The organism is Paracidovorax sp. MALMAid1276, assembly GCF_049198005.1.
Taxonomy (GTDB): domain Bacteria; phylum Pseudomonadota; class Gammaproteobacteria; order Burkholderiales; family Burkholderiaceae_C; genus Acidovorax.
In genome coordinates, this window is record NZ_JBMIRS010000184.1 from 1 (window position 1) to 55,957 (window position 55,957).

The 55,957-nt window shown below is 67.4% G+C and carries 50 protein-coding genes and 1 tRNA gene; 27 read left to right on the forward strand and 24 right to left on the reverse strand.

Annotation, left to right across the window (positions count from 1 at the left end):
• Positions 1 to 1,163, reverse strand: a 1,163-nt coding sequence (locus ACOQFS_RS12900; RefSeq protein ID WP_421563263.1) for an MCP four helix bundle domain-containing protein, incomplete at its 3' end; no start/stop codon positions are given.
• Here ACOQFS_RS12900 and ACOQFS_RS12905 point away from each other — a divergent pair.
• Positions 1,162 to 1,419: a hypothetical protein gene (locus ACOQFS_RS12905; protein ID WP_421563264.1), complete on the forward strand. Its 258-nt coding sequence runs from the start codon at positions 1,162 to 1,164 to the stop codon at positions 1,417 to 1,419. The two genes, ACOQFS_RS12900 and ACOQFS_RS12905, sit on opposite strands and share 2 nt — an antisense overlap.
• 32 nt (positions 1,420 to 1,451) lie before the next feature.
• Here the strand turns inward: ACOQFS_RS12905 and ppa are convergent, their stop codons facing one another.
• Entirely contained in the window at positions 1,452 to 1,988 is a 537-nt protein-coding gene (ppa, locus tag ACOQFS_RS12910; protein ID WP_421563265.1) for an inorganic diphosphatase, read from the reverse strand.
• Positions 1,989 to 2,261: 273 nt separating this feature from the next.
• Between ppa and ACOQFS_RS12915 the strand changes: the two genes are divergently transcribed.
• Both ACOQFS_RS12915 and ACOQFS_RS12920 read left to right on the forward strand, forming a co-directional pair.
• Positions 2,262 to 4,343, forward strand: coding sequence for a sodium-translocating pyrophosphatase (locus ACOQFS_RS12915; protein ID WP_421563266.1), 2,082 nt, complete (start codon positions 2,262 to 2,264; stop codon positions 4,341 to 4,343).
• A 128-nt stretch (positions 4,344 to 4,471) separates the two neighbouring features.
• Positions 4,472 to 6,913 carry a DUF1631 family protein gene (locus ACOQFS_RS12920; protein ID WP_421563267.1) on the forward strand — a complete coding sequence of 814 codons (2,442 nt, stop codon included), beginning with the start codon at positions 4,472 to 4,474 and terminating at the stop codon, positions 6,911 to 6,913.
• Positions 6,914 to 6,991: 78 nt separating this feature from the next.
• Here the strand turns inward: ACOQFS_RS12920 and ACOQFS_RS12925 are convergent, their stop codons facing one another.
• Positions 6,992 to 7,621 (reverse strand): TetR/AcrR family transcriptional regulator, encoded by a 630-nt coding sequence (locus ACOQFS_RS12925; protein WP_421563268.1) that lies wholly within the window; start codon positions 7,619 to 7,621, stop codon positions 6,992 to 6,994.
• A 139-nt stretch (positions 7,622 to 7,760) separates the two neighbouring features.
• Here ACOQFS_RS12925 and ACOQFS_RS12930 point away from each other — a divergent pair, with 139 nt between their 5' ends.
• On the forward strand, positions 7,761 to 8,582 hold the full coding sequence (locus ACOQFS_RS12930; protein WP_421563269.1) for a metal-dependent hydrolase: 822 nt from the start codon (positions 7,761 to 7,763) through the stop codon (positions 8,580 to 8,582).
• A 77-nt stretch (positions 8,583 to 8,659) separates the two neighbouring features.
• Here the strand turns inward: ACOQFS_RS12930 and leuD are convergent, their stop codons facing one another.
• From leuD to ACOQFS_RS12950, 4 genes are read right to left on the reverse strand one after another with little or no spacing between them, the layout of a single operon-like run.
• A complete protein-coding gene (gene leuD / locus ACOQFS_RS12935; protein WP_421563270.1) occupies positions 8,660 to 9,310 on the reverse strand; it encodes a 3-isopropylmalate dehydratase small subunit in 651 nt (216 codons plus the stop codon).
• Positions 9,307 to 10,761: a 3-isopropylmalate dehydratase large subunit gene (gene leuC, locus ACOQFS_RS12940; protein ID WP_421563271.1), complete on the reverse strand. Its 1,455-nt coding sequence runs from the start codon at positions 10,759 to 10,761 to the stop codon at positions 9,307 to 9,309. The genes leuD and leuC overlap by 4 nt, the downstream gene beginning before the upstream one ends.
• Entirely contained in the window at positions 10,758 to 11,666 is a 909-nt protein-coding gene (locus tag ACOQFS_RS12945) for an alpha/beta fold hydrolase (RefSeq protein ID WP_421563272.1), read from the reverse strand. The genes leuC and ACOQFS_RS12945 overlap by 4 nt, the downstream gene beginning before the upstream one ends.
• 16 nt (positions 11,667 to 11,682) lie before the next feature.
• Positions 11,683 to 12,678, reverse strand: coding sequence for a tripartite tricarboxylate transporter substrate binding protein (locus tag ACOQFS_RS12950; protein WP_421563273.1), 996 nt, complete (start codon positions 12,676 to 12,678; stop codon positions 11,683 to 11,685).
• A gap of 116 nt (positions 12,679 to 12,794) precedes the next feature.
• Here ACOQFS_RS12950 and ACOQFS_RS12955 point away from each other — a divergent pair, with 116 nt between their 5' ends.
• The 3 genes from ACOQFS_RS12955 to ACOQFS_RS12965 all read left to right on the forward strand — a co-directional run bounded on the left by ACOQFS_RS12955 (position 12,795) and on the right by ACOQFS_RS12965 (position 15,867).
• Positions 12,795 to 13,688 (forward strand): LysR family transcriptional regulator, encoded by an 894-nt coding sequence (locus ACOQFS_RS12955; RefSeq protein WP_421563274.1) that lies wholly within the window; start codon positions 12,795 to 12,797, stop codon positions 13,686 to 13,688.
• Between the two features lie 436 nt (positions 13,689 to 14,124).
• Positions 14,125 to 14,712, forward strand: a complete 588-nt coding sequence (locus tag ACOQFS_RS12960; RefSeq protein WP_421563275.1) for a hypothetical protein — start codon at positions 14,125 to 14,127, stop codon at positions 14,710 to 14,712.
• A gap of 612 nt (positions 14,713 to 15,324) precedes the next feature.
• Complete coding sequence (locus tag ACOQFS_RS12965; protein WP_421563309.1) at positions 15,325 to 15,867, forward strand: lipocalin family protein; 543 nt, start codon at positions 15,325 to 15,327, stop codon at positions 15,865 to 15,867.
• Between the two features lie 410 nt (positions 15,868 to 16,277).
• Here ACOQFS_RS12965 and ACOQFS_RS12970 read toward each other — a convergent pair whose 3' ends face one another.
• The 6 genes from ACOQFS_RS12970 to ACOQFS_RS12995 form a co-directional block, all read right to left on the reverse strand.
• Positions 16,278 to 17,900: an ABC transporter ATP-binding protein gene (locus tag ACOQFS_RS12970; protein ID WP_421563276.1), complete on the reverse strand. Its 1,623-nt coding sequence runs from the start codon at positions 17,898 to 17,900 to the stop codon at positions 16,278 to 16,280.
• Between the two features lie 20 nt (positions 17,901 to 17,920).
• A complete protein-coding gene (locus tag ACOQFS_RS12975) occupies positions 17,921 to 18,940 on the reverse strand; it encodes an ABC transporter permease (RefSeq protein ID WP_421563310.1) in 1,020 nt (339 codons plus the stop codon).
• Between the two features lie 87 nt (positions 18,941 to 19,027).
• The gene (hepT, locus tag ACOQFS_RS12980) at positions 19,028 to 19,441 is read right to left on the reverse strand and encodes a type VII toxin-antitoxin system HepT family RNase toxin (RefSeq protein ID WP_421563277.1); all 414 of its coding nucleotides are present in this window, start codon (positions 19,439 to 19,441) and stop codon (positions 19,028 to 19,030) included.
• The gene (mntA, locus tag ACOQFS_RS12985) at positions 19,431 to 19,820 is read right to left on the reverse strand and encodes a type VII toxin-antitoxin system MntA family adenylyltransferase antitoxin (protein ID WP_421563311.1); all 390 of its coding nucleotides are present in this window, start codon (positions 19,818 to 19,820) and stop codon (positions 19,431 to 19,433) included. Before mntA ends, hepT begins: the two co-directional genes overlap by 11 nt.
• A 46-nt stretch (positions 19,821 to 19,866) precedes the next feature.
• Complete coding sequence (locus tag ACOQFS_RS12990; RefSeq protein ID WP_421563278.1) at positions 19,867 to 20,898, reverse strand: microcin C ABC transporter permease YejB; 1,032 nt, start codon at positions 20,896 to 20,898, stop codon at positions 19,867 to 19,869.
• Between the two features lie 42 nt (positions 20,899 to 20,940).
• Positions 20,941 to 22,767, reverse strand: coding sequence for an extracellular solute-binding protein (locus ACOQFS_RS12995; protein ID WP_421563279.1), 1,827 nt, complete (start codon positions 22,765 to 22,767; stop codon positions 20,941 to 20,943).
• A gap of 116 nt (positions 22,768 to 22,883) precedes the next feature.
• Here ACOQFS_RS12995 and fabI point away from each other — a divergent pair, with 116 nt between their 5' ends.
• Positions 22,884 to 23,684 (forward strand): enoyl-ACP reductase FabI, encoded by an 801-nt coding sequence (fabI, locus tag ACOQFS_RS13000; protein ID WP_421563280.1) that lies wholly within the window; start codon positions 22,884 to 22,886, stop codon positions 23,682 to 23,684.
• Between the two features lie 20 nt (positions 23,685 to 23,704).
• Positions 23,705 to 24,631 (forward strand): DNA ligase, encoded by a 927-nt coding sequence (locus tag ACOQFS_RS13005; RefSeq protein ID WP_421563281.1) that lies wholly within the window; start codon positions 23,705 to 23,707, stop codon positions 24,629 to 24,631.
• Positions 24,632 to 24,744: 113 nt separating this feature from the next.
• On the opposite strand, the gene ACOQFS_RS13010 is transcribed toward ACOQFS_RS13005, so the two are convergent.
• Entirely contained in the window at positions 24,745 to 27,114 is a 2,370-nt protein-coding gene (locus tag ACOQFS_RS13010; protein WP_421563282.1) for an Orn/Lys/Arg decarboxylase N-terminal domain-containing protein, read from the reverse strand.
• Between the two features lie 155 nt (positions 27,115 to 27,269).
• On the opposite strand from ACOQFS_RS13010, the gene ACOQFS_RS13015 reads away from it, so the two are divergent.
• The 5 genes from ACOQFS_RS13015 (at position 27,270) to ACOQFS_RS13035 (ending at position 29,805) form a co-directional block, all read left to right on the forward strand.
• On the forward strand, positions 27,270 to 27,695 hold the full coding sequence (locus ACOQFS_RS13015; RefSeq protein WP_421563283.1) for an NfeD family protein: 426 nt from the start codon (positions 27,270 to 27,272) through the stop codon (positions 27,693 to 27,695).
• A gap of 45 nt (positions 27,696 to 27,740) precedes the next feature.
• Positions 27,741 to 28,658, forward strand: coding sequence for an SPFH domain-containing protein (locus ACOQFS_RS13020; RefSeq protein ID WP_421563312.1), 918 nt, complete (start codon positions 27,741 to 27,743; stop codon positions 28,656 to 28,658).
• Positions 28,659 to 28,763: 105 nt separating this feature from the next.
• A tRNA-Ser gene (locus tag ACOQFS_RS13025) sits at positions 28,764 to 28,853 on the forward strand.
• A gap of 256 nt (positions 28,854 to 29,109) precedes the next feature.
• A complete protein-coding gene (locus ACOQFS_RS13030) occupies positions 29,110 to 29,292 on the forward strand; it encodes a hypothetical protein (protein ID WP_421563284.1) in 183 nt (60 codons plus the stop codon).
• Positions 29,293 to 29,424: 132 nt separating this feature from the next.
• A complete protein-coding gene (locus ACOQFS_RS13035) occupies positions 29,425 to 29,805 on the forward strand; it encodes a hypothetical protein (RefSeq protein ID WP_421563285.1) in 381 nt (126 codons plus the stop codon).
• 66 nt (positions 29,806 to 29,871) lie between these two features.
• Here ACOQFS_RS13035 and ACOQFS_RS13040 read toward each other — a convergent pair whose 3' ends face one another.
• The 4 genes from ACOQFS_RS13040 to ACOQFS_RS13055 all read right to left on the reverse strand — a co-directional run bounded on the left by ACOQFS_RS13040 (position 29,872) and on the right by ACOQFS_RS13055 (position 33,129).
• Entirely contained in the window at positions 29,872 to 30,495 is a 624-nt protein-coding gene (locus ACOQFS_RS13040) for a hypothetical protein (RefSeq protein ID WP_421563313.1), read from the reverse strand.
• 98 nt (positions 30,496 to 30,593) lie between these two features.
• Positions 30,594 to 31,634, reverse strand: a complete 1,041-nt coding sequence (locus ACOQFS_RS13045) for an MlaD family protein (protein ID WP_421563286.1) — start codon at positions 31,632 to 31,634, stop codon at positions 30,594 to 30,596.
• Positions 31,635 to 31,685: 51 nt separating this feature from the next.
• The gene (locus tag ACOQFS_RS13050; RefSeq protein WP_421563287.1) at positions 31,686 to 32,486 is read right to left on the reverse strand and encodes an MlaE family ABC transporter permease; all 801 of its coding nucleotides are present in this window, start codon (positions 32,484 to 32,486) and stop codon (positions 31,686 to 31,688) included.
• A gap of 175 nt (positions 32,487 to 32,661) precedes the next feature.
• On the reverse strand, positions 32,662 to 33,129 hold the full coding sequence (locus ACOQFS_RS13055) for a Cd(II)/Pb(II)-responsive transcriptional regulator (protein ID WP_421563288.1): 468 nt from the start codon (positions 33,127 to 33,129) through the stop codon (positions 32,662 to 32,664).
• A gap of 84 nt (positions 33,130 to 33,213) precedes the next feature.
• Between ACOQFS_RS13055 and ACOQFS_RS13060 the strand changes: the two genes are divergently transcribed.
• Together ACOQFS_RS13060 and ACOQFS_RS13065 are read left to right on the forward strand one after the other, a co-directional pair.
• On the forward strand, positions 33,214 to 33,888 hold the full coding sequence (locus tag ACOQFS_RS13060; protein ID WP_421563289.1) for a cation transporter: 675 nt from the start codon (positions 33,214 to 33,216) through the stop codon (positions 33,886 to 33,888).
• Between the two features lie 3 nt (positions 33,889 to 33,891).
• Positions 33,892 to 34,290, forward strand: a complete 399-nt coding sequence (locus ACOQFS_RS13065; protein WP_421563290.1) for a DUF3703 domain-containing protein — start codon at positions 33,892 to 33,894, stop codon at positions 34,288 to 34,290.
• Between the two features lie 39 nt (positions 34,291 to 34,329).
• Here the strand turns inward: ACOQFS_RS13065 and ACOQFS_RS13070 are convergent, their stop codons facing one another.
• From ACOQFS_RS13070 to ACOQFS_RS13085, 4 genes are read right to left on the reverse strand one after another with little or no spacing between them, the layout of a single operon-like run.
• A complete protein-coding gene (locus tag ACOQFS_RS13070; RefSeq protein ID WP_421563291.1) occupies positions 34,330 to 34,932 on the reverse strand; it encodes a DUF2894 domain-containing protein in 603 nt (200 codons plus the stop codon).
• On the reverse strand, positions 34,925 to 35,632 hold the full coding sequence (locus ACOQFS_RS13075) for an OmpA family protein (protein WP_421563292.1): 708 nt from the start codon (positions 35,630 to 35,632) through the stop codon (positions 34,925 to 34,927). The genes ACOQFS_RS13070 and ACOQFS_RS13075 overlap by 8 nt, the downstream gene beginning before the upstream one ends.
• Entirely contained in the window at positions 35,629 to 38,091 is a 2,463-nt protein-coding gene (locus tag ACOQFS_RS13080) for a DUF802 domain-containing protein (RefSeq protein ID WP_421563293.1), read from the reverse strand. Before ACOQFS_RS13080 ends, ACOQFS_RS13075 begins: the two co-directional genes overlap by 4 nt.
• Positions 38,088 to 38,939 (reverse strand): DUF3348 family protein, encoded by an 852-nt coding sequence (locus ACOQFS_RS13085; protein WP_421563294.1) that lies wholly within the window; start codon positions 38,937 to 38,939, stop codon positions 38,088 to 38,090. Before ACOQFS_RS13085 ends, ACOQFS_RS13080 begins: the two co-directional genes overlap by 4 nt.
• 232 nt (positions 38,940 to 39,171) lie before the next feature.
• On the opposite strand from ACOQFS_RS13085, the gene ACOQFS_RS13090 reads away from it, so the two are divergent.
• From ACOQFS_RS13090 to ACOQFS_RS13130, 9 genes are all read left to right on the forward strand, one after another.
• The gene (locus tag ACOQFS_RS13090; protein ID WP_421563295.1) at positions 39,172 to 39,675 is read left to right on the forward strand and encodes a hypothetical protein; all 504 of its coding nucleotides are present in this window, start codon (positions 39,172 to 39,174) and stop codon (positions 39,673 to 39,675) included.
• A 99-nt stretch (positions 39,676 to 39,774) separates the two neighbouring features.
• Positions 39,775 to 40,263 carry a hypothetical protein gene (locus ACOQFS_RS13095; protein WP_421563296.1) on the forward strand — a complete coding sequence of 163 codons (489 nt, stop codon included), beginning with the start codon at positions 39,775 to 39,777 and terminating at the stop codon, positions 40,261 to 40,263.
• Positions 40,260 to 41,687, forward strand: a complete 1,428-nt coding sequence (locus ACOQFS_RS13100; protein ID WP_421563297.1) for a TolC family protein — start codon at positions 40,260 to 40,262, stop codon at positions 41,685 to 41,687. The genes ACOQFS_RS13095 and ACOQFS_RS13100 overlap by 4 nt, the downstream gene beginning before the upstream one ends.
• A 2-nt stretch (positions 41,688 to 41,689) precedes the next feature.
• Complete coding sequence (locus ACOQFS_RS13105; RefSeq protein WP_421563298.1) at positions 41,690 to 43,072, forward strand: multicopper oxidase family protein; 1,383 nt, start codon at positions 41,690 to 41,692, stop codon at positions 43,070 to 43,072.
• Between the two features lie 21 nt (positions 43,073 to 43,093).
• On the forward strand, positions 43,094 to 43,591 hold the full coding sequence (locus ACOQFS_RS13110; protein WP_421563299.1) for a cupredoxin domain-containing protein: 498 nt from the start codon (positions 43,094 to 43,096) through the stop codon (positions 43,589 to 43,591).
• Between the two features lie 37 nt (positions 43,592 to 43,628).
• The gene (locus ACOQFS_RS13115; protein ID WP_421563300.1) at positions 43,629 to 44,186 is read left to right on the forward strand and encodes a DUF411 domain-containing protein; all 558 of its coding nucleotides are present in this window, start codon (positions 43,629 to 43,631) and stop codon (positions 44,184 to 44,186) included.
• Positions 44,183 to 44,569: a copper-binding protein gene (locus ACOQFS_RS13120; protein WP_421563301.1), complete on the forward strand. Its 387-nt coding sequence runs from the start codon at positions 44,183 to 44,185 to the stop codon at positions 44,567 to 44,569. The genes ACOQFS_RS13115 and ACOQFS_RS13120 overlap by 4 nt, the downstream gene beginning before the upstream one ends.
• 68 nt (positions 44,570 to 44,637) lie before the next feature.
• Positions 44,638 to 45,645 (forward strand): P1 family peptidase, encoded by a 1,008-nt coding sequence (locus ACOQFS_RS13125; RefSeq protein ID WP_421563302.1) that lies wholly within the window; start codon positions 44,638 to 44,640, stop codon positions 45,643 to 45,645.
• Positions 45,646 to 45,701: 56 nt separating this feature from the next.
• Positions 45,702 to 47,060: a TAXI family TRAP transporter solute-binding subunit gene (locus ACOQFS_RS13130; protein ID WP_421563303.1), complete on the forward strand. Its 1,359-nt coding sequence runs from the start codon at positions 45,702 to 45,704 to the stop codon at positions 47,058 to 47,060.
• 46 nt (positions 47,061 to 47,106) lie between these two features.
• Here the strand turns inward: ACOQFS_RS13130 and ACOQFS_RS13135 are convergent, their stop codons facing one another.
• Both ACOQFS_RS13135 and ettA read right to left on the reverse strand, forming a co-directional pair.
• Positions 47,107 to 49,761: a DUF1631 family protein gene (locus tag ACOQFS_RS13135; protein WP_421563304.1), complete on the reverse strand. Its 2,655-nt coding sequence runs from the start codon at positions 49,759 to 49,761 to the stop codon at positions 47,107 to 47,109.
• 55 nt (positions 49,762 to 49,816) lie between these two features.
• Positions 49,817 to 51,478, reverse strand: a complete 1,662-nt coding sequence (gene ettA, locus ACOQFS_RS13140) for an energy-dependent translational throttle protein EttA (RefSeq protein ID WP_421563305.1) — start codon at positions 51,476 to 51,478, stop codon at positions 49,817 to 49,819.
• A 246-nt stretch (positions 51,479 to 51,724) separates the two neighbouring features.
• Here ettA and ACOQFS_RS13145 point away from each other — a divergent pair, with 246 nt between their 5' ends.
• Together ACOQFS_RS13145 and ACOQFS_RS13150 are read left to right on the forward strand one after the other, a co-directional pair.
• On the forward strand, positions 51,725 to 53,506 hold the full coding sequence (locus tag ACOQFS_RS13145) for a DEAD/DEAH box helicase (protein ID WP_421563306.1): 1,782 nt from the start codon (positions 51,725 to 51,727) through the stop codon (positions 53,504 to 53,506).
• Positions 53,507 to 53,855: 349 nt separating this feature from the next.
• Positions 53,856 to 55,757, forward strand: coding sequence for a M14 family metallopeptidase (locus ACOQFS_RS13150; protein WP_421563307.1), 1,902 nt, complete (start codon positions 53,856 to 53,858; stop codon positions 55,755 to 55,757).
• Positions 55,758 to 55,957: the final 200 nt, after the last annotated feature.

Here is a 55,957-nt window from a genome sequence, read left to right on the forward strand (position 1 = left end):
GCATTCAGCGCGAGGATGTTGGTCTGGAACGCAATGCCGTCGATCACGCTGATGATGTCTGCGATCTTGCTGCTGCTGGCGTTGATGCCTTTCATGGTCTCCACCACTTCGGCCACCACATCGCCGCCTTGCACGGCTACCGTACTGGCGTTCACGGCCAGCTGGTTGGCGGTGCGGGCGTTGTCGGCGTTCTGGCGCACGGTGGAGCCCAGCTCTTCCATCGAGGCCGCGGTTTCTTCCAGTGCGCTGGCCTGCTGTTCGGTGCGCGCGCTCAGGTCGTTGTTGCCCGAGGCTATCTCCGAACTCGCCGAGGCTACGCCTTCCGCGTTGCTGCGCACGCCCTGCACCACGCGGGCCAGGTTGTCGCGCATCTCGGCCAGGGCGGTGAGCAGCTGGCCCATTTCGTCCTTGCCGCCGGGAGGCACGTCGGTGGTGAGATCGCCCTCGGCGATGGCGCGGGCTGCACGCACCGCGTGGTGCGCCGGGCGGGTAACGGCGCGGGTGATGCCCACACCCAGCAGCGCCGCCAGCACCACGCACACGGCCAAAGTGACCAGCAGCGAGACGCGGGCCATATTGAACACCTGGCGGGCTTCTTCGCTGGCCTTTTTGGCGTTTTCGGCGTTCAGGTCCTGCATCTGGCCCAGCGTTTCGGCCACGGCCACAAAGGCGCCTTCGGATTCCCCCGCATACACCATCGAAAGCGCGTCACCCGTCAGCTCCAGCGTTTCGGCGGTGGTGAAGTCCACACCGTTGGCAATCTCAACCAGCTTGGCCTGCAGCACAGCGTATTCGGCCTTGCGCTTTTTGTAGATGTCGTAGACCTCTTGCTCCTTGGGGCTGCTGATCAGCGGCTCGTAGGCCTTTTCCGCCCTTTCGATGTCCTTGCCGCGCAGGGCCACCTGTTCAGAGAAGGCCTTCACCTCCACCAGGCTGCGCGCGGTCACCATGCCCGCCTCAGAGCGCCGCATGCGGTTGTAGAGCACGCGCAGGTCGCCGGTCTGCTCCACGCTGGGCAGCAGGTTGGTGGCGATCTCCTCGGCATTGCTGTTGATGCGCGACATCTGCACCAGCGCAATCACGCCCAGCACCGTGGTCAGCAGCACTACGGCCAGAAAAGCCGCACCCAGTTTGACGCCGATGCGCAGATCGGAAACTTTCATGAATCGCCCTTCCAAGAAACCAGCCACCAGCCGTGCCTGCGCAGAAACCAGCCGTAACAATTTGATGCAGCAGTCTATCAGCGCGTTCGCCCCTCAGGGCTCGGGCATGACCCGCATAGGGGCTGGGTCCAGGCGGGCCTGCGCGGCGGCGGCCGGGCTCGCCGGCCAAGAAAAAAGCATGCAGGCCGCAAGACCTGCATGCTTTCATTTTGATAGCTGCCAGCGCTTGCTGGATAAGCGCCAGATGCGTATTTGACTCAAAACTACAGTCAATCGCCCGGCGGCCACTCAGGCCTGGGACTTCTTGAACGCCTCGATACCGTCGACCACTTCCTTCTTGGCGGCGTCGATGCCTTCCCAGCCCAACACCTTCACCCACTTGCCCTTTTCCAGGTCCTTGTAGTGTTCGAAAAAGTGGGCGATGGCGTTGCGGCGCATGGCGTTCACGTCTTCGATGTTCTGCCAGTGGTCGTACATGGGCAGGATCTTGGACGTGGGCACGGCGATGACCTTGCCGTCCACGCCCGCTTCGTCTTCCATCATCAGGATGCCGAGAGGCCGGCAGGGCACCACCACGCCGGGGTGCAGCGGGTACGGAGTGATCACCAGCACGTCCACCGGGTCGCCATCGCCCGACAGGGTCTGGGGCACATAGCCGTAGTTGGTGGGGTAGTGCATGGCCGTGGTCATGAAACGGTCCACGAAGATGGCGCCCGATTCCTTGTCCACCTCGTACTTGATGGGGTCGGAGTTCATCGGGATCTCGATCACGACGTTGAAGGTTTCAGGGGCGTTCTTGCCTGGGGGGACGTTGTTGAGAGACATGTCTTTGAATAGTGGTTTGAAAACGGCAACCCGCGAGGCAAGGGACCGGGTCAGATGTCTGACACAGCACAACGAAGCGTCGGGATTAACCCTGATTTTAGGCGCACGCCCCTTTCTGCCCGCTTGCAAACCGGCGTTTGCCTGTAAATTGGGTCCGTTGGCCAATCGACTCCAGCCGCCCGCGCGGCGCGCAGGGAGCACGAGGAAGCAACGCAGCGGGGATGCCACCGATGCGTTGGACCCCCTCCGTGCAACACACCCTAGGAGTATTGAATGGCTGCCAGTTCAGCGCTGACCTCCCCCCTCATCCTCGCCCTCGTCTGTGGGCTCATCGCCGTGGCCTATGGCATCTGGGCCCGTGGCTGGATTCTTTCCAGAGACCCGGGCAACGCCCGCATGCAAGAGATCGCCGCCGCCATCCAGGCCGGCGCGGCGGCCTACCTGGCCCGGCAGTACAAGACCATCGCCATCGTGGGCGTGGTGCTGGCCATCCTCATCGGCATCTTTCTGGACGCCACCACGGCCATCGGCTTCGTGGTGGGCGCGGTGCTCTCGGGCGCCTGCGGCTTCATCGGCATGAACGTGTCGGTGCGCGCCAATGTGCGCACGGCGCAGGCGGCCACGCAGGGCATCGGCCCGGCGCTCGATGTGGCGTTTCGTGGCGGGGCCATCACCGGCATGCTGGTGGTGGGGCTGGGGCTTCTGGGCGTCACGGCGTTCTACTGGTTCCTGGCGGGCAACGGCAACCTCACGCCCACGGCCAAGCTGGCCACGCTGCTCAACCCGCTGATCGGCTTTGCGTTTGGCTCGTCGCTCATTTCCATCTTTGCGCGCCTGGGCGGCGGCATCTTCACCAAGGGCGCCGACGTGGGCGCCGACCTGGTGGGCAAGGTGGAGGCCGGCATCCCTGAAGACGACCCGCGCAACCCCGCCGTGATCGCCGACAACGTAGGCGACAACGTGGGCGACTGCGCCGGCATGGCGGCCGACCTGTTCGAAACCTACGCGGTGACGCTGATCGCCACCATGGTGCTGGGCGCCCTGCTGGTGCTGACGGCGCCCGTGAACGCCGTGGTCTACCCGCTGGCGCTGGGCGCCGTGTCCATCATCGCGTCCATCATCGGCTGCTTCTTCGTGAAGGCATCGCCGGGCATGAAGAACGTGATGCCTGCGCTGTACAAGGGCCTGGCGATTGCGGGCTTGCTCTCGCTGGTGGCGTTCTACTTCGTCACGCTGTGGATCATCCCGGACAACGCCATCACCCCCACGGGCACGCAGCTGCGCCTGTTCGGCGCCTGCGCCACGGGCCTGGTGCTGACGGCCGTGCTGGTGTGGATCACCGAGTTCTACACCGGCACGCAGTATTCGCCCGTGCAGCACATCGCCCAGGCCTCCACCACCGGCCACGGCACCAACATCATTGCGGGCCTGGGGGTGTCGATGCGCTCCACGGCCTGGCCCGTGGTGTTTGTGTGCACGGCCATCATCGTGGCCTACGGCCTGGCGGGCCTGTATGGCATTGCGGTGGCGGCCACGGCCATGCTGAGCATGGCGGGCATCGTGGTGGCACTCGATGCCTACGGCCCCATCACCGACAACGCCGGTGGCATTGCCGAGATGAGCGAGCTGCCCAGCAGCGTACGCGACATCACCGACCCGCTGGACGCCGTGGGCAACACCACCAAGGCCGTGACCAAGGGCTACGCCATCGGCTCGGCCGGGCTGGCATCGCTGGTGCTGTTTGCCGACTACACGCACAAGCTCGAAACCTACGGCCGGTCGATCAGCTTTGATCTGTCGGACCCGCTGGTCATCGTGGGCCTGTTCATTGGCGGGCTCATCCCCTACCTGTTCGGCGCCATGGCGATGGAGGCCGTGGGCCGCGCGGCCGGGGCCGTGGTGGTGGAGGTGCGCCGCCAGTTTCAAACCATCAAGGGCATCATGGACGGCACCGGCAAGCCCGAATACGGCAAGGCCGTGGACATGCTGACCACCGCCGCCATCAAGGAGATGGTGGTCCCCAGCCTGTTGCCCGTGATTGCACCGCTGGTGGTGGGCCTGCTGCTGGGCCCCAAGGCGCTGGGCGGGCTGCTGATGGGCACCATCATCACCGGCCTGTTCGTGGCCATCAGCATGTGCACCGGCGGCGGCGCGTGGGACAACGCCAAGAAGTACATCGAGGACGGCCACCACGGCGGCAAGGGCAGCGAGGCCCACAAGGCGGCCGTGACGGGCGACACCGTGGGCGACCCCTACAAGGACACCGCAGGCCCGGCCATCAACCCGCTGATCAAGATCATCAACATCGTGGCACTGCTCATCGTGCCGCTGGTGGTGAAGTTCCACGGCGGATAGACGCCGTGCCACGGCCTCCCCGCCCCGCTGCGGGCCGGAGGCCTGGCATGCACACCAACAGATCCAGAGGGCCTCGGCCCTCTTTTGCCGCGTACCATTGCCGACACGGCACTCCCCCCCCCCCCCCGATGGCCCTGCACTCCACCCCTGCTTCTGCCCCTGAGCCTGCCCGCGCTTCGGCAGCGGCCATGCACGGGCGCAACACGCATGACCCGCTCACGCATGACCACCTCACGCAGGACGCGCTGGCCCAGGCCGGCCCCCTGCTGGAGCGGGTGGCCGACGCGGCCCGCACCAGCCTGCAGCTGCGCCAGGACCAGGCCCGCACCCCGGGCGAGCACCAGGCCCTGCAGGGCGCGCGCCAGCAGCTGACCCAGCTCACGCCGGTGATGCGCGAACGCTTCCCGGACGCACTGCGCAAGGCGATGGCGCAGGCCGCCTCGCACGCCGAGCCCGCACGGTCGCGCTCGCTGTTTTCCATCCACTTCGACGAGCTGGAGCTGATGGACGAGGACGAGGTCAACGAGAGCGTGGAGCGCGCCCGTGCCAAGCAGGTGCTGGCCACGGCCGTGGAAGGCCCGCTGGCCGACCTGGACGCCCTGGTGTGCGGCGCCCTGGGACTGGCGCGGGTGCAGCCCGAGCACAACCCGCTGCGGCCGGAGGTGTTTCTGCAGGCACTGCAGGCCGTGGTGGCGCAGATGCAGCTGAGCCCCCAGGTGCGCCACGACTGGATGGGCCCCATGGCCCAGGCCCTGGGCAACGAACTGCGCACGTTCTACCGCGCGCAGATCGAGCGCCTGACGCACAGCGGCGCGCAGCCCGTGGGCTATGCCATGCGCCAGTCCGACGGCCAGGTGGTCTATGTGGCCCCGGCGCCGGGGGGCGCCTCGCCCGGCTTTGCGGCCGACAACGACCAGCTGGAGGCGTCGCACGCTGTGGACCCGCTGCTCACGCTCGACCGGCTGCGGCGCCTGCTGCTGGGCGAGTTCAACGCGCAGCCCGCAGGCGCCCCCGCGCTGGACGGCGCTGCAGCCGAAGGAGACGGGCCCGCCGGTGGCGACGGCAACTTTGCCGACCGGTTTGCCCGCGAATTCGAGGCACATGGCGATCTGCCCATCATCGAGCTGCCCGCCGCAGACTTCGCCATGACCGTGCCGGCCGCGTTCGAGGCGCTGCAGGAAATGGACCAGGTGGGCCACATGATGGAGCGCCTGGGCACGCCCCGCACAGTGGCAGCAGCGGCACAGGACGGCGCCCGCGCGCATCACCAGCACCACCATCACCACCAGCGGCAGGCCGGGCACGGCCTGGGCCAGGCGCTGAGCCTGGAAGTGGTGGCGCTGATGGTGGACAACATCGCACGCGACACCCGGCTGCTGTGGCCGGTGCAGCAGTTCATCCGCGCCCTGGAGCCCGCGCTGATGCAGCTGGCCCTGGCCGACCCCCGCTTTTTCAGCAACAAGGACCACGCAGCGCGCCGCATGCTGCAGGACATCACCGACCAGAGCCTGGCGTTCAACAGCCCCGAAGCCCCGGGCTTCCAGAGCTTCATGCGGTCGCTGATGAACATCGCCGGCCCGCTGTCCAACGCGCCCATCGAGGGCCCGCAGGACTTCGAGCACGTGCTCGCGCAGCTGCACGCCAAGTGGGCCGAGAAGGAACAGGCGCGCAAGCAGGAGCGCCTGCGCGCCATCGAAGCCCTGCAGCACGCCGAGCGCCGCCACCTGCTGGCCGCGCAGATCTCGCGCGAGATCTGGCGCCTGCCCGACATCGGCAAGGTGCCCGATGCGGTGTCGAAATTTCTCATCGGCCCCTGGGCGCAGGTGATGGCCGAGGCCCGCCTGGCGGACACCACCGGCAGCGCCGACCCCGGCCGCTGCCAGGAAGCCGTGGAGGCGCTGATCTGGAGCGCCCAGCCCGAGCTGACGCGCGCCAACACGGCGCAGCTGGCGCGGCTGCTGCCCAAGCTGCTGGGCCGGCTGCGCGATGGGCTGGCCACCATCGACTATCCCGCAGACCGCACCGAGGCCGTGTTTGAGCTGCTGATGCAGCTGCACCAGCAGGCGTTCAAGCCCGGGCCACGGGCGGCGCCGGGGCCAGCGCACTCGCCTTCCGCCCCGCCTTCCGCCCCGCCTGCCGCCCAGGCCGATGCAACCCCGCCGCTGGCCGACGACGACCCCTGGGTGGCCCCTTCCGAGGCCAAGGAATCGGGCTATATGAGCATCGCCCCGCCGGGCGAGCCAGAAAACCCCGAGCCCCTGCCACAGCCACCGGCCAGTGCGCCGCAGCACACCGTGCTGCCACTGCCGCAACTCGCCCTGGGCACCTGGGTCAACCTGCAGGTGGCCGGACAGTGGGAGCGCACCCAGCTCTCCTGGATCGGGTCGAATGGCAACCTGTTCCTGTTCACCAATGCCTCCGGGCGTTCTCAGTCGATGACGCTGCGGCTGCTGGAGCGGCTGGTGCAGCAAGGCAGGCTGCAGGTGGTGGCCGAGCAGGCCGTGGTGGACGGCGCGCTGGACGCCGTCGCGCAGATGGCCATGCGCAACAGCGTCGAAAGCCGGATCTGAATTGCTACTTAAAGAATAGCACCAAAGCCTTATCCATCAAGCGCTGAAGGCACTTTTGTTGCATATTTTCGGCGGCGTTCACGACTCTGCCGACACCGCCGCCCGCAGCAGCGTGCTGGCAGGCTCCACCAGCGCCAGCAAGTCGCCCGCGCGGTCCTGCTCGATGGCCTGCAGCACCATTTCGTTGATGCCGCCCACCACCGCCATGGCCATGATGGCTTGCAGCGGCGCCTTGCGCGGACGCTCGCCCGGGAGGTTGTTCACCACGTCCAGCATCAGGTCCACCAGTTGCTGGTTGGCGCGGCGCCGCGCGGCCAGGCCGCTGGCGCCCAGGCCCAGGATGTCGATGAACAAGGTGCGCAGCAGCACCGGGTTGCGCGCCAGCACGCCCAAATAGGCGCCCAGCGCCTGCTCCACCTGGGCCTGCCAGGGGCTGCGCGGGTTGATGGCCGAGCGCAGCACCGCTATCGCGTTGCCGCTGGCCGCCTCGTACAGCGCGATCAGGCACTCGGCCTTATCGGCAAAGTGTTCGTAAAACGTGCGCCGCGACACGCTGGCCTCGCGCACGATGTCGGCGATGGTGGTGTCGGCGTACCCCTTGGCGGCCACGGCGCGGGCCATGCCTTCGAGCAGGCGAGCGCGGTGCTCGCCACCGGTCGCGGGGCCCTCTGCGGGGGCCGTGGGGGCAGCTTCGTGTGCGGCAGTCATCGCCGCATTGTCACTGAATTGGGGCGCAGGTACTTGACAGTACCAGTGGGCAGACGCATCATGACCCTGTCCGGTACTTATTCGTACCAACGCCTGCATGGCGCTGCCCTGTGTGCAGCGCGCAACCCGGAGCCCCACCATGACCGAACTCGTCGTCCGCCGCCTGCTGATTGATCTGGAAAGCCCGTTCGCGCGGCGCTGGTGCGGCGGCGATGCGTTTCGCACAGCGCTGTTCAACGCGCTGTCGATGAGCTTTCCGGTGGGCGAACAGTTCTTCATCGACGCCGTGCGCGACGGGCACAAGGCCCTGCCGCCCGAGCAGCAGGCCCAATTTGCCGACGAGGTGCGCGGTTTCATCGGGCAAGAGGCCACGCACCGCCGCATCCATGCGCTGTTCAACGGCCACCTCGACAAGCAGGGCCTGGTCAATGACTGGGCCCCGCGAGCCCAAGAGCGCATGAAGCTTTTCGATGGCGCCGACCCGCGCCACCCGCTGGCCGTGACGGCCGCCAACGAACACTTCACCGCCCTGCTGGCCGAATGGCTGCTGGCCCACCCCGCAGTGCTTGAGGGCGCCGAGCCCCGCCTGGCCACGATGTGGCAATGGCACTGCGCCGAAGAGGCCGAGCACAAGAGCACGGCGTTTGACCTGTACCTGGCGCTGGGGGGCAACCACGAGTGGCGCATCACCTGGTTTCGCCGCATCACGGGGGTGTTTCTGGGCGATGTGCTGCGCCAGACGGTGAACAACCTGCGCCGCGACGGCGCGCTGTGGCAGTGGCGCACCTGGGCCAGCGCCGCGCGCACGCTGTTCGGCAAAGGCGGCCTGGTGCGCGAGACCTACCGCCCCTGGCGCGAATACCTGCGGCGCGACTTTCACCCCAGCCAGCATGGCAGCGACCTGTCGGAGCGCTGGCTGGCCGAGCACCAGAGCGCCTACACCCCGGTGGGGGCGCGCTGAGCACCGCACCGCACCGCACCGCTATACAAAATATAGCTATCAGCCCTTTACCATCAAGCGCTGGCGGCCAATTTCATTCAAACCGGCAGCCGGTCCCGGGTCTTGCGGGCCACCTCTTTCACCCACGGCTGGGCGGCCCAGTGCGCGGCCGCAAACGCACGGATCTGGTCGGCGTATGCCAGCGACGCACCGATCACATCCAGCCCCTGCAAAAACATGCGCTGGTGCCGGTCTGACAGCACAAAGCGCGCTGCGTGCCCGGCGCTGCGCACCGTGCGCTGCTGCACGTCGATCGACAGCGCCAGCGGGCCCGGCTGCTGCGCGGCTTCGGCCATGAAGGCCTGCACATCGGCCTCGGCCACCATGGCCAGCAGCAGGCGGTTGTTGAGCGCGTTGGAGTAGAAGATCTCGCCAAAGCTCGACGCCACCACGGCCTTGAAGCCGTATTGCTGCATGCCCCACACGGCATGCTCGCGGCTGGACCCGCAGCCGAAATTGGCGCCGGCAACCAGCACGTCCACGCCCTGGAATGCGGGCTGGTTGAGCACAAAGTCCGGGCGCGACTGGCCTGCGGCATCAAAGCGCAGGTCATACAGCAGCCCCGGTGCCAGGCCCGACTTGTCGATGCCGCGCAGAAACTGCTTGGGCATGATCTGGTCGGTGTCGAGGTTGGCGATGTCGAGCACAGCAGCCTGGCCGTGCAGGATGGCTTGGGGGTTGGCGGTCATGCCGTGGTCTCCAGACTTCTAACGTCGGTGATGCAGCCGGTGATGGCTGCGGCGGCGGCCATGGCCGGGCTCATCAGGTGCGTGATCGCGCCCCGGCCCTGGCGGCCTTCGAAATTGCGGTTGGTGGTGGACGCACACCGCTGCCCCGGCGCCAGCACGTCGTCGTTCATGGCCAGGCACATGGAGCAGCCGGGCTGGCGCCATTCAAAGCCCGCCGCCACCAGGCGCGCGGCTATGCCCTCGGCCTCCGCCTGGGCCTTCACCGCGCCCGAGCCGGGCACGACCATGGCGCGCACGCCGTGGGCCACGTGGCGGCGGCCCACGATGCGGTCCACCTCGCGCAAATCCTCGATGCGGGCGTTGGTGCAGGAGCCGATGAACACATGCTGCACGGGCACGCCCGCCAGCGGCAGGCCCGCCGCCAATGCCGTGTAGCGCAAGGCCTGCTCGGCGCTGCTGCGCTGCACGGCGTCGGCCATGTCTTCGGGCCGGGGCACGTTGGCGTTGATCGCCATGGCCTGGTCGGGGCTGGTGCCCCAGGTGACGAAGGGGGCTACTTCGCTCGCGTCGAACACATGCTCCACATCAAACGCCGCACCGTCATCGCTGTGCAGCGTGGCCCAATGGGCCAGGGCCTGCGCGCGCACCTCCCCGGCGATGTCCGGGGCCTTGGCCAGCACATAGTCGATGGCCGTGGCGTCGGGTGCGATCAGCGCGCCGCGCGCACCCGCTTCCACCGCCATGTTGCACAGCGTGAAGCGCGCCTCCACCGACAGCGCACTGATGGCGCTGCCGCAAAACTCCACCACGTAGCCGCGCGCGCCCTGCGCGCCTATGCGGCTGATGATGAGAAGGATCAGGTCCTTGGCCGTGGTGCCCGCAGGCAGCGTGCCGTCCACGCGGATGCGCATGTCCTTGGCCAGGCGGTACACCAGGGTCTGCGTGGCCAGCACGTGCTCGACCTCGGACGTGCCGATGCCAAAGCCCAGCGCGCCCAGCGCCCCGTAGGTGGTGGTGTGGCTGTCGCCGCAGATGATGACCATGCCGGGGCGCACCATGCCGTGCTCGGGCGCCACCACGTGCTCGATGCCCTGCAGCGGGTCGTTGGTGTCGAACAGCGGGATGTGGTGGCGGTCGCAGTTGGCCTTGAGGTTGCTGGCCTGCAGGGCCGAGGGCGGGTCTTGAATGGTGCGCCAGCGCACCGGGTGCGTGGGGATGATGTGGCTCACCACGGCCACGTTCTGCCCGGGCATCGCCACCGTGCGCCCCGCGTCGTGCAGGCCCGCAAAGGCCTGGGGGCTGGTGTATTCGTTCATCAGGTGCAGGTCGCAAAACAGCAGCACGTTCTGCGCGTCCAGCACGGCCACGGTGTGCGATGCCACCAGCTTCTGGTACAGGGTCTGGGGCAAGGTCTGGTGTGGGGTCTGGTGTGGAGTCTGGGGCAAGGTCATGGGCGGCTTTCCAGCAGAAACGGCAAGGCGGCATCCAGCAACGCATCGGGGGCCTCTTCGGCGATGTAGTGGCCGCAGGGCAGCGCATGGCCGCGCACATCGGCGGCCACGCGGCGCCACTCATCGAGCGGCTTGAAGCACTGGTGCACCACGCCCTGCTCGCCCCACAGGGCCAGCAGCGGCATGGGCAGCTGACGGCCCGCATCGCGGTCGGCCCGGTCGTGCGCCAAGTCGATGCTGGCGGCGGCGCGGTAGTCCTCGCAGATGCCGTGGGCGGTGCCGGGCAGGGCCAGGCAGCGCACATATTCGGCCAAGGCACGCGGGTCAAACGGCGCCAGGCCGGCGCTGCGCCGCCCCATCACGTCGCGCACATAGGCGGCAGGGTCGGCCTCGATCAGGCGTTCGGGCAGCGGCGCGGGCTGGATCAGGAAGAACCAGTGCCAATATGCCCGCGCAAATTTGTCGCTGGCCTGCTCGTACATGGCCAGCGTGGGGGCAATGTCCAGCAGCACCATGCGCTGCACGGCGCCGGGGTGGTCGGCCGCCAGCCGGTGCGCCACACGGGCACCCCGGTCATGGGCCAGCACGGCAAAGCGCGGGTGGCCCAGGTGCTGCATCACGGCCAGCATGTCGACGGCCATGGTGCGCTTGCTGTACAGCCTGTGTGCTTCCGCATCGCCTGCGGGCTTGGCCGAGTCGCCGTAGCCGCGCAGGTCTGCCAGCACCAGCGTGAAATGCCGCGCCAGCGCGGGAGCCACCTTGTGCCAGATGGCCGATGTCTGCGGGTGCCCATGCAACAGCAGCAGCGGCGGGCCGCTGCCGCCCACCAGGGCGTGGATGTGCTGGCCATCCGGCGTGGCAATGCGGTGCGCGGTGAAGCCGGGGAATAGGGGTTGGTCGGTCATCGTGAAAAAGAATAAGTCACTCGGCAGAAATGCCGCGCTCCTTGATGAGCTGGGCCCACTGGGGCATTTCTGCCTCCAGCCGGGCGCGGGCCTGCTCGGGGGTGGAGGGTGTGGGGTCGAAGCCGTCCTTGCTCATGCGTTCTTTCAGCGCGGGGCTTGCCAGCGCCTGGTTGAGCGACGTGTTGAGCTTGTCGACCACCGCCCTGGGCGTGCCAGCGGGTGCAAACACGATGAACCAGGTCTCGAACGCATAGCGGGGCACCCCGGCTTCGGCAATGGTGGGCACATCGGGCATCAGGGCCGAGCGCTTGGGCCCCGTCACGCCCAGGGCGCGCAGCTTGCCCGCCTGCACATGGGGCTGCGCCGCCGACAGCACCGGAAAGCTCAGCGCCACCTGGCCCGACATGGTGTCGATGAGGGCCGGCCCGCCGCCGCGATAGGGAATGTGCACGATGGGCACACCGGCCACGGCCTTGAACAACTCGGCCGACATGTGGAACGTGCTGCCAGCACCGGCAGACCCGTAGGAATATTTGCCCGGCTGCGCCTTGAGCAGCGCCACCAGCTCCTTGATGTTCTTGGCGGGCAGGCTGTTGTTGACCACCAGCACATGCTGCGAGCTGGCCACCAGCCCGATGGGGGCCAGGTCCTTGAGGGTGTCGTAGGGCATCTTGGCCGTCAGCGCGGGGTTGATGGCCAGCGACACCGTCTGCAGCCCGATGGTGTGGCCATCTGCCGGGGCCTTGGCGACCATGTCCACGCCAATGTTGCCCCCGGCGCCGCCCTTGTTCTCGATGAACAGCGTGCCGCCCAGCGCCTTGCCCCATTCATCGGCGATCAGCCGTGCGGCGATGTCGGCACTGCCCCCGGGCGCATAGGGCACTACCAGCTTTACCGCCTTGGCCGGGTAGGCCTGGCCAACGGCCACCGTGGTGGCGCACAGCGCCAGTGCGGCCGTGGTCGCCCAGCGCACGGCGCGTGCGGGCCTGGAAACAGATAGAGATAGGGCCATGGGTTGTTGTCTCCTGCAGGTTTGTTGTGGTGTGTGCTGGCATCTTATGAGTGCACCAAACAAACATAAAGTCATTCAAAATTACTTCATTCATAAATGCAATGCACGAATAACCCATGGACGGCTTTTCAGACCTGCGCTTCTTCGCCCTGTTGATCAAGGAAGGCAGCCTCGCAGCGGCGGCACAGCAGATGGGCATTACTCCACCCGCTGCCAGCCGCCGCCTGGCGCAGCTGGAGCACCGGCTGGGCGTGCGCCTGCTGCACCGCACCACCCGGCGCATGAGCCTGACGCCCGAGGGCGAAACCTATCTGCTGGACGGCACGCGCATCCTGTCGGACCTGGAGGCCCTGGAGCGCACGGTGGCGGGCGCGCGCAGTTCGCCGCGCGGGCTCATGAAACTGGCCGCCACCCTGGGCTTTGGCCGGACGCACATCGCGCCCGCGCTGTCGGCCTTTGCGCGTGCGTACCCCGAGGTGGAAGTGCAACTGCACCTGACGGACCGGCCCGTGAACCTGGTGGAACAAGGCTTTGATGCTGCCGTGCGATTCGGCGACCTGCCCGACTCGCGCCTGACCGCACGGCGCCTGCGGGCCAACCGCCGGGTGCTGTGTGCCGCCCCCGCCTACCTGGCCCAGGCCGGCGAGCCGCAGCAACCTGCCGACCTGCTCGCCCACCAGTGCATCGTGATCCGCGAAAGCGATGAAACCTATGGCACCTGGCACCTGCACCAGGGCGGCCGGCAAGAAACCGTGAAGGTGCGCGGCATGCTCAGCACCAACGACGGCGCCGCCGCCACCACCTGGGCGCTGGCCGGCCATGGCGTGCTGATGCGGTCTGAATGGGACGTGGCCGAACACATCGCCGCCGGCCGCCTGCAGCCCGTGCTGCCAGGCTGGGCCTTGCCCGCCGCCGATGTGACGCTGGTGTACCCCAGCAAGAGCGACCTGTCGGCCAAGACCCGGGCTTTGTCGGACTTTTTGCACGCCTGGTTTGCGGCGCGGGGGTGATGTTTTTGGTGGGTTGTTGAACTTTGGGTACGGGCAATTGCCGGCCTTTGGCACATGGCACGGGTGGGTCCGCGCGCGTCCATGAAACGGGAGTGCTCGCCAAAGGACACATCACCGCTGCGTGGTGCGCAGTGGTGCGGGCTCTGCTTGCTCTGGACACCGCACGGGGTGGCAGCAAGGGCGTTGAGCGCGGGCTGCCCGCCACGCAAGGCCTGCGAATCGCAATTGCGCAACAGTCACGCGTAATCCCCAGGGGCGCTGCGCATAATGCGGGCAGTCTTGCATGGCTGACTGCCGACCATTCCCCTCTCCCGTGTGACCGTCTTGCCCCGGGGGCCGCGGTTGACTCCAACGAGGTTTATCTGACGCTATGAATGCCGCTGCACTTTGCCTGCAACTGGGGTTGCGCCAGATAAACGCTGATGGTTAGGCGCTCATGAGATATCGCTTCACGTGTCTGGTCGCAGTCGCGTTGCTGACAGCCTGCGAAACACCGCCGCCCCGTAGTGCCGTCTTGGCCCTAGATGAGGCCAGCGTTGCACCGAACAAAATCAACGCCGTAGTCGTCTCGCGCGTGCAACTGCTTTCAAAGCATGAAGATGGCAACATCAACTTCGCGTACCGGGGAACTGGGGCGGAGCCGGATTTCTCGTGGGGAGCTCCCTCGGACTTTGGAGTCGGGAAGATATTGTTCTTGCCGTTCACCAGAGCAGGAGAATTGGTTGCGTATGAAGTGCTTCCTGGCTGGATATGTACTAACGAGATTCGCTTCGGACAGTACTACTCGATTCCGCCAACTCGTTCTGCACAGCAGGGCAACCTTAGCAAGGATGCCTGTGTACGACTTGAAGCGGGTGAAATAACGTATGTCGGCGACTTCGTTATAGAGCGCACTGGCGGCCGATCGTTCCGCTATGCAACTGTGCTCACGGCGCGCGGTGAGGGTGAGGTGCGCGAGATGATGAAAGCTCGCCTTCCGGGTTGGCTCATAGTGTCGAAGCGCATTGACAAGGATCGAACTTAAGACCCGAAGCCCGATCCTGCTGATGTACGACGCATCTAACTAGAAAGCAAATGGGGACCAGCGGGTAAAGCACCTGCAGTCGTATTTCCGGCATCTGGAGTGGGATCGTCAATGTCCCGTGCCGACATGGAATCTGCGTCACCGCATCGCCACACGTTGCAAGCGGCCGGCAAGCTGCCGCAAGAGTGATCGGCGTAGTGCGATGTGGGAGGAAGAGCCCGAAACCAACCGCTTCCACCCACAAGAATGCTCCGTTTCTGATAGCTGCCAGCGCTTGCAGGTAAAGCGCTGACGGCTCCTTGGACTCACTCCCCCATCCCCTCCCATCTTTCGCGGGCTGCACTGGCAAACGCCCCGCAGCCGACACGCCCTGCCAGCGCACGCCTACAGCGGCGGCAAGGTGCGCCTTCTACAGTCAAGCCCATGTGTTTGGCCGCACGACCTCCTCTCTGATCTGTTGAGCGAACACACAGGTTGATGACCGCGCCAGCACCCCAGACCACCGGCTACCTGAGGAGAAGCCCCATGCCTGCACAGCACACCCTGCACAGCCCTTTGGCATCACCGACCATTGCACGCCATCGGCGTTCTGCATGGGGTTGGCTGGCGGGGATGGCTGCGCTGGTGGGCGTGCTGGCCTTGTCGGCGTGTTCCACACCCCGCGCTCCAGAGGGCATTCGGGTGGTGACGGGGTTTGACGTGAACCGCTATGCCGGCCAGTGGCACGAGGTGGCCCGCATCGACAACCGCTTCGAGCGCGGGCTGACGCGCACCACGGCCACCTACACGCTCAATGACGACAACACCGTGAAGGTGGTGAACCGCGGCTATGACCCGGTGCGCCAGGAGTGGAAGGAAGCCGAGGGCACGGCACGGTTTGTGGACAGCCCCGACCGCGCGGCGCTCAAGGTGTCGTTCTTCGGGCCGTTCTATGGCGGGTACAACGTGGTGGCGCTGGACGAGAACTACCAGTGGGCCATGGTGATCGGGTCGAGCCGGGACTATCTGTGGATTCTGTCGCGCACGCCCACCCTGCCCTGGCATGTGCGGGACCACCTGCTGGAGCGCGCGCGGGCGATGGGGGTGGATGTGGGCAAGATCGTGTTTGCCGCGCCGCCGGTGGAGCAGCATGCGCGGCAGGCGGTGCGCACCTGAGGGGTGCGGAAGGCAAAGAGCGTGGGGTGCGGGGTGAGTGCCGGCGCCGATCAAAGCGCCTTCCACTACAGTTTTAATAGCTGTCAGCGCTTTAACAGTAAGCGCTGAGGGCCATTTTTGTTGGTATTTTTCAGATGCGTGACGCCCGCCTTGCGCTGGCGATCAACGTTTGGCGCAGGGCTTCGACAGGCTCAGCCTGAACGGTGGGTTGGTGTGCAGTGTTCCTGCAGGGCTCCTGCTGGGCTCCTGCTGGGCTCCTGCAGGGGTCGTGTAGTGCTTCGCATTGGTCTGCTCGCAAAGCTCTCCAAACGCTGCAACCTCCCCACCCTTCCCACACTCCCCAAACTTTCAAAGAGACGCACCAAGCCCCCACGCTCCGAAGTGCGCCCTGGCGATTTCCCCGGGCGTGATCAGGCCACTTCGGGCACTGTGGCTGCAGCCACCAGGCGCTGGGTGTACGGGTGCTGCGGCGATTCGAGCACCTGGGCCACGGTGCCGCCTTCCAGCACGGCGCCGTCCTTCATCACCAGCACCTCGTGCGCCATGGCACGGATGACATCCACGTCGTGCGTGATGAGCAGGTAGCTCAGGCCCTTTTCCTTTTGCAGGCGCTGCAGCAGGCCCAGCACCTGCTGCTGGATGGTGACGTCGAGCGCGCTGGTGGGCTCGTCGAGCACGAGCACCTGGGGCTGCACGATGAGGGCGCGGGCAATGGCCAGGCGCTGGCGCTGGCCGCCCGAGAATTCGTGCGGGTAGCGGGCCAGCAGGCGCGGAAACTGCGCTTCTGTCAGGCCCACCTCGCTCAGCATGGCTTCCACGCGGCTGCGGCGTTCGGCCACGCCCAGCGCGGGCTCGTGCACCTTCAGGCCCTCGCCCACGATTTCTTCCACCGTGAGGCGCGGCGACAGGGACGAGAACGGGTCTTGGAACACCACCTGCACCCTGCGGCGCAGCTGCTGGTTGCCCGGTGTGTTGCGCGTGGCGGGCTGCTGCCAGGCCTGGCCGCCCACCTGCAGCGTGCCCGTGCTGGGCAGCAGGCCCAGAATCGCCTGGGCCAGTGTGGACTTGCCCGAGCCCGACTCACCCACCACCCCCAGCGTCTGGCCGGGCAGCAGTTGCAGCGATGCACCTTGCACGGCCACGAATTCACCTTTGTGAAACCAGCCTTTGACGCCCGGCAGCGGTGTGGGGTAGACCACGCGCAGGTCCTGCGCCTGCACCACGGGCAATGTGCCCTCGGGCGCGGCCACCTCCAGCACGTCGCGGCGCGGCTGGCTGGCAATCAGGCGCTGTGTGTAGGCGTGCTGCGGGTTGCCAAACACCTCGGCCACGGTGCCCTGCTCCACCAGCACGCCCTGCTCCATCACGGCCACGCGGTCGGCAAAGCGGCGCACCAGGTTCAGGTCGTGCGTGATGAGCAGCACGGCCATGCCGGTCTGGCGCTGCAGGTCAGACAGCAAATCGAGAATCTGCCCGCGCAGGCTCACGTCGAGCGCGGTGGTGGGTTCGTCGGCCAGCAGCAGTTTGGGTGCACTGGCCAGAGCCATGGCGATCATGGCGCGCTGGCGCTGGCCGCCGCTGAGCTGGTGCGGAAAGCTGCCCGCACGCCGTGCGGGCTCGGGGATGCCGGTTTGCGCCAGCAGGTCGATGGCCGCCTGCGCACACTGCGCGCCCGAGAGGCCGCGCTTGAGCTGCAAAATTTCAACAATCTGCGCGCCAATGGTCATCAGCGGGTTGAGCGCGGTCATGGGCTCCTGGAACACCATGGCAATGTCGTCGCCGCGCACGCCGCGCATCTCGCGCTCGGTCAGGGCCAGCAGGTCGCCCCGGCCTTGCAGCTGGGCCTGGCCGGTGATGGCGGCATCGCCCACCAGGCGCAGCAGGCTCAGGGCCGTGATGGTCTTGCCCGAGCCGGACTCGCCCACCAGCGCGAGTTTTTCGCCGGGGGCGATGTGGAAGTTCACGCCCCGCACCACCTCTTTGGTGCCAAAGCGGACATGCAGGTCGTTCACCTGCAGCAGATGCGGATTCATGGCCGGTGCATGCGGTGTGTTCACAGATCAGCCTTTCGCGGATCCAGCGCATCGCGCAACGCGTCGCCCATGAAGGTCAGCAACAACAAGGTGGTGACCAGCACCGCAAAAGTGGACAGCGAAATCCACCACGCATCGATGCTGTTCTTGCCCTGGCTGAGCAGCTCGCCCAGCGACGGCGTGCCCGGCGGCACGCCCAGGCCCAGAAAGTCGAGCGAGGTGAGCGCCAGGATGGCCGCACTCATGCGAAACGGCAAGAACGTGACCACGGGTGTGAGGCTGTTGGGCAGGATGTGGCGCCAGATGATCTGCGTGTTGCTCACGCCCAGCGCGCGGGCAGCCTTCACGTAGTCGAGTTGGCGGTTGCGCAGGAACTCTGCGCGCACGTAGTCGGACAGGCCCATCCAGCCGAACAGGCTGAGCAGGATGAGCAGCAGCGACACACTGGGCGCAAACACGGCGCTGAAGATGATGAGCAGGTACAGCTCGGGCATGGAGCCCCAGATCTCGATGAAGCGCTGGAACGCGAGGTCGGTCTTGCCGCCAAAAAAACCCTGGATGGCGCCGGTCACCACCCCCAGCAGCACGCCGGTGATGGTGAGCGCCAGGCCAAACAGCACGCTCACCCGGAATCCGTAGAGCAGCTGCGCCAGCAGGTCGCGCCCCCGGTCGTCCGTGCCCAGCCAGTTGTCCGCCGTGGGGGCCGAGGGGTTGGGTGCCTTGGCAAAGTAGTTGAGCGTGTTGGGGCCGTAGGGGTTGAGCGTGTACAGCGCCCAGTTGCTGCCGGTGCTCAGCCGTTCCTTGATGAAGGGGTCGAGGTAGTCCGTGGGGGTTTCAAAATCGCCGCCAAAGGTCTTCTCGGGGTAGTCCTTCAGCATGGGGAAGTAGGTCTGCCCCTCATACCGCACGATGAGCGGCTTGTCGTTGCTGACCAGCTCGGCGCACAGGCTGACCAGCACGAGCGCGCAGAAGACCAGCAGGCTCCAGTAACCCAGCCGGTTGCGCTTGAAGCGCTGCCAGGCGCGGCGGGAGGGGGACAGGGATGCGGGGGAAGTGGCCGCGGCGGCCTCAGGGACCGCAGTGGCTGTAGAAGTGGGGGCAGTGGTGGCGTTCAAACCCATGGCCTCTTATTGGTCTTGCAGCAGAAGGGCCTTGCTGTATTGCAGGAACTCATCCAGGTGCTTTTCGATGATGGCCACCGTGATGGGCAACTGCAGGCTCTGGTAGTCGTGCACCGCGATGTTGCGAAACCCGACCATGCGCTGCAGGCTTTCTGCAAGGCCCGGGTCGATTCTGCCCGCCCGGGCCAACAGCGCGAAGACATCGCGCGCACTTTGCGGAACGCCCAGCCGGTCGCGGCGGATCAGGTGCTGGCCCATGTCCAACGCCGCCTCACAGGCGCGCTGAATGTTGAGGATTGCGGCGTCCTGGCGCGTGAAACTGGCAGCAAACGTGGCCGGGTCGCTGAAATACTCTTCGCGCGCTCTCTGCACGCAGCGCTCTATCGTGGCGGCCTTGTTGATCAGCACGTCATCCACCATACACCGTCCCTCGCTCCCGAATATCGTCCAGCAGACCCGCGCGCGCAGTGTCCAGGGCTGTCTTCTCGCTCAGGATGGCAGCCTCGAAAAGCGCAGCCTGCGCATCCCGCGCCCACCATCTCTGCCCCCGGGTGATGACCTGGTATTGCATCACGGTGGATGCGGCACGCAAATCCAGCAGATCGACTGCGCAGCCTGCAACATCCGCCAGTTCGCCAGAAAGCCGCCACAGCTGCGTCACATCGGCATAGCCGCTCACCAGCACCGCCATGTCCAGGTCGCTGTCAGGCCGGGCTGTGCCCTGCACGCGGCTGCCAAACCCGTACACCGCCATCAGGCCAGGCAACCCGGCCCGCAACGCGTCCACAGCGCGTTCCATCATTTCTGGCGTCAGACTTGGCGGCGGCAGCATGGGCATCTTTTGTTTAATCAAACTTCACACGCGGGTCCACCCACACGTAGCACAGGTCGCTGATGAGCTTGGTCACCAGCCCGATCAACGTGAACAGATACAGCGTGCCCAGCACCACCGGGTAGTCGCGGCGGATCACGCTTTCGTAGCTGAGCAGGCCCAGACCGTCGAGGGAGAACAGGGTCTCGATGAGCAGCGAGCCCGCGAAGAACGCGCCGATGAACGCGGCCGGAAAGCCGGTGACGATGGGGATGAGCGCGTTGCGGAACACATGCTTCCACAGCACCTGGCCCTCGGAGAGGCCCTTGGCGCGGGCCGTGAGCACGTACTGCTTGCGGATCTCTTCGAGAAACGAATTTTTGGTGAGCATGGCGGTGACGGCAAAGCTGCCCAGCACCATGGCCGTGACGGGCAGCGTGATGTGCCAGAGGTAGTCCACGATGCGCGCGCCCCAGCTCAGTTCGTCCCAGTTGGAAGACGTGAGCCCGCGCAGCGGGAACCACTGCAGCTGCCCGCCAAAGATCACCAGCAGGGCCACGCCCAGCACAAAGCCCGGGATGGCATAGCCCACCAGGATGATGAGCGTGGTGACCAGGTCAAACCGCGAACCGGCCCGCACCGCCTTGGCCACGCCCAGCGGCACGGCCACCAGGTAGCTGATGAAAAACGTCCACAGGCCCAGGCTGATGGAGACGGGGAGTTTCTCTTTCACCAAGGTCCACACGTCCTTGTTCTGAAAGAAGCTCTTGCCCAGGTCGAAGCGCGCAAACTGCCCCAGCATCTGAAAAAAACGCTCGTGCGCGGGTTTGTCAAAGCCATACAGCGCCTTGATCTGCTCCAGGCGCTTGGGGTCCACGCCCTGCGATCCGCGGTAGCTCAGACCGCCGCCCTCGGCCCCACCGCCGCCCGCGCCGGCCTTGGCCTCGGCCATGTACTGCTCCACCGGGCCGCCGGGCACGAACTGGATCACCACAAAGGTCAGCAGGAGCACGCCCAGCAATGTGGGCAGCATGAGCAGGACGCGTTTGAGGATGTAGGCGAACATGGGGCGGGCGGTGTGCGGAGTTGCTTCGGCTACTGAAGAAGGCTACTTCTTGTCGGGCGCGGTTTGGGGCGGGATGCGGGCCCACCAGGTGTCGATCACCCAGCCTTCGCCGCTCGAATACGGCGGCACCGCCTGGGGCCGGGCCAGCCGCCAGGCGTTGTAGGCCATGCGGTGCGTGCCGGCCGTCCACTGCGGAATCAGATAGTGGCTGTGCGCGATGATGCGCTCCAGCGCGTGGCAGGCCGGCAGCAGCTCGGCTTCGGTCTTGGCCGAGGTCATGGCCTTGACCATGGCGTCCACCGCGGGGTTCTTCACGCCCGCAAAGTTGCCCGAGTCCTCCACATCGGCTGCCTTGCTGCCAAACATGTCGGCAAACTCCTGGCCGGGGTTGTGCGTGCCCTGGAAGGCGAGCGAAGTGATGTCGAAGTCAAACTTCTGCAGGCGCTGCTGGTACAGCGCGAAGTCCACCGAGCGGAACCGCAACGTGATGCCAAGCTTCTCCAGGTTGCGCATCCACGGCGTGATCGTGCGCACGCCGCCTTCGTTGCTGTCCATGTATTCCAGGACCATGGCCTCGCCCTGTGCGTTGCGCAGCGCGCCATCGCGCACTTCCCAACCGGCTTCTTTCAGCAGCGCCTGCGCACGGCGCAGGTTGGCGCGCAGGGACGAATCGCCGTCGGTGCGCGGCGGCACCGTCATGGGGCCGAAGGCTGCGGCGGGAATGTGCTTGCGATACGGCTCCATCAGTGCCAGCTCTTCGGGCGAAGGCGTGCCCCGGGTTTCGCAGGCTGTGTTGCCGAACAGTCCATTGACCCGCTGGTAGGCGCCGTAAAACAGCTGGCGGTTCATCCACTCGTAGTCCATCGCCAGACCCAGCGCCTCGCGCACACGCACGTCCTGCAGCAGAGGGCGGCGGGTGTTGAGCACATAGCTCTGAAACCCCGAGGGCAGCTTGTGCTGGAACTCGCCCTTCACCAGCTCGCCGGTGTCAAACTTCTTGCCCGTCACGCGCCGCGCCCAGTCGCCCGCGCTGAAAAAGCGCATCAGGTCAAACTCGCCCGCCTTCAGCGCCTCCAGCTTGGCGGTGTTGTCCTTGTAGATCTTGACCAGCACCTCATTGAAATTGGCCGTGCCCTTGCGCACGTTGAGGTCGCGTGCCCAGTAGCCGGGGTCACGCACATAGGTGATGTCTTTGCCAAAGCGCACCGGGCCGATCTTGTAGGGGCCGCTGCCGATGGGGATGTCCATCACCACCTGGTCGAAGGGCTTGGCCTTGCCGTTTTCCACCCCCCAGTCGCGGCTGAACACAGGCAGGCCGCCCACGGTGAGTGGCAATTCCCGGTTGGGCTGCTTGAAACGGTAACGCACCGTGCGGTCGTTCACCACATCCACACCCGCAACTTCGATCAACATCGTCTTGTAGGCCGGCGAGGTGAACGGCCCCACCAGCGTGTCGTAGCTGTGCTTCACGTCCTGCGCCAGCACGGGCTTGCCATTGTGAAACCGCGCCTCAGGCCGCAGCTTGAACGTGGCCGACAGGCCGTCGGCAGCCACCTCCACGTCTTCGGCCAGCAGGCCGTAGCCGGTGGCGGTCTCGTCCATGGAGCCCACCAGCAGCGAGTCAAACATCAGCGACGACAAATAGGCCGGCGCGTTGCCCTTGATGGTGAACGGGTTGTATTTGTCGAACGTGGACACGCGCAGGTTGCTCACCAGGCGCAGCTCGCCGCCCTTGGGGGCGTCGGGGTTCACGTAGTCGAAATGCGCAAACCCGGCCGGGTAGCGCGGGGTGCCCCACAGGGCATATGCGTGTGCGGCCCAGGTCGGTGCCGCACATCCCATCAGCAAAAAAGTGAGCCAAAACCGCATGCGACAATTCTGCACTACGTTGCAGGCGCTGCCGCCCGGGCCAAAGGGATATCCCCGAGGTCTTCCGGTGCGCTGCCGCCGTCGCCTCATTCCCCGCATTCCACAGGAGAACAACAATGGGTTTCCTCGCCGGCAAGAAGCTGCTCATCACGGGCGTGCTGTCCAACCGCTCCATCGCCTACGGCATTGCCAAGGCCTGCCACGACCAGGGCGCCGAGCTCGCCTTCAGCTATGTGGGCGAGCGCTTCAAGGACCGCATCACCGACTTTGCGGCCGAGTTCAATTCCAAGCTGGTGTTTGACTGCGACGTGGCCAGCGACGAACAGATCGAGCGCATGTTTGCCGACTTGTCCGCCACCTGGCCCAAGTTTGACGGCTTCGTTCACAGCATCGGCTTCGCGCCGCGCGAGGCAATTGCAGGCAACTTCCTCGAAGGCCTCTCGCGCGAAGGGTTCCGCATCGCGCACGACATCAGCGCCTACAGCTTCCCGGCCATGGCCAAGGCCGCCCTGCCCTACCTGAACGACAAGTCGTCGCTGATCACGCTGAGCTACCTGGGCGCGCTGCGCTCCATCCCCAACTACAACACCATGGGCCTGGCCAAGGCCAGCCTCGAAGCCTCGGTGCGCTACCTGGCCGAGGCCGTGGGCCGCACCGAAGACGGCCGCAGCATCCGCGCCAACGGCATCAGCGCCGGCCCCATCAAGACGCTGGCCGCCAGCGGCATCAAGGACTTCGGCAAGCTGCTGAGCCGCGTGGCCGACGCGTCGCCCCTGCGCCGCAATGTGACGATCGAGGACGTGGGCAATGTGGCCGCCTTCCTGCTGTCGGACCTGGCCAGCGGCATGACCGCCGAGATCACCTACGTGGACGGCGGCTTCAGCCAGACGGCGGGCCTGTCGGCCGACCAGGTCTGATCCAACTTTCAAGCATCAAAATGACCCTCAGCGCTTATCCCATAAGCGCTGACAGCTATCCATTCAATAGCGCACCACCCCTCGCCCGGCGCCGCGTTGTAAGCGCCCTGGCCAGGGCCCTGCCGCTCGCGGCCTTGCTGCCCGCATCGGCCTGGGTGCAGGCGGCAGACGCGCCCGCCCTGCTGCTGGCCAACGTGTACCGCCCCGGCATGCCGCTGGCGGACTACTGGGTGAGCGAAAAGTACGACGGCGTGCGCGGCTACTGGGACGGCCACACCTTGCGCACCCGCGGCGGCGAAACCGTGCAGGCCCCGGCCTGGTTTACCGCAGGCTGGCCCACCACACCGATGGATGGCGAACTGTGGGCGGGCCGCGGCCGGTTCAGCGCCGCGCAGTCCACCACCCGCCAGCAGCAGCCGGACGACACGGCCTGGCGCGGCATCCGCTTCATGGTGTTCGACCTGCCGCAGCACGGCGGCGTGTTTGACGAACGGCTGCCAGCCTTGCAGGCGCTGGTGCGGCACATCCACCAGCCCTGGGTGCAGGCCGCGCCGCAGCAGCGCATTGCCAGCGACGCGGCGCTGCAGGCCCTGCTGCACAAGACGGTGCGCGCGGGCGGCGAAGGCCTGATGCTGCACAAGGGCAGTTCGCTGTACCGGTCCGGCCGCAGCGACGACCTCATCAAGGTCAAGACCCATGAAGACACCGAGGCCCGCGTGGTGGCGCACCTGCCCGGCCAGGGCAAGCATGCGGGCCGCATGGGCGCGCTGCTGTTGGAGATGCCCTCCGGCCAGCGGTTCAGGCTGGGGGCAGGCTTCACCGATGCGCAGCGCATGCAGCCCCCGCCCGTGGGCAGCTGGGTGACCTACCGTTTTCGCGGCACACACGACGGCGGGCTGCCACGCTTTGCGAGCTTTGTGCGCGTGCGCGAGGACTTGCCGCGCTGACGCGCCTTCGGGGTTTCTGCCAAGCCGCACGCCACCAGGCTTTCGCTATCAAAAAAAGAGCTTCCAGCGCTTGATGGACAAGCGCTGGAAGCTCTTTTGACTGCAAAAAACGGTCAGACGATTCGGCTGTAAGCCCCGTCATCGCCCACCTGCACCAGGTTCTTGGCGGTGGCCAGCGGCTTGGGGTTCTTGGCGCTCTTCTTTTCGTCCGCCACACAGTCGGCGTAATAGCGCACCTGGCCGTTCTCGTCTTCCACTTCCACCAGGCCGTGGATGTCGGTCTCGAAGCCCGGGCACAACTTGGCGAACTCGCGGGCGAACTTGAGGTAGTCCACGATCTTCTTGTTGAACACTTCGCCGGGGATCAACAGCGGAATGCCCGGCGGGTACGGCGTGACCAGGCCCACGGTGATGCGGCCTTCCAGGTCGTCGATCTCCACGCGTTCGGTCTGGCGGTGGGCGATGTGCGCGTACGCATCCGAAGGCTTCATGGCCGGCGTGAGGTCCGACAGGTACATCTCGGTCGTCAGGCGCGCGATGTCGTACTTGGCGTACATCTCGTGCACGTGCTGGCACAGGTCCTTCAGGCCCATGCGCTCGTAGCGCTTGTGCTGCTGGCAGAACTCCGGAAGGATGCGCCACATGGGCTGGTTCTTCTCGTAGTCGTCCTTGAACTGCTGCAGCGCCGTGAGCAGCGTGTTCCAGCGGCCCTTGGTGATGCCGATGGTGAACATGATGAAGAAGCTGTACAGGCCCGTCTTCTCCACCACCACGCCATGCTCGGCGAGGTATTTGGTCACGATGCTGGCCGGGATGCCGGTCTTGTCGAACTTGCCGTCGAGGTTGAGGCCCGGCGTGACGATGGTGGACTTGATCGGGTCCAGCATGTTGAAGCCGTCGGCCAGCTGGCCGAAGCCATGCCACTTGCTGCCGTTCTTCTTGCCCTTGCCGTCGCTGCGGATGATCCAGTCCTCGGCACGGCCCAGACCCTCGTCCACCAGCTTGTCGGGGCCCCAGACCTTGAACCACCAGTCGTTCTTGCCGAAGTCTTCTTCCACCTGGCGCATGGCGCGGCGGAAGTCCAGGGCTTCGAGCAGGCTTTCTTCCACCAGCGCGGTGCCGCCGGGCGGCTCCATCATGGCGGCCGCCACGTCGCAGCTGGCGATGATGCTGTACTGCGGCGATGTGGACGTGTGCATCAGGTAGGCCTCGTTGAAGAGGTGCCTGTCGAGCTTGGCGGTCTGCGAATCCTGCACCAGCACGTGGCTGGCCTGGCTGATGCCGGCCAGGAGCTTGTGGATGGACTGCGTGGCGTACGTCACCGAATACTTGGGGCGCGTGCGCTTCTTGCCCATGGCGTGGTAGCTGCCATAGAACGGGTGGAACGCCGCGTGCGGCAGCCAGGCCTCGTCAAAGTGCAGGTTGTCCACATAGCCGTCAAGCATGCCCTTGATGGTTTCGGTGTTGTAGAGCACGCCGTCGTAGGTGCTCTGTGTGAGCGTGAGCACGCGCGGCTTGACCTTTTTCGCGTCCACGCCCTTGAGCAGCGGGTTGGCCTTGATCTTGGCCTCGATGGCCTTGGGCTCAAACTCGCTTTGCGGGATCGGGCCGATGATGCCGAAGTGGTTGCGCGTGGGCTTCAGGAACACGGGAATGGCCCCGGTCATGATGATGCTGTGCAGGATGGACTTGTGGCAGTTGCGGTCCACCACCACCACATCGCCGGGCGCCACCGTGTGGTGCCACACCATCTTGTTGGACGTGCTGGTGCCGTTGGTCACGAAGAAGCAGTGGTCGGCGTTGAAGATGCGCGCGGCGTTGCGCTCGCTCTCGCCGATGGCGCCGTTGTGGTCCAGCAGCTGGCCCAGCTCTTCCACCGCGTTGCACACGTCGGCGCGCAGCATGTTCTCGCCGTAGAACTGGTGGTACATCTGGCCCACAGGGCTCTTCAAGAAGGCCACGCCGCCCGAGTGGCCCGGGCAGTGCCAGCTGTACGAGCCGTCTTCGGCATAGTCGAGCAGCGCCTTGAAGAACGGGGGCTGCACGCTCTCCAGGTAGCTCTTGGCCTCGCGGATGATGTGGCGCGCCACGAACTCGGGCGTGTCCTCGAACATGTGGATGAAGCCGTGCAGCTCGCGCAGGATGTCGTTGGGCAAGTGGCGGCTGGTCTTGGTCTCGCCGTGCACGTAGATCGGCACATCGGCGTTCTTGCGACGCACCTCGCCGATGAAGTTGCGCAGGCTCAGAACGATCGGGTCCAGCCCCGAACCGAGCGTGAATTCCTCGTCGTCGATCGACAGGATGAAGGCGCTGGCGCGGCTTTGCTGCTGCGCGAACTGCGACAGGTCGCCGTAGCTGGTCACCCCCACCACCTCGAAGCCTTCGGCCTCGATCGCCTGCGCCAGGGCACGGATGCCCAGGCCTGACGTGTTTTCAGAACGGTAGTCTTCATCGATGATGATGATGGGAAAGCGAAACTTCATGCGCAGCCTCCAGGGAGCCGTGGCCCGTTGGGCCAAAAAACGAAACAGGCGCGAAGTGTAAGGAATAACGTTGGCACGCCTTTGAACTGCCATCCTTTTGACCCAGAATGTGGTGCGCTGAATACAGCGACACACAACGATAAAAGGAGGTCTTTATGGAGGAATCCACACTCTGGTGGCTGGCAGCGGGGGCTGTCGTAGTTGCAGAGCTGCTCACCGGCACGTTCTATTTGCTGATGGTGGCCCTGGGGCTGGTTGCTGCAGCGTTGGCCGCCCACATGGGTCTCTCGGCAACAATGCAAGTCGTGGCAGCTGCGGCGGTTGGCGGCGTTGCCGTGGTGGGCTGGTACTACTACAAGAAAAAGCGCCCCGAAGACCCCCCGGCCCGCGCCGACCGCAGCGTGAACCTGGATGTGGGGGAAACCATTCTCATCAGCGAATGGGGTTCCGACGGTACCACCCAAGTGAAGTACCGAGGCGCAAGCTGGACCGCGATTCATCGCCCCGGCGTAACGCCTGCCCCCGGAATGCACAAAGTTGTCGAACTTGTAGGCAACCGCCTGCTGGTAGAACTTTTGTAACCCCCTTTTTCAGCAAACTCTCCCGAAAGGCTTGATATGGACGGCATTTACATCGCATACGCCATCGCCATAGTGGTCGTTGTCGTCGTGATCCGCAGCTTCAAACAGGTTCCCCAGCAAAACGCTTGGGTTGTCGAGAGGCTTGGCAAGTACCACGGCACGCTGGGTCCGGGTTTGAAGGTCATCATCCCTTTCTTCGACAAGGTCGCCTACAAGCACAGCCTCAAGGAAATCCCGCTCGACGTGCCCAGCCAGGTCTGCATCACACGCGACAACACGCAGCTGCAGGTGGACGGCATCCTGTACTTCCAGGTGACCGACCCCATGCGCGCCAGCTACGGTTCGAGCAACTACATCATGGCCGTCACGCAGCTCGCACAGACCTCGCTGCGCTCGGTGATCGGCAAGCTGGAGCTGGACAAGACTTTTGAAGAGCGCGACATCATCAACGCCCAGGTGGTGCAGGCCATCGACGAGGCGGCGCTGAACTGGGGCGTGAAGGTGTTGCGCTACGAGATCAAGGACCTGACGCCCCCGAAGGAGATCCTGCACGCCATGCAGGCCCAGATCACCGCCGAGCGCGAAAAGCGCGCGCTCATCGCGGCGTCCGAAGGCCGTCGCCAGGAGCAGATCAACATCGCCACCGGTGAGCGCGAGGCGTTCATCGCCCGCTCCGAGGGCGAAAAGCAGGCCGTCATCAACAACGCCATCGGCGAAGCCGAGTCGATCCGCGCCGTGGCCCTGGCCACCGCCGAAGCGATCGAACGCGTGGCCACGGCCATCCGCCAGCCCGGCGGGGAGCAGGCCGTGCAGCTCAAGGTGGCCGAAAAGGCTGTGGACGCCTACAGCCGCGTGGCCACCGACGCCACCACCACCCTGATCGTGCCGAGCAACATGACCGAAGTGTCGGCGCTGATCGGCTCGGCCATGAAGATGGTGCAGACCTCGCAGAAGGCGCCGTAGACAACGAAGTCGCCGCAGTCGCCGCGAGAGCTACGCTCTCTTTTTTGACCTCTCAGCCGCACAAAGCCGAATCGAGCGATTCCTATGGCTATAATCGAGGGCTTCGGAGAGGTGGATGAGCGGTTTAAGTCGCACGCCTGGAAAGCGTGTGTGGGCTAATCCCCACCGCGGGTTCGAATCCCGCCCTCTCCGCCACAATTGACTGCGCTGATGATCTGATCGTTGATCTTTTCAACCCCCGCAAAACCCGCGCTTTCCTGAGGCGCGGGTTTTTTGCTTTTCAGTCTCTGCCCCTGTCTGCAACCAGTTGCAACATCCGATCTTCAGCGGCTGGGATTCGCACTTGTCTTACAGACACCTCCAGGGGCATTTGCTGAAATCGCTGCACGCAGCCATTGAGGCTGGCCGGGCAGTCATTGAGACGCCCGCACCCCTTTCAAAGGACCTCAGCATGAACCGCCACCCCTTTTCCTCTGGAGCACGCGCTTTGATGACGTTTGCCGGCACTGTGGTTCTGGCGGTGCTGGCGTCCGTGGCGCTTGCCAGCCCCGACGTAGCCGTCCCTGCCGTGGATGCGCTCACCGCTTTGCCGCCGGGGCTCGACGAGTTGCTCCCCACCTCGTTTTTTGAGTGACGCGCGCCTGCTTGGGCCCTGTGGGCGTCAGGACGCGCCTGAACGAGGACTGGAAAAAATCATAGCATCGGAGTACCATTCGGCGCGGCACACCGGACTTTCCGGTGCATTCATGAATGGAGGACGATCGTGATGGCACGCATTCGCATCTCTGCACCGGCATTTCAAACCTGCTCGCATCGCCTAGGCCGACTTTTTGCGGCGGCGTCGTTGGTGACGGCTCTTGTCGGCTGTTCCAGTTCGCGGGACATGGCGCTGGAGGAATTCACCCGCTGGCACGACACGGCACGCGCGCAAGCGCAGGCGGGGCTGCTGGCGTGGAGCGAGCTGTACAAGCAAAGCTTTGACCGACTGGCAGCCCTGCCCCCCTCCATTCAGCAAGACACCCGCCTGGAAAACACCGTACTGCTGCTTTCCACGGCACGCAAATACGAAGCCCAAGAGATTAACGCGCAGCAGTTCGCCATGGAGCGCGAGCACATCGAAGCCCAGTTGCAAGCGCGTCTGCGCTGACTGACACGCGCACCCGTCGCGGCGGGCGGGTCGCCGCCTTGGGACTACGCCGAAAAAATCAGCCGATCACCGGGCGGGAACACTTTGCTCGACCACGGCGATCCGGCGGCGCAATGCAGCCGCAGCCGATGCGTCACCGGCTGCGTCGGCCCTCTGGGCCTGCACCCCCAGCCAAGCCATCAACGGCCGGCGCCAACCCTGGGCAGACGCTGTCTCCACCGCCTGGGCGATGGCCGGCGGGGTGATGCGCCCCGTTTTCAAAAGCACACCGGCGGCCACCAGTTGCGACAGAGGGTCGGCCACAGAGGTTACCGACGCGGCGTCGCCTGCGGCTGCCACCTTGCGCTGGGCCTCCGGCAGCAGCGCGATCTGCGCTGGCTGCACACGCCCCGCCAGATAGTCGGCGTAGGCCTGCTCGGCGGGCGCTGCGTCTGTGCGCAGGCGCTCGAACTCGCTGCAGGGCTGCACATCGAGGCTGGCAACGTGCGCGGCACAACGCAGCAATTCCAGCCGCGCCAGCAGGTCGAGGCGGCCGGTGCGGGCCACTTCGGCGCGCGCGAGCTCCCACTCCAGCGCTTGCACGCGGTTGTTGCCAGACAAATACGCCTCCACGGCTTTCTGCGATGAGGCATGTGCATTCATCTGCCAGTCGGGCACGGCGGGCTTGCTGGAACATGCCGCCAGGCCCATCGCCAGAACCAGGGACAGCACTTTGCCCAGCACCTGCGCCCGCGCCCGCGCCCGCGCCGACAAGCAAGAGAACCGGTGGGCAGCAACATCAAGTGGTTTCATGGCAGCTTGATCTCCGTGTCACGCGCAAAGGGCCACTTGCGGTTGATTTCGTTGACCAGGCTTTCCACCTTGCGCAGATTGCTCTCCACCTCGGCGCGCAGTGCGCCCAGGTCGGTGGTGGCTTCGCGGGCGTTGGCGCCGATGGCCTGGGCTTCCACCAGCACCGCGTCCACCTTCTGCAGGCTGCTGCGTGTGTCCGCCAGCAGGGCGTTGAGCTGGGCCACGGTGGCGCGCACCTCGGGCACCAGGGCGTCCTTGTTGCCGGCATCGCCGCCAAACACCTGCCGGTCCGCCTTGGCCGCCATGCCGTCCAGGCGCGCCAGCAGGGCGTTGGTGCGGTCCAGCGTCGCCACGATCTTGCGCGCATCGGCCTCACTACCCATGAGCACGCCCAGCACGCCGCCGGGGCCATTCAGGCGCTCGGTCAACACTCGCAGGTTGGCAATGCTGCTGCCCAGCGCGGCGTCTTGCGCGGTGATGGCGTTGAGGTTGGTCAGCAGTTCGCGCGCCGATGCCATGAGCTGCGGAATCTCTGCGGTGGCATCGCCGCGCAGCACGGGGCGCACGGCGCCGTCTTCCAGCGGCGCATCTGCCAGCATGCCGGTATAGGCGCGGATGTTGGTGCCCCCCACGATGCCGCGCACCAGGGTGAAGACGCTCGACTGGCGCAGCCAGTGCGCGTCCTTGCGGGGCACGTCGACAATGATGCGGGCGTTGCCCTCGTTCGCCAGCTCAATGCGGCGCACGCGCCCGATGGGAAAGCCCGAGAACGTCATGTCCATTCCCACCACCACGCCTTCGGAATCGTCGGCCGTGAGGATGAGCGTCTGCGTGGGCTCGAACGCGCCGCGCGCATACAGCAGATACAGCCCCGAGCCCGCGATGAGCAGCAGCGTGAACAGCAGCAGCGCCGCAGCCTTCAGTTCGAGGTTGGCCACGGGGCGCAGGATCTCGGCGGGCGGCAGGTCGGATTCGGGGCGGGCCGCTGGGGGTTGGCCGGGTTCGGGGCGACCGGAGGAAGAATGCTTGTCGGTCATGGAACGGGGTGCATGGACATCGTGGGGTTTGCGTCAGCCTGCGGGCCGGTCTCAGTAATAGTTGCCCATGAGGGAGGCCACCTCGATGAGCAGCAGCACGGCAAACATGCGCGCAAGCCCGCCCAGCTCTGAATCAGGCTGGGCACGCTCGCCCGCATCGTGCAGGCCGGCAGCCATGGGAATCAGCGCCACGGCAAGGCTGAAGAACACTGTCTTCAGCACAAAGACCAGGGTGACGCTGGGCGAAAACACCTGCCCGAACATGCGCGTATAGCTGGGCAGGCCTGCCAGGTTGAACCCATACACGCCCAGATAGGCCAGCACCAGCGCCACCACGCAGCTGAGCGCGGCCAGCGTGATGCTGGCGAACACACCGGCGATCACGCGTGGCAGCAGCTCCACCCGCACGGGGTCTGCCCCGTGGCGGCGCAGCACGTCGAATCGGCCCGAGCGCCGCAGCCGCGCCATCTGCGTTCCGTTGGGAATGGTGCAGCGCATGGCGACGAACAGCGCGGCGGTCAGGGGAATCAGCTCCAGCACCAGCACCCGGATCACCATCTCGAGCGCATAGCTCGACAGTCCATAGCTAAGCGCCGTAACGACCACGATGCGCGTGAGCACCAGGCTGATGAGCGCCGCCAGCACGGTGAAGCCGAGCAGCACGGGAGCGGTATCGAGATAGACATGGCGCGCCAGGGCCTTGCGCGTGCCCGTGCCATAGCTGGACGGCGACAGCACCAGCACCAGCACCACGGCCCCGAGGTACAGGATGCGCCACCACGCCACGGCCCAGCGCCGCGCGGTGCTCAGCACACGTTCTGGCAGGGAGAGACCGGGCAGGCGCGAGATCATGGGCGGATCATAGCGGCGGGCGCGCAGGCGGTGCAGGCAACAACTGTGAGAAAAATTTCCAATGTTTTTTGCCCTTACCGCTTATCCATAAACACTTTATAGCTATCAAACTTGATAACCAAGGCTGCGAGGCGCAACCCGTGCTCGCCTGGGTCTGCCGATGGCGCGCGGGCCATCACACATGCCGCTTGCCCGGGCCGGAGCCCGAGGGCGCCGCCGGGTGCGGCTGGGCGTCGGCACGGGCATGCAGCGCCTCGATGATGTGGCACTGCGCGTCCGAGCCATCGCAGCGGTCGCGCAACGCCTGCAGGTCGGCCTCCAGCGCCTGCAGCTCTGCGCGGCGGGCGCGCACATGCTGCAGGTGTTCGTCCAGCGTGTCGCGGGCGGCGTCGCAGTCTTGCTTGCGGTTCCAGTCCAGCGCCAGCAGCGTGCGCACTTCATGCAGCGACATGTCCATGGCGCGGCACAGGCGGATGAAGCGCAGCTGGTGCACATCGGCCGCGCTGTAAAGCCGGTAGCTATTGCCCTCGCGCGCACCGGGGGCCAGCAGGCCTTCCTTCTCGTAGTAGCGGATGTTGGCAGCCGTCACGCCGGACTGTTGCGCAGCCTCGCCGATCCGGAACTGCGGTGCGTGCTTCTCCATGGGCTTGACCTTCAAGTGACTTCAAGGTTTCCAATCATGCCATCGCTTGAATGCAGACACCCTTGCCAGGAGTACCCCACCGCCATGTCCGCCCGCTGCCAACACAACCACACACACCCTCAACCACACCATCACGGCCACGGTCATGCCACCGCCAACCCCGACCCACGTTACCGGCGCATTCTGTGGATTGCGCTGTTTGTGAACGCGGCCATGTTCTTGATCGAGATCGGCGCGGGGGCCAGCGCGGGCTCTGCGGCGTTGCTGGCAGATTCCATCGATTTTCTGGGCGACGCGGCCAACTATGGCCTTTCGCTGTGGGTGCTGGGCATGGCGCTGGCCTGGCGCGCTCGCGCGGCGTGGGTCAAGGGCGCCAGCATGCTTGCGTTTGGCGCGTTCGTGGTGGGCCGCGTGGCCTGGGGTGCGTGGCAGGGCCAGGCGCCCGAACCCTACACCATGGGGGCCGTGGGCCTGCTGGCCCTGGCCGCCAACCTGGGCGTGGCCGCCCTGCTCTACGCCTGGCGCGAAGGAGACGCCAATATGCGCGGCGTGTGGCTGTGCACGCGCAACGACGTGCTGGGCAACCTGGCCATCATGGGCGCGGCACTGGGCGTGCTGGGCACGGGCACCGTCTGGCCCGATCTGGTGGTCGCCGCCATCATGGCGGGCCTTGCCATCAGCGGCGGCTGGAGCGTGGTCCAGGACGCCCGGCGCGAACTGGCGGGCGAGCGCGCAGCATCCAAGCCCCACGCCCACTGAGCCATGCGCACGACACCCCCACGCGCTGCCCAAGCAACACTGCACAAAGCCGCCTTCGATTTCTTGCTGCAGCAATTTGCGCTGTACGCCGACGACCCGCCAGATCAGCGCTGGCAGTGGCTGGAAGCGGCCCATGTGATGGGCCAGACATCGCTGCCGCTGCACTGGCGGTCACACGTTGCCATGTTGCGCTATGCGATCACCCTCCGAGACGGCCGCGAGGCGCTGGGCCAAATCCTGCGGCTGGCATTGGTCCCGCTCGGCCATGCGCTGCAGAGGCTACCGTTGGGCAACACCGGCCGGTCCCATGTCAGCGCATTCCGTCCCATGCTGCCGGAGCCCGGAATCGGCGCGCTGATCCGCATGGCGCTCAGCCACGTCGCGCTGAACACGCCGGGGTAGCCCGGTGCACAACACCCGCTCTTGGCCTGCTCGGCACGTTCAGCCCTTGCTGCGCCCCGCGCGGCCGGGCCGCAAGGGCGCGCGTGCCGGCCGGGCGGACGACTGCTCCAGCCACAGCAGGTTGTCCATTTGCGCGACGAAGGCCTGCAGGTATTCGGGCGACAGGTTGCGCATGAGCGCAAGCGAGCGCAGCAGAAGGCGGTGCGGGTTCAGGGGGCCGGCGTTTTCCGGTCCGCGCTGGAGGGCCTGGGCCACCTTCTGATCGGCAGAAATCTTGGCCCATACCGCGCCAAAGCGCCTCACGCTGGCCATGTCGGGCGCACCGCAGGCGTGGTGGGCCCACGCGCCGTCATCCTCGTGCTCTGAAGGCATGGGCGTGCGGTTTTGCAGCTCGCAGTTCAGGCGCGCCAGGGGCGATGCTTCAGCCGCCGCCTGCAACGCCAGGGGTGGCTGCGTCGCACGCGTGCGCACCTGCTGCGCGCAATCGAGCAAACCCGCGTGCAGCCGCGCCTGCAGCAGGCGCTGCACGGCCGGGGGCTGTGCGGGCAGGCGGGCGGCCAGTGCCTGAAGGTAGCTGAACCGCACCGGGTCCAGGCGCTCGGCACCTTCGGCCCGCAGCGCGTCCAGGCTGGGTTCACCCACGGCTGTTTCCCGCGCCACTGGCATTTATTCCGTCGCCATGCACCTTGCCCGGGCCAGCCGCTGGTTTGGCGGCCCGTGGCACCGGCGCCATCTCGACACGCCGGTTCTGCGCGCGACCGCTTTCGTCGGCGTTGTCGGCCACGGGCTGCTCGGCGCCAAACGCTGCGGCAAACACCTGGGCCGACGGCAGCCCAGCCTCAATCAGCGCGCGTGTCACGGTCAGCGCTCGCTGGGCCGACAACTCCAGGTTGTCTGCAAACCGCTGGTGGCGGCCCTGCAGCACGGTGGTGTTGTCGGTGAACCCGCTCACCATCAGCATCTCGTCGCGCTCGCGCAGGTACACATGCAGAGGCTGCACCAGGGTCTGCAGCAGTTGCTGCCCTTCTGTGCGCAGGTCGGCCGACCCCGCTGCGAACAGCACGCTGCCGCTGATGCCGATGCGCCCTTCCACCACCGTGACCCTGCCGCTGGCCAGCGGCCCGGCCAGCGCCTGCTCCAGCGCCATGCGGCGCTTCTCCTCCTGTTGGCGCTTCTCCACCTCTTGCTTGAGGCTGGCCACCAGGTCGATCTGCACCACCAGCACGCCCACCAAAATCAGCACAAACGCCCCCAGCAGGCCCGCCATCAGGTCGCCGAAGACGGCCCACACCGGCGCCGTCTGCTCGGTGCTGTCGTCCAGCGTGTCGTCCAGTCCCGTCACGCGGCCACCTCCACGGGCGCGGCGGCGATCTGGCCCTTGAGCCGGCGCAGGTCTTCCACGATGCCGTGCTGCGCGCTGATGCTCAGGTCGATCACCTCGCGGGCCTGAGCGACGTAGTAGGCCAGTTGCTCGTCGCTTCGGCTGAGCGACTGGCCGATGGCGCCTTCAATGCGCTGCAGGGTTTCCAGCAGCTTGTCGCTGCTGGCGGCGAACAGCCCCACGCCATGGCCGAAGGACTCGCCCAGGCTTGCGAGTTCCACCGCGCTGGCCGACACGTGGGCCGAGACCTCGTCCGCCCTGTCGGCCTGCGCGCCCAGGGCCTGCGCGAACTGCGCGCCAGCCGCCTCCAGCACGCCCCCGGCCGATCCCACCAGCGACTCGATGGCGGCGCGCTGCTGGGCCGCCGCCTCGTTCACGGTCTGCAGTAGCGCACCCAGCTGCGCCATCAGGGCCGTGCGTTCGGCCAGAGCGGCGTTGTCGCGCTCGCTGAAATTCGCCATCTCCCCGCGCAGCTGGGTGATGACGCCGGCGGCGGCCTGGGGCACGTCGGACGCGGTCTGCAGCAGGCGCGTGAGCGGCGCCTCCAGCGCGGTGCCCAGCGTGGCCAGATGCCCGGCCACGGCGCCTTGCAACTGGTCCAGGCGCTCCACGGCCGCCTGGCCGCGCGCGGCTTCCGCGTCACGCAGCGCGGCAAGCTCGGCCTGCACCACGCCCGCCAGGGCCTGCATGCGCTGCTCCTGCGCGCCAGCCCAGCGTGCCTCGGCCTCGATGCGGGCTGCCAGCAGCGCATCGGACTGCTCCATCAAGCGTGACGCACCCGCCACAGCCTGCTGCACCTGTTGCGTCAGCTGCGTGCTGAACTGCGCGGCCGCCGCCTCCAGCGCCTCGCCCACACCCTGCTGTTGCCGGGCCGTGTGCTCTGCGGCGCGCTGCCACTGCTGCGCCAGCTGCGCCGCCATGCCTTCCATCGACTGGCCCAGGCGCGCGATGCGCTCTTCGTTCGCGGCCGCTTCGGCGGTGCGCTGGTGTTCAGCGCTTTGCTGCAGCGCCTCCAGCACCAGAGTGCTGCGTTGCTCCAGCGCTTGGGACGCTGCATGCAGCGACTGCGCAAGCTGCGTCGCGGCGCCTTCCATCGCCCGGCCGGTGTCGCGCTGCTGCTGCGCCGCTTCGTCGCCCGCCTGCTTCCACTGCGCCGCCAAGGTGCTGGCCAAGTGGTCGAGGGACTGGTTCCACAGGGCCAGGCGCTCCTGGTCGGCCCGCGCCTGGGCAGCCTGCACCTGGGCCGCGCTGTCCTGCCAGCCCGACAGCAGCGTTGTGGTGCGCTGCTGCACCGCGCCGGTGATGGCTTGCAAAGTGTCTTCCAGCTGCGCCGCCTGCCGCCCTTGCACTTGCGACTGCTGCTCCAGGGCATCGGTCCAGGTGCGGGCCACTTCACGCGCTGTGCCCTGCCATTGGGCCGTGAGCGCCTGCATCTGCCCGTCCATCGCTTCCCGCAGGTGCTGGTGCGATTGCGTGGCCTCTTGCGCCAGCGCGGCCATGGCCTGTTCGACCACCGGGCGCAGCGTGTCTCCCGCCATGCGGGCGCTGGCGCCCAGGCTCTCATGCAAAGACGCCCCCACCCTGTCGGCCAGTTCGGCGTAGGCTGCGGCCGCTTCGCGGTGGAAGCGCTGCTGTTCGTCCTGCAACTGGCTGCCCAGCTGCGCGTGGCGGCGCTCCAGCCCATCCACCAGCTCCTGCAGCCGCTCTGCCACGCGCGGCATGGCCTGGGCCTGGGCCTGCAGCGCGTCAAACATCTGCTCACGCCGCTGCACGGCCGAGAAGGGTCGCAGGGCCGCTGCGGTGCACGCGTCCAGCCCGCGCTGGGCCACCAGCCGCTCGCGCCGGCACAGCGCCAGCATCAGTCCCAGCATGGCCGATGCCGCCACCCCTGCCACCGACGTGCCGAACGACAGGCCCAGCCCCCGGATCGGCGCGGCAAGCGCGGCGCGGATGGATTCCAGGCTGGCCGAGGCCTCCAGCGCAAACACGGCGCCCTTGAAGGTGACCACCATGCCGAGGAAGGTGCCCAGCATGCCCAGCATGACCAGCAACCCCACCAGGTAGGGCGCGAGCGCAGGCCCGGGCAGGGCCACGCGTTCGCCCTCGATGCGCTGGCGCACGGAGAGGCGCAGTGAAGGATGCAGGCCGGCCAGCCAGGCGGATAGATCCGTCAGCGGCTGCGCCTGCTGCTGCTGCTGCTGCGGCTGCGGCTGCGGCTGCACCAACGGGCCCAGCGCGGCCGACAACGTTGCGGTGGCCGAACGAAACCGCATCAGCTCCCACACCCCCAGCAGGTACACGACGGCGATGGCCACCGTCATGGACAGCGCCAGCGGGCTGGACCCGACGAAGCCCCACGCCACCCAGCCCACCACGGCCAGCCCTGCGGCGGCCATGGCCGCCATCACACTCTTGCTCATTCGTTCGTTCCTGTCATCGTCATGGTCCCGGTCTTCGCGGATTTCGCGCTGGTGCGCATGGGCTCGCGCCGATCGGGCGGGTTCAGTGCGCGCGCGTGGTGCCGCGCCGCGTCCAGCAGCCCCACCAGGGGTTGCAGGCGCGCCTGCAGTTCGCTGGCCTGCAAGGCGCGCATGTCTTGTTCAAAGCTGTGCAGCCAGCCGCCGGGCTCAGCCCAGCGGTGCGGCTCGTCGTCGCGGCCCGCCTCGGCGATCCGCTGCCCATGCGCCGTGCGCAGTTGCGCCATCCGCCGCTCCAGGTGCACGGTCAGCGAAGCCCACAGCCGCTGCTCGCGCGCACCCAGCATGTGCTCCATGACCGCGTCGAGCGCGGCCAGGCGTCGCAGCGCCTCGGGCCCTGCTGACAGCACCTGCCGCATCTGCGCCCGCAGGCCCGCCACGCGGCTTTCCACCTGCTTTTGCACGGCGATATAACGCGCTGCATACACGGCAAAGTCAGCGGCCAATTCGGGATCGGGCGGGGCCACGGGCGTGTTGTCGGCGCGCTCGCGCACAGGCCTTGCACTCGCAGGCCCGGCCGAGGCCAGGGCGGCCAGCTCACTGCGCGCTGCGTCCAGGCGGGCCTGCAGTGCGGGCACATCCACGGCCCCTGAACGCGGCCCAGGAGCCGCGCCCGCCGACTCCAGGGCGTGCAGCGCGCGGCTGAGCTGAACGGCATCCACCGTGCTGAGCCATGGGCTCATCTGCTCGGCCAGATCCTGCGCGGGTTGCGCCGCATCAGAGGGCGCGGGGCTCCATTGCTGAAGCAGGAGCACGAGTCTGGAACGGTGAAGCTGGTGGTGCTGGTACATCGGTCACGCAATGCCCGCAGCAGGCTGCGAGCCGCCGCACCGGGGAAGCGCACCTCCCCAATCGGCAAAAAACCGACTATTTTCGCAGGATCGCGAGCGGCCTCCCCCGGGCGCGTGCCGGGCAGAGGTATCGAATGGAAACACGCGTGAAAGCAGAAGGCCGCTGCCCCACTCAGAGCAGTGCGGTGCCGTGCGGATGGAACTTCGCACACCTGCGCCGTATCATTGCCGGATGCGACGCGCGCTCTCAATGCTGATGGTGGTGATGCTGGTCCTGCGCGGACTGGTGGGCACTGCCATGGCGGCAGGCATGGTGCCTGCGTTGCTGCCCGGCGCGGGGCTGCACGGCCAACCCGCCACCAGCAACTCTCACGCGGCGCACGGCCCAGGCCCGCAGGCCCAGGCTTCTGATGCCTATGCGCCAGGGGCCCACGCGCCGTCCTTTCACGCAGCGCCTGCTGCTGCGTCGCCACAGCCCGCCGATATTCACCAGCACCATGCCGTTGCCGCCCAGGGCGACCACGCCACCTGCAGCGGCGCGCCCGCCACCGGTTGCGCGTCGCCCGAGCAGCATGCCGGCACCTGCTCGGCCTGCGAGATCTGCCATGCCGCGATGCTGGACACGCCGGCCGCCCACACACCTGCTTTGCTGCCGCCCGGCCCTCTGCGCGCCGTGATTGCGGCGCCTTTCGACAGCGCCCCGGCGGCACTGGCCATCAAACCCCCCATCGCCTGATCTCCGACGCCCGAAGTGCGTCTGCGCACCGGCGCGCCCCGTTTGCGGGCGCTTCGGCCGCAGTGCATTGCCTGTTGTTTTCGTCGTCTGGAGATCGCCATGCGCGTCCGTCTTTTCGTATTCCCGGGGTCGTTCCCCGCCCCCACCCCCGCCCTCGCCCTCGTTGCACCGGCGGGTCTGGCTCTGGCATTGCCCCTTCTGCTGGCCGCATCCCCCGCCCTCGCAGATGCGGCGGACCCTGCCGCACCCACCGCGCCGCTGCGGCACGTTGCGCCACCGTCACCTCCTGCACCGGCTGCGGGTTCCGTCCCATCCGTCCCATCTGCCGACCTGGCCCAGCTGCCATCGGAGCAGGCCTGGCGCGATGCGCACCGCGCGGTGGCCGAGTTTCCGCGCGGCCACGCAGACATCGTGGCCTGGGAGAACCGTCAGGCGGCGATGTCTGCCCCCGGCGCAGCGCCGTCATCGCCCCCTGCCGGCCACCAGCACGGCGCCGGCCCCGGGGCACACCCCGCCAACGGCGCGCACGGGCAGCCCGCACAGCGGCACGGCCGCCACGAAGGCGAGCACCCAGGGAGCAAGCCATGAAGCGCCACCTGCAACGGGGCGCGATGGCCGCTGCCGCCCTGGCGCTGGCCGGCTGCGCCAGCGTTTCGCCCGACGGCTTGCGTGGCGAGGTGTCTGCACTCGCCCAGAGCCGTACGGGGATCACCGACGGCGCCCTGCCCTCCGCTGACCCCGCTGCACGCGCCGCCGCTCAGCCCGCGGTGAAGGCGTGGCTGGCGCAGCCGCTCACGCAGGACGCCGCTGTGCGCATCGCGCTGCTGAACAACCCGGGGCTGCGCGCCCGCCTGGCCGCGCTGGGCGTGGCCGATGCCGAGCGGGTGCAGGCCACCACGCTGCCCAACCCGCACCTCAGCCTGGGGCGCTTTGCCAACGGGCATGAGCGCGAGATCGAGCGCACCCTGGCCTTTGGCCTGCTGGACCTCATCACCCTGCCCTGGCGCATGGAGCGCCATGCCGAGCGCCTGCAGATCGCCACGCTGCAGACCGCGCAGGACGTGGTGCTGCTGGCCGCCGACACGCGCCGCGCCTGGCTGCGCGCCGTGGCCGCCGAGCAGGTGGCGGGCGCGCACGCCCGCATGGTCGAAGCGGCCGAGGCCGGCGCCGAGCTGGCCCGGCGCATGGTGCAGGTGGGCAACTGGAGCCGTCTGCAGCAGGCCCGCGAGCAGGCCACCCTGCAGCAGGCGCGCAGCCAGCACGCCCGGGCCCAGCTGGCGGCCGCCACCGCACGCGAAGAGCTCAACCGCCGCATGGGGCTATGGGGCGTGCAGACGCAATACACGCTGGCCCGCCAGCTGCCGCCGCTGCCCGCCAGTGCCTTGCCCGCAGACGGCATCGAAGCCACCGCGCTGCGCGAGCGGCTGGACGTGCAGGTGGCCCGCCGCCAGCTCGACACGCAGGCGGCACGCCAGGGCTGGAGCCGTACCGGTGCCGTGTTTGGCGACATCGGCATCGCCTACAGCCGCAACACGGCCACCGAGCGCGATGGCGGCCACCGCGAGATCACCCGCGGCTGGGAGCTGGAGCTGCCCCTGCCCCTGTTCGACTGGGGCGGCGCGGCCCGCACGCGCGCCCAGGCCGAGGTGGAGCAAAGCGCCGCCCAGCTGCAGGACACCGCCGTGCGCGCCCGCAGCGAGGTGCGCGCCGCCTGGCTCACCTACCGCACCGCGCTCGACCTGGCGCGCCAGCAGCACAGCGAGGTGGTGCCGCTGCGCCAGTTCGTCGCCCAGGAGACCACGCTGCGCTACAACGGCATGCTGGCCAGTGTGTGGGAGCTGTTGGCCGAGGCCCGCTCCAGCACCCAGGCCGTGGCCAGCGCCATCGAGGCGCAGCGCGACTTCTGGCTGGCCGAGACCGACCTGCAGCTGGCCCTCACGGGCACATCGCCGGGCGCCCTGCAAGGGCTCAGCGCCGATGCACCTGCCACCTCCACCCCACAAGGCCACTGAACATGAACCGCCGCAATTTCTTCTCCGGCGCGGCCACCGCCGTGGCCGCCGCATCCGTCAGCAAGGTGGCCCTGGCCGCCCTGCCCGAGCCCGCCATGCAGACCAGCGCCGACACCGCCGCGCCGCTGCACCCGCCCACAGGCCGCCCTTACCAGCCCGTGGTCACGCTGAACGGCTGGACAGCGCCCTGGCGCATGAATGCAGGTGTCAAGGAGTTCCACCTGGTGGCCGAGCCCGTGGTGCGCGAGGTGGCGCCCGGCTTCGTGGTCAACATGTGGGGCTACAACGGCCAGAGCCCCGGCCCCACCATCGAGGTGGTCGAGGGCGACCGCGTGCGCATCTTCGTCACCAACCGGCTGCCCGAGCACACCACCATCCACTGGCACGGCCAGCGCCTGCCCAACGGCATGGATGGCGTGGGCGGGCTCAATCAACCCGCCATACCACCCGGCAAGACCTTTGTGTACGAGTTCATGGCGCGCCGCCCCGGCACCTTCATGTACCACCCGCATGCCGACGAGATGGTGCAGATGGCCATGGGCATGATGGGCTTGTGGATCACCCACCCCCAAGGCAGCCACCCGCACATTGCCAAGGTGCAGCGCGACTACGCCTTCCTGCTCAATGCCTTTGATGTGGAGCCCGGCAGCATGACCCCCAAGGTCAACACCATGCTGGACCACAACATCTGGTGCTGGAACAGCCGGGTCTACCCCGCCATCAGCCCGCTGGTGGCGCGCCAGGGCGACCGGGTGCGCATCCGCGTGGGCAACCTCACCATGACCAACCACCCCATCCACCTCCACGGCCACGAGTTCGAGGTGACCGGCACCGACGGCGGCCCCGTGCCCAAAAGCGCGCGCTGGCCCGAGGTGACCACCGACGTGGCCGTGGGCCAGATGCGGCAGGTGGAGCTGATCGCCGACGAACCCGGGGACTGGGCCTTTCACTGCCACAAGAGCCACCACACCATGGGCGCCATGGGGCACGACGTGCCCACCATGATCGGGGTGGACCACCGCGGCCTGGTGGGCAAGATCCAGAAGATCGTGCCCGACTACATGGTGATGGGCGAGCGCGGCATGGCCGACATGGGCGCGATGGAGATGCCCCTGCCCGACAACACCTTCCCCATGATGACCGGCACCGGCCCCTACGGCCCGGTGGAGATGGGCGGCATGTTCACCACCTTCAAGGTGCGCCCCGGCCTGGCGGCACAGGACTACCGCGACCCCGGGGACTACCGGCAACCGCCGGGCACGCAGGCCTACGAATGGCAGGGCGCGCCTGCCAGCACCCCGCGCCCCGCGCGCACCGCCACCCCGGGCAACGCCCCGCGCGCAGCCAGCGCCCGCAAGCCCGCCGCCGGCGGCCACGCCCACTGACACGTTGAGAAAACCCACACCATGAATACTATTAAATTTATAGCTATCTTTTCTTTACTGGTAAGCGCTGAGGCCATTTTTGGCCATGAAAACTCACCCCACACCCCGCGCAGCACGCCGGTGGTGAAGGAACAAAAACCCTGGGGCATTGCCGGGGACGCCAAGGCCGCAGCGCGCACCATCATGCTGCGCATGACGGACGACATGCGCTTCACGCCCCGGCACATCGAAGTGCGCGAAGGCGAGACCGTGCGCCTGCGCGCGGAGAACAAGGGCGAGGTGATGCACGAGATCGTGATCGGCACCCGAGCGGAGCTGGACGCGCACGCCGCACTGATGAAGAAGCACCCCGGCATGGAGCATGACGAGCCGTACATGGCGCATGTGGCTCCGGGCAAGCGGGGCGACATCGTGTGGCAGTTCAACCGGCCCGGCCAGTTCGACTTTGCCTGCCTCATCCCCGGCCACTACGAGGCCGGCATGACCGGCACGATCACCGTGCTGCCGCGCAAGCCATGACCCACAACAACCGAATCCCAACCTCTTGAGACCTGCCATGACGACATCCTCTTCATCCCCCGCATCCCCCGCATCCCGCGCTTCGCTTGCACGGCCCGCCCGCCGCCAGTGGCTCGCGGCCGCCCTGCCCCTGGCGGGCGCAGCCGCAGCCATCGTCCTGCTGCCCACCACTGCGCGCGCCGCACCGCCTGCCTCTGCACCCACGCCGCTGGAGGTCTGGAAAGACCCGAACTGCGGCTGCTGCCAGGACTGGGTGGACCACATGCAGGCCAACGGCTTTGCCGTGAAGGTGCATGACACGGGCAACAACGCGGTGCGCGCCCGCCTGGGCCTGCCGCAAAAGCTGGGCTCGTGCCACACCGCCCTGGTGGGCGGCTACCTGGTCGAAGGCCATGTGCCTGCCAGCGACGTGCGCAAGCTGCTGCAGCAAAAGCCCAAGGCGCTGGGCCTGACCGTGCCCGGCATGCCCGTGGGCTCGCCCGGCATGGACGGCCCTGCCTATGGCGACCGGCGCGACCCCTATGACGTGCTGCTGGTGGCGCATGACGGCAGCACCCGTGTGTTCAACAGCTACCACAAGAAGGCATCGACATGAAGACAAAACATCTCCTTTTCGCCGTGCTGGCTGCGGGCCTCAGCATGCCGTTCGCGGGCCTGGCACTGGCCCAGGCCCCTGCGGCCACAGCCCCCATCACCCCCGCCGCCGCCGCGCCCAGCCCCGACGGCCAGACCGCGTCGGCAGCGCCCCAGGCTGTCGACTGGAGCGAAGGCGAAATCACGCGGTGGGACCCTCGCACGCTGCGGCTCACGATCAGGCATGGCGAGATCAGGAACCTCGACATGCCGCCCATGACCATGGTGTTTCGCGTGGCGGATGCCAGCCTCGTGGGCGACCTGCAGCCCGGCGACAAGGTGCGCTTCCGCGCCGAGCAGGCCAGCGGCGCCTACCACGTCAGGCAGATAGAAAAGGCCCGCTGAAGGCCGCAGGCTGCCGCACCGTGCGGGGCGAGAAACACCCCAGTGGCCGGGCACCATAATCCACGGCCATGAGTTCTCAGCACCCACGGACCGGCGACGCCGGCAGCATCACCCGCGTGGCCGGCATCGAGGTCGGCCATTTCACCGAAACCCGCCGCCCCACGGGCTGCACCGTCATCATCGCCCGCGAGGGCGCCGTGGCGGGGGTGGACGTGCGCGGCGCCGCCCCCGGCACGCGCGAGACGGACCTGCTGCACCCCTCCAACCTGGTGAACCAGGTGCACGCCATCATGCTGGCCGGCGGCAGCGCCTGGGGGCTGGATGCCGCCACCGGCGCCGTGCGCTGGCTGGAAGAGCGCGGCATCGGATTCGACGTGGCCGTGGGCCGCCTGCCCATCGTGCCGGCCGCCGTGCTGTTCGACCTGCTGGTGGGCGACATGCGCGTGCGTCCCGATGCGGCCGCCGGCTATGCGGCGTGCGACGCCGCATCCACCGCCGACCCGGCCGAAGGCAATGTGGGCGCGGGCACGGGCGCGGCCCTGGGCAAGATCTTCGGCATCCAGCGTGCAATGAAGGGCGGCATCGGCACGGCGTCCGTCACGGTGGGCGGCGTCACCGTGGGCGCGCTGATCGCCTGCAACGCCCTGGGCGACGTGATCGACCCCGACACCGCCCGGGTGATTGCGGGCGCCCGCACCGACGACGGCCTCGCGCTGCGCGACACCCGGCGCGCCCTGCTGCGCGGCGACCCGCCCCAGCCGCTACTGGCGGGCACCAACACCACCATCGGCGTGGTCGCCACCGACGCCGTGATCACCAAGGTGCAGGCCCACCGCTTGGCCGTGGCCGCGCACGACGGCCTGGCCCGCAGCATCAACCCCGTGCACACCATGTCGGACGGCGACACCCTGTTCAGCCTGGGCACGGGCCGCGCCGGCAAGAGCCCGGGCATGATGGTGCTGGCCACCATGGCGGCCGAGGCCACGGCCATCGCCACCGCCCGGGCCGCCCTGGCCGCACGCGCCATCACCACGGCCGAAGGGCTGCACCTGCCCTGCGCGGCGGACCTGGCATAAGCGCCCGGCCCAGGCTGCGCGCAGTTTCCCTTACACGCCCCCCCTTTTCATTGCCCATGCCCCAGGCCTTTCGCAACACCCTGCTGTCCCTGCGCGATCTCATCGTGTCGGCCGGGCCCCTGGCTTTTTTGGGGGCGGGCCTGCTGGCGCTGGCCTACTGGTGGCTCAACCCGAACCCGCCCAAAACGGTGGTGCTGGCCACGGGGCCCGCCCAGAGTGCGTATGAGGAATTTGGCCGACGCTATCGGGCCGCGTTGGCGGTGGAGGGCATCGAGGTGGTGCTGCTGCCCAGCGAGGGCTCGTCCCACAACCTGGAACTGCTGCGCCAGGGCCAGGCCGACCTGGCGTTTGTGCAGGGCGGCACCGCGCAGTTGCAGCCGCGCGATGCCGAACAGCTGGTGTCGCTGGGCAGCCTGTTTGTGGAGCCGGTGTGGCTGTTCTACCGCGCCGACGCCGCACCAAAGCCCGACCCGGGCTCGCGTGCTGGCATGCCTGCGCCCAAACAGGCCCCGGCCGTGCTCGACGGCATTCCGCAGTTGCGGGGCCTGCGCGTGAATGTCGGCACCGAGGGCAGCGGCGTTCCCACGCTGATGGCGCGCCTGCTGGAGGCCAACCGCGTGAACCCGGCAGAGGTGGCGATTTCGCGGCTGGAGCAGACACCGGCCACGGTGGAATTCCTGGCGGGCCGGCTGGACGCTCTGGTGTTTGCCTCTGCGCCCGAGTCCCTCATGGTGCAGATGCTGCTGCAAACGCCGGGAGTGCAGCTGATGGATTTTGCGCAGCACGAGGCCTATGCGCGCCGCTTTCCGTTTTTGACGCCCGTCACCCTGCCGCGTGGCGTGGTGGATCTCGCTGCCGACGTTCCCGCGCAGGATGTGCGGCTGGTGGCATCCACCACCTCGCTGCTGGCGCGCGAGGGCACCCATCCGGCGCTGCTGACCCTGTTCGCCCAGCACGCACAGCCCTTGCACAGTGCGCCCGGCTGGTTCAACCGGGCGCGCGAGTTCCCCAGCACGCGCCTCAGCGAAATCCCGATAGCGAAGGAAGGGGAACGCGCCATCAACGAGCCGGTGCCGCTGCTGCAGCGCTACCTGCCGTTCTGGATCGCAAACCTTGTGGAGCGCATGTGGTTGGTGCTCGGCATCCTGCTGGCAGTGATGCTGCCGCTGTCGCGCATCGTGCCGCCGCTCTACCAGTTTCGCGTGCGCTCACGCGTGTTTCGCTGGTACGGCCGCTTGCGTGACATCGAGATCGAGCTGGAGTCTGGCAGTGTGCAGCCCGGCGAACTGCTCAAGGCCCTGGACACCCTCGAATCTCAGGCGGAAAAGGTGAGCGTGCCGCTGTCTTACGCCGACGAGCTGTATGCGCTGCGCAACCACATCCATCTGGTGCGCAAGAAGGTGCTGCGCGCCTGACGGGCACACACTCTCAGGCGCCGCCGCTGGCCCGGGGTTGCACAAACTAGCGGTTCTTGCCCTTGGAGTTCGCAGGGGAGGAAGACAGCGGTGCCGCCTTCGACAACGGCGCCATCTTGGACGAGCCTGAGGCAGAGCGGGAACCGCTGGACCTGGGCTCTGCGGGCTTGCCGCTGCGCGAGGCTGCCGCGCCCCCTTCGTCGCCCGAACGCGCCACGGGGGGCTGCGCGGGCGGCACCAGGCGCAACGACCCCTCGCTGGCCAGCTTGTCGCGCATGCGCCGGGTCATGGACTGCGTGCTCGCGTCGGGCGCGGTGAACAGAAACAGCGTGCCGTGCGGGCTTGCCCAGGTCAGCTGGGTGCGGACCACGCGGCCATTGGTGACCAGCTCAACCCACGCGCCGATCTTGAATCCGGCATAGGGATCCGGCGCGGCCTCCGGTGCCGCCTCGGCCGGGGCAGCGTCGCCCTGGGTCGGCTCGGGGGCCTGCGGAGCTTGCTGCCCCACGTCCGACCCCACCTCCTGCGCCTGCATCGGTCCCGGGTCTTGCCCGGCCGGTGCATCCGCCACGGCTTCAGACACAGGCACAGCGTCTGCCACAGGCTCGGCGTCAGGCACCTTGGTAGACCGGGGCACCGGGGCGGGCTTCTCGAAAGCCGCCTGGTGCAGGCTCACCAACCGCTGCAGCAAGGCGCTGGTCTGGGCGGGCGGGTGGTTGATGGTCTTGAGCCCCTTGCGCAGCTTGGCCAGCAGGCTCGGGATGGAATCGTTCAGGCGTTCAGGCTCGTGCCGCGTCAGGTCCGGCTGCGCACTCCACAGCAACACGGGAACCAGCGCCAGAAAACCCCCGGGGTCCTCCTCGTTCGAGTCCGGCGCCTTCATCACCTGGGCCAGGGCCACCACGTCGGCCCAGGGCCCTGCCGCAAAATCCAGAATGTCGGCCGGCACGTTGCCCACGTCAGGCAGCTTGCGGATGTCGGCAGACACCTTTTCTGCCAGAAGCTCGCGCTGCTCGGCCTGCACCAGCGCCCGTTGCTGCGCCTCCTGGTGGGCCTTGATCTTCTGCTCCTGCGTGTCCCACGCCGACTGCAGCGCCTTCAAAACCGTGTCGAACGGGCCGGCATCCTTGATGTCGCTGGCCTTCAGATGTTCCACAGCCCCGGTCACCAGGCGCATGAAGCTGCTGAAGCCGGGCGCGGTTTCGGCGGTGAAAGCCAGGCTGCGCTGCGTGAGTTCGTCGAGCAGCCGGCGCGCCGGGTGGGCCCCGTCGGTGAAGAAGCGGCCATCGTGCTGCACCAGTTGCTTGAGCGGCGGCTCCAGGCTGGCCACGGCTTTTTGCACCGGCGGCAGCAGCCGCGTGTCCTGGGCGATGTTGAACATCATGCGGCCCACGACCTCCATGGCCAGGGCCGGAGACTGCGCCGCCCCCTCCATGGGCATGGTGGCATACAGCACCGGCGCCACAGCCGGCCCGCGCCACGCCGACAAAGGGCCCGCCAGCGACACGGGCTGGCTGGATGGGCCAGTACCCGCCAGACGACCCACCAGCCGCTCCAGCTGCGCCATGTCTTCGATGGCTTCTGCGGCCGCCGCCCCGCCGGGGAAATAGCCGGCGCCGGCGCCCCGCGGGTCCACCCAGCCCGGCTGGCCGCCCCCGGCAGGCATGCCCACCGGCACCTGCTGCAGCGGCACGGCGCCCAAGGGCAGCGGTCCACCCGGTGCGGCGCTGTAATTTCGGGGGTCGAAGGGGTCACCGCCTGCCAGCATCTGCCGCAGGATGCCCACGGTCAGCAGCGCCTCTTCGGCCGCAGGGGCCATCAGTGCCTGTTGCGAATCACCGCCCCAGCCTGCCGCGCCGCCCATGCCGCTGCGGCCGTAGCCCGTGCTGCCATAGTCGCCCATGGGTCCGCTCACGGAATGGCCGTATCCCGAGTAGCCGCCGCCGTAGCCCGTGCCGGGCCCGCCCGAAGGGCCAGAACCGCCGCCATATCCGCCCCCATAGCCCGTGCCGGGAGCGCCGCCGCCCCGCGAACCGCCGCCACCGGGCGTGCCCACCACGGCGTATCCGACGGGTTGCACGCCATGTTCGCGCAGGCTGGCGGCGGTTTTCTTGTATTCATCCACCAGCAGCTTGCCCAGCAGGTCGCGCATGTGCTGCATCCACAGCTGGCGCACTTCCGCCGGCACGCCGGTTTCACCCACCACCTGTTGCAGTGCACGGATGTAGCTCTCCGGCCGCAGGGGGTTGCGCTCGGGCTGCACGCTGCGCAGGCCTTGCGCCGCGCTCACCAGCGTGTTGAGTTCGGCCAGCACCGCGTCGGTGGCATGCAGCGCAGACTGCTGGGCCTTGGACAGCTCCACCTGGGCCTGCATCTCGCTCTCGTCCATGAGCGAGAGCTCGCCGAAGTCCATGCCGGTGTCTTCGGCCGCACGCCCCTTGGCGATGGACGGCCCTTCCGCAAAGATCTCCAGCAGGGCCATGGAGTAGCCCTTGACCAGCGCCGCTTCATGCTGGTTGAGCAGGCGCAGGCTGTCGCTGATCAGGTTGCGCTGCTGGATGTTGCGGTTGCTCGATTCTTCCTCCGCCAGGGCCGACTGCGTGACCTTGACGAGCTGCCCCATCAGCGCCTCGCCGCCCCGTACGGCATTGACAACGCAGGCGCGAAACACGGTTCTCGAACGAAGCGCTGTCTGGGACATGGTGGGGGATGGAAACGAAGAAACTTCCGGCAGCAATGCTACTTGACCTGACGCGTTATTTGAGCGCCTTGTAACGCATGCGCTTGGGCTTGGCGCCCTCTTCGCCCAGACGCTTTTTCTTGTCGGCTTCGTACTCCTGGTAATTCCCGTCAAAGAACTTCCATTGGCTGTCGCCCTCGGCCGCCAGGATGTGCGTGGCAATGCGGTCGAGGAACCAGCGGTCGTGGCTGATAACCAACACCGTGCCGGCGTACTCCAGCAACGCGTCTTCCAGAGCGCGCAGGGTTTCCACGTCCAGGTCGTTGGAGGGTTCGTCCAGCAGCAGCACGTTGCCACCGGCGATCAGCGTCTTGGCCAGGTGCAGGCGGCCGCGTTCACCGCCCGAGAGCATGCCCACCTTCTTCTGCTGGTCGCCGCCGTTGAAGTTGAAACGGCCGGCATAGGCGCGGCTGGCCATGGTGAACTTGCCGATGTTGATCATGTCCAGGCCGCCGGAGATGTCCTCCCACACCGTCTTTTCGTCCGACAGCGCATCGCGGTGCTGGTCCACGAAGGCCATCTTCACGGTGGCGCCAATCACCACCTCGCCGCTGTCGGGCTGCTCGCGGCCCGCGATCAGCTTGAACAGCGTGGATTTACCCGCGCCGTTGGGGCCGATGATGCCGACGATGGCGCCGGCCGGGATGTTCATGGACAGGTTGTCGATGAGCACGCGGTCGCCAAACGACTTCGTGACGTTCTTGAACTCGATGACTTGCGTGCCCAGGCGGTCGGCCACAGGAATGAAGATTTCCTGCGTCTCGTTGCGCTTTTGGTACTCGTAGTCGCTCAGTTCCTCGAAGCGGGCGATACGCGCCTTGCTCTTGGCCTGGCGGCCCTTGGCGTTCTGGCGCACCCACTCCAGTTCCTTCTTCAGGGCCTTGGCGCGGGCTTCCTCGCCCTTTTGCTCGGACTCCAGGCGGGCCTGCTTCTGGTCCAGCCAGGTGCTGTAGTTGCCCTTGTACGGAATGCCGTGGCCCCGGTCCAGCTCCAGGATCCACTCGGCCGCGTTGTCGAGGAAGTAGCGGTCGTGGGTGATGGCCACCACGGTGCCAGGGAAGCGGTGCAGGAACTGCTCCAGCCAGTCGACGGACTCGGCATCCAGGTGGTTGGTGGGCTCGTCCAGCAGCAACATGTCGGGCTTGGACAGCAGCAGGCGGCACAGCGCGATGCGGCGCTTTTCGCCCCCCGACAGCAGCTCGATCTTGGCATCCCACGGGGGCAGGCGCAGCGCATCGGCGGCGATTTCGAGCTGGTGCTCGGAGTCGGTGCCGGCGGTGGCGATGATGGCTTCCAGGCGGGCCTGCTCGGCGGCGAGGGCATCAAAGTCGGCATCGGGCTCGGCGTAGGCGGCATACACCTCTTCGAGCTTGGCCTTGGCGGCAAAGACTTCGCCCATGGCCTCTTCCACGCTCTCGCGCACGGTGTGCTCGGGGTTGAGCTGGGGCTCCTGGGGCAGGTAGCCGATCTTGATGCCCGGCATCGGGATGGCTTCGCCCTCGATTTCCTTGTCCACCCCGGCCATGATCTTGAGCAGCGTGGACTTGCCCGAGCCGTTCAGGCCCAGCACGCCGATCTTGGCACCGGGGAAAAAGCTGAGGGAGATGTCTTTCAAGATCTGCCGCTTGGGCGGCACGGTCTTGGAGACGCGATTCATCGAATAGACGTATTGGGCCATTGGGTTCTCTAACCTGCGGGAAGTGGGCAGAAATTCTGCGTGCAAAAGGTGATTATCGGGCCATGCGACAATATGCCCCGTGACGGGCTCCAGTTGCCCGCCGCATCAGCACACTGCTGGGGACAAAAGAAGCACCCCGCTTCCCGGCTCCCACTCCTGAACCTCATCAGCCTGAGACTGGCTCGGCAACCCGCAGGTTGTACGACAGGCCGATACCCAGCGCCCCGGACGGGCGTATCCGACGACATGACATTTGACGAACTGAACCTGGCTCCTGCCATCCTGAAGGCCGTGCATGAAACGGGCTATGAGACGCCCACCCCCATCCAGGCCCAGGCCATTCCCGCCGTGCTGGAAGGCCATGACCTGCTGGCAGGCGCACAGACAGGCACCGGCAAGACCGCAGCGTTCACCCTGCCCATGCTGCATCGCCTCGCGCAAGGCACAGCACCCAAGAACAAGTTTGGCGGCAAGGGCATCCGCGCCCTGGTGCTGACCCCTACCCGCGAACTCGCAGCCCAGGTGGAAGAGTCCGTACGCGAATACGGCAAATACCTCGACATCAACTCCACCGTGGTCTTCGGTGGCGTGGGCATGAACCCGCAGATCGACCGCATCAAGCGCGGCGTGGACATCCTCGTGGCCACCCCCGGCCGCCTGCTGGACCTGCAGCAGCAGGGCTTCATGGACCTGTCCACCGTGGAAGTGCTGGTGCTGGACGAAGCCGACCGCATGCTGGACATGGGCTTCATCCACGACGTGAAGAAGGTGCTGGCCCTGGTGCCGCGCGACAAGCAGAGCCTGCTGTTCTCGGCCACCTTCAGCGACGAAATCCGCGAGCTGGCGAATGGCCTGCTCAAGAACCCCCAGAGCATTCAGGTCACGCCCCGCAACACCACGGTGCAGCGCATCACCCAGGTGATCCACCCCGTGGGCCGCGGCAAGAAGAAGCAGGTGCTGCTGCACATCATCCAGCAGCACAACTGGAGCCAGGTGCTGGTGTTCACGCGCACCAAGTTCGGCGCCAACAACGTGGCCGAGTTCCTGACCAAGAACGGCGTCTCGGCCATGGCCCTGCACGGCAACAAGAGCCAGAGCGCCCGCACGCAGGCCCTGGCGGGCTTCAAGAGCGGCGACATCCGCGCCCTGGTGGCCACCGATATCGCTGCGCGCGGCATCGACATCGACGAGCTGCCGCACGTCGTGAACTACGAAATCCCCAATGTCTCGGAAGACTACGTGCACCGCATCGGCCGCACGGGCCGCGCCGGCAATAGCGGCGAGGCCGTGAGCCTGGTCTGCATGGACGAGGAAGGCTTCATGATGGAGATCGAGCGCTTCACCAAGCAGCAGATCCCCGTGCAGGTCATCGAAGGCTTCGGCCCCGAGCCCGGCGAGAAGGCCGAGCCCATCGCCATGGGCCGCCAGACCATCTGGGGCGGCGCGGGCAAGCCCCCAAGCCGTGAAGTGATGCAGGCCGCCGCGAAGGCCGCCCGCAGCGAGATGATGGAGCGCATCCGCACCAACAAGGCGACCCAGGGCGGCGGCCAGGGCCAGGGTGAGCGCGGCCCGCGCCAGGCCAATGGCAATGGCAATGGTGGTGGCGGCGGCGGACGCTCCGGCGGGCGTGGCCCCCAGGGCGCTGCCGGTGGCGGCCGTGGCGGCCAGGGCGGCGGAGCGCGGGGTGGCAACGCCCAGCAGCAAGCACCCGCCCGCAGCCGTGGCCCGCGCCAGGAAGGTGGCGGCGCACACCACCGCCATGACGACGCCCAGCCCCCCCGCGCCAACGCGCACCTGGGCACGCATTCGGGCCACAGCAATCCGGGCCATCGCAGCTCCGGCCATGGCGGCGGGCAGCCCGACCCCATGCGGACCAGCGTGGACAGCATGGCGGAGCGCGGACGGCGTGGCGGCGGCGGAGGATACCGCGGTGGCAACCCGGGCGGCGGGGGCTATGGCGGATCGGGCGGCGGCCGTGGCAACGGACCCCGTGGTTCGGGCGGCTCCCGCGGATCCTTCAACCGCTGACCCGCGCACAGGCGCATTGCGGCGGCCGTCAGCCGACTGCCGCCCACGCGCCTTGTGATGTCACTGGGGGCTGCCGCCGCACGGCGGCCCCTCCGCGCCGGGCCATCGCTTTCCAGCGAGGCGGCATGGGTCAAGCTTCTTCAGTGACCTGCACGCAGGGCCTGCACGCGTTGAAGCGTGCCAAGGTATTCCAAGCAGGACCGGCGTCCGCACCCGCGAGCCCCCCCAACTTTCAAGCTGTCAACCTCCGCTTTGCAACGGGATGTAGGCTGACACGGCATCGGGGTGATGCAAAGGTAACATCGCCGTCACATCCGGCCACGCGCCCCGTCTGAGGCAGACCCCCATCATGACCAAGCTCCACTTTTTCCGTTGCCCGCCGTCTGCCTCCACGCCAGGCACGCACCCAACCGCTGCATTGCCCCCCCTTCGCTGGAAGGCGTCGGCCCTGTTGGCCGCCGTGGTACTGGCAGCCTGCTCGAGCACGCCGCTCCCCCCCTGGCCGACCACCCCGACAGCACAGCGTCCGGCACCGCCCGCGCCAGCGCCCCGTCCCCAGGCTGGCGTGGTGGTCCCGGCGCCTCTGGGCCAGGCAGGGCAGCCCGCGCTGTCACAGCCCCAGCCGCAAACGCCCCCGCCGCAGACTTCCGTCATCGCCAGCCCGCTGCCCCCTCAGGCGCCGTTGCTGGTGCAGAACGAAGGGCCGCTGGCGCCGCCCTACGGGCCCGCCGTGGCAGCCCGCTTTCCAGACCCTTCCGTCACCTACAGCACGCCCGGGCTGGGGCGCGACCGCCGCGCGTTCACGACCAATGCAGAGCTGGGCCAATGGCTGAGGTCGCTGGCGGAGTCACCCCAGAGCGATGGCACGCGCACACGGCTGCTGGACCTCGGAATGTCCCAGCGCGGTGAGCCCATCCTGGGCCTGCTGGCAACCCGCGCCGCGGGCACGGACCCCGCCACGCTGGACACCAGCGGCCGGCCCACCGTGGTGCTGATCGGGCAGCAGCATGGCGACGAGCCCGCCGGATCGGAGGCCTTGCTGGTCATCAGCCGCGAACTCACGCAGGGCCTGCTGGAGCCCCTGCTGGACAAGATCAACGTCGTGGTCATCCCCCGTGCCAACCCGGACGGCGCAGCGGCCAGCACCCGCGTGACAGCCAATGGCGTGGACATGAACCGCGACCACCTGTTGCTCAACACACCCGAGGCCCGCGCTCTGGCCCGCGTGGTGAACGACTATCGCCCGATCCTGGTGGTCGATGCGCACGAGTACACCGTGGTGGGCCGCTATCTGGAGAAATTCAACGCCATCCAGCGCTATGACGCGCTGCTGCAGTACGCCACGACGGCGAACTACCCTGAATTTCTGACCAAGGCCTCGCAGGAGTGGTTTCACCAGCCGATGATGGCCGCCCTGAAGGCACAGGGCTTGACCAGCGACTGGTACTACACCACCTCGACGCGGCCCGACGACAAGACCATCTCGATGGGCGGGACCCAGCCTGACACGGGGCGCAATGTGAATGGCCTGAAGAACACGGTGAGCCTGCTCGTCGAGACCCGGGGCGTGGGCATAGGCCGCATGCACATCCAGCGGCGCGTGCACGCCCAGGTCACCGCCATCACCAGCGCATTGCGCAGTACCGCCGACCGCGCAACCAACCTGGAGCAGGTGCGGTCCTTCGTGGTGCGCGACGTGAGCGCGCAGGCCTGCCGCGACCAGGTCGTGATCGAGGCCGCCGCCACGCCCACCCAAAGGGACCTGGACTTTATCGACCCCGAGACCGGCGCCGACAAGGTCATCCGCGTCGACTGGAACTCGTCCGTGAACCTCAAGCCCACCAAGACCCGCGCGCGTCCCTGCGGCTACTGGTTGTCGGCCAACTCGAGCGCAGCCGTCGAACGACTGAAACTGCTGGGCCTGCAGGTGCTGCGGATTGCCGAGCCAGGTTCTGTGCTGGCCGACACCTATCGCGAAACGGCGCGCGAGTCTGGCGAGCGCCGCGACGTCATCGGCACGATTGCCGGCGACACCGGCATCGTGCGCGTTCAGGTCTCGCCGATGCGCAGCGCAATCGACGTGCCTGCGGGCAGCTTCTACATTCCCCTGAACCAGCCCCGCGCCCACCTGGCGGTGGCGGCCCTGGAGCCAGACACGCAGAACAGCTACTTCGCCAACCGCGTGATCGAGGAACTGGGCCAGACCGCACGGGTCATGGCAATCCCCCCACTGGTGTTCGAGGAAAACTGAGACAGCAGCCCCGAGCAAGGGCTCTGACTGGCTTGCCCCTCGCCCAGGCGTCAAGGCCAACATGAGAGCGAGTGCCACAGACAGCGCAACCGAGAGCGCAACCCAGTTCCGGGCTGGTCACGCGACACCTGCAAACGCCCGTGCCTTCCCGCCACCACATCCCATCGCACCCAAGGGCGGCAACGGATGAAGCCGGGGAA

Excerpts from the sequence above, each read along its gene's own strand:
- ACOQFS_RS13065 (WP_421563290.1), top strand. The coding sequence starts at position 33,892 with ATGCGCACGACACCCCCACGCGCTGCCCAAGCAACACTGCACAAAGCC.
- leuC (WP_421563271.1), bottom strand. The coding sequence starts at position 10,761 with ATGACCTTGCCCCAGACTCCACACCAGACCCCACACCAGACCTTGCCC.
- ACOQFS_RS12930 (WP_421563269.1), top strand. The coding sequence starts at position 7,761 with ATGACCGAACTCGTCGTCCGCCGCCTGCTGATTGATCTGGAAAGCCCG.
- ACOQFS_RS13010 (WP_421563282.1), bottom strand. The coding sequence starts at position 27,114 with ATGAAGTTTCGCTTTCCCATCATCATCATCGATGAAGACTACCGTTCT.
- ACOQFS_RS13050 (WP_421563287.1), bottom strand. The coding sequence starts at position 32,486 with ATGATCTCGCGCCTGCCCGGTCTCTCCCTGCCAGAACGTGTGCTGAGC.
- ACOQFS_RS13085 (WP_421563294.1), bottom strand. The coding sequence starts at position 38,939 with ATGTACCAGCACCACCAGCTTCACCGTTCCAGACTCGTGCTCCTGCTT.
- ACOQFS_RS13110 (WP_421563299.1), top strand. The coding sequence starts at position 43,094 with ATGAATACTATTAAATTTATAGCTATCTTTTCTTTACTGGTAAGCGCT.
- mntA (WP_421563311.1), bottom strand. The coding sequence starts at position 19,820 with ATGGAACGCGCTGTGGACGCGTTGCGGGCCGGGTTGCCTGGCCTGATG.
- ACOQFS_RS13080 (WP_421563293.1), bottom strand. The coding sequence starts at position 38,091 with ATGAGCAAGAGTGTGATGGCGGCCATGGCCGCCGCAGGGCTGGCCGTG.
- ppa (WP_421563265.1), bottom strand. The coding sequence starts at position 1,988 with ATGTCTCTCAACAACGTCCCCCCAGGCAAGAACGCCCCTGAAACCTTC.
- ACOQFS_RS13135 (WP_421563304.1), bottom strand. The coding sequence starts at position 49,761 with ATGTCCCAGACAGCGCTTCGTTCGAGAACCGTGTTTCGCGCCTGCGTT.
- ACOQFS_RS13045 (WP_421563286.1), bottom strand. The coding sequence starts at position 31,634 with ATGACCGACAAGCATTCTTCCTCCGGTCGCCCCGAACCCGGCCAACCC.
- ACOQFS_RS12970 (WP_421563276.1), bottom strand. The coding sequence starts at position 17,900 with ATGAATCCGCATCTGCTGCAGGTGAACGACCTGCATGTCCGCTTTGGC.
- ACOQFS_RS12925 (WP_421563268.1), bottom strand. The coding sequence starts at position 7,621 with ATGACTGCCGCACACGAAGCTGCCCCCACGGCCCCCGCAGAGGGCCCC.
- ACOQFS_RS12945 (WP_421563272.1), bottom strand. The coding sequence starts at position 11,666 with ATGACCGACCAACCCCTATTCCCCGGCTTCACCGCGCACCGCATTGCC.
- ACOQFS_RS12965 (WP_421563309.1), top strand. The coding sequence starts at position 15,325 with ATGGCTGCGCTGGTGGGCGTGCTGGCCTTGTCGGCGTGTTCCACACCC.
- ACOQFS_RS12905 (WP_421563264.1), top strand. The coding sequence starts at position 1,162 with ATGAATCGCCCTTCCAAGAAACCAGCCACCAGCCGTGCCTGCGCAGAA.
- ACOQFS_RS13035 (WP_421563285.1), top strand. The coding sequence starts at position 29,425 with ATGGCACGCATTCGCATCTCTGCACCGGCATTTCAAACCTGCTCGCAT.
- ACOQFS_RS12955 (WP_421563274.1), top strand. The coding sequence starts at position 12,795 with ATGGACGGCTTTTCAGACCTGCGCTTCTTCGCCCTGTTGATCAAGGAA.
- ACOQFS_RS13130 (WP_421563303.1), top strand. The coding sequence starts at position 45,702 with ATGCCCCAGGCCTTTCGCAACACCCTGCTGTCCCTGCGCGATCTCATC.
- ACOQFS_RS13040 (WP_421563313.1), bottom strand. The coding sequence starts at position 30,495 with ATGGGCCTGGCGGCATGTTCCAGCAAGCCCGCCGTGCCCGACTGGCAG.
- ACOQFS_RS13120 (WP_421563301.1), top strand. The coding sequence starts at position 44,183 with ATGAAGACAAAACATCTCCTTTTCGCCGTGCTGGCTGCGGGCCTCAGC.
- ACOQFS_RS13145 (WP_421563306.1), top strand. The coding sequence starts at position 51,725 with ATGACATTTGACGAACTGAACCTGGCTCCTGCCATCCTGAAGGCCGTG.
- ACOQFS_RS12950 (WP_421563273.1), bottom strand. The coding sequence starts at position 12,678 with ATGGCCCTATCTCTATCTGTTTCCAGGCCCGCACGCGCCGTGCGCTGG.
- ACOQFS_RS13150 (WP_421563307.1), top strand. The coding sequence starts at position 53,856 with ATGACCAAGCTCCACTTTTTCCGTTGCCCGCCGTCTGCCTCCACGCCA.
- ACOQFS_RS13030 (WP_421563284.1), top strand. The coding sequence starts at position 29,110 with ATGAACCGCCACCCCTTTTCCTCTGGAGCACGCGCTTTGATGACGTTT.
- ACOQFS_RS13005 (WP_421563281.1), top strand. The coding sequence starts at position 23,705 with ATGACCCTCAGCGCTTATCCCATAAGCGCTGACAGCTATCCATTCAAT.
- ACOQFS_RS13095 (WP_421563296.1), top strand. The coding sequence starts at position 39,775 with ATGCGCGTCCGTCTTTTCGTATTCCCGGGGTCGTTCCCCGCCCCCACC.
- leuD (WP_421563270.1), bottom strand. The coding sequence starts at position 9,310 with ATGACCGCCAACCCCCAAGCCATCCTGCACGGCCAGGCTGCTGTGCTC.
- ACOQFS_RS13100 (WP_421563297.1), top strand. The coding sequence starts at position 40,260 with ATGAAGCGCCACCTGCAACGGGGCGCGATGGCCGCTGCCGCCCTGGCG.
- ACOQFS_RS13055 (WP_421563288.1), bottom strand. The coding sequence starts at position 33,129 with ATGGAGAAGCACGCACCGCAGTTCCGGATCGGCGAGGCTGCGCAACAG.
- ACOQFS_RS12920 (WP_421563267.1), top strand. The coding sequence starts at position 4,472 with ATGGCCCTGCACTCCACCCCTGCTTCTGCCCCTGAGCCTGCCCGCGCT.
- ACOQFS_RS13105 (WP_421563298.1), top strand. The coding sequence starts at position 41,690 with ATGAACCGCCGCAATTTCTTCTCCGGCGCGGCCACCGCCGTGGCCGCC.
- hepT (WP_421563277.1), bottom strand. The coding sequence starts at position 19,441 with ATGGTGGATGACGTGCTGATCAACAAGGCCGCCACGATAGAGCGCTGC.
- ACOQFS_RS13090 (WP_421563295.1), top strand. The coding sequence starts at position 39,172 with ATGCGACGCGCGCTCTCAATGCTGATGGTGGTGATGCTGGTCCTGCGC.
- ettA (WP_421563305.1), bottom strand. The coding sequence starts at position 51,478 with ATGGCCCAATACGTCTATTCGATGAATCGCGTCTCCAAGACCGTGCCG.
- fabI (WP_421563280.1), top strand. The coding sequence starts at position 22,884 with ATGGGTTTCCTCGCCGGCAAGAAGCTGCTCATCACGGGCGTGCTGTCC.
- ACOQFS_RS13015 (WP_421563283.1), top strand. The coding sequence starts at position 27,270 with ATGGAGGAATCCACACTCTGGTGGCTGGCAGCGGGGGCTGTCGTAGTT.
- ACOQFS_RS12995 (WP_421563279.1), bottom strand. The coding sequence starts at position 22,767 with ATGCGGTTTTGGCTCACTTTTTTGCTGATGGGATGTGCGGCACCGACC.
- ACOQFS_RS13060 (WP_421563289.1), top strand. The coding sequence starts at position 33,214 with ATGTCCGCCCGCTGCCAACACAACCACACACACCCTCAACCACACCAT.
- ACOQFS_RS12915 (WP_421563266.1), top strand. The coding sequence starts at position 2,262 with ATGGCTGCCAGTTCAGCGCTGACCTCCCCCCTCATCCTCGCCCTCGTC.
- ACOQFS_RS12960 (WP_421563275.1), top strand. The coding sequence starts at position 14,125 with ATGAGATATCGCTTCACGTGTCTGGTCGCAGTCGCGTTGCTGACAGCC.
- ACOQFS_RS13115 (WP_421563300.1), top strand. The coding sequence starts at position 43,629 with ATGACGACATCCTCTTCATCCCCCGCATCCCCCGCATCCCGCGCTTCG.
- ACOQFS_RS12990 (WP_421563278.1), bottom strand. The coding sequence starts at position 20,898 with ATGTTCGCCTACATCCTCAAACGCGTCCTGCTCATGCTGCCCACATTG.
- ACOQFS_RS13125 (WP_421563302.1), top strand. The coding sequence starts at position 44,638 with ATGAGTTCTCAGCACCCACGGACCGGCGACGCCGGCAGCATCACCCGC.